The following is a 46006-nucleotide window of genomic DNA, read 5'->3' on the forward strand; positions in this document are numbered from 1 at the left end:
CAGGCGCCAGGACCCCACCCCAGCCACCACCAGGGCTAAACCCGCCAGGCAAGCCAGGCCTTGCTGGCGAGAGGGCGATCGCCACAGGGTCATCGCAGAGCCTCCTGAACCAAGGCGGCATTGACCTGGGGCAGGGGGGCGTCGGGGCGCACCAGCTTCAGCCGTTGCTGCACCTGCTGAACCGCCTTGAGGTTGCGTTCCATCAGCCCACCAGGGGCCAACAAGGCCCTCTGCTCTGCCAGGGAAAAGTAAACCAATCCCCGTTCGGCCGCTTGAAATTCTTCCACGCTCACATTCTGGCGCCGCGCCATCACTACTGCGGCCTCAGGAGCATGAGCTCGGGCATAGCGATGGGCATAGCGATGGGCATCTTGCCAGGTTTTTAGCAGCTTCATGATGGCATGAAAATTCTGCTTGAGATAAGCAGATTCTACAACCAGAACATCAAAGATCTCACCCGGAATCTGACGGCTGTCGAAGAGCACTCTGGAATGTCCAGCCCGGAGCGCGGCGTCGCTGAAGGGCGGGAAAAATGCCACCGCGTCCACATGGCCCTTGGCGAGGGCCTCGGACATCTCCGCCAGAGGCATATTCCGAATCACCACCTGATCCAACGTCAGCCCGGAGCGCTGCAACGCCCGGCTCACAAAGTAAGGACCAAGCGTGGAGAAGGTCATGCCGATGGTCTTACCGGCCAAGGCTTTGACAGACCCCACGTCTCGACGGGCCGCGAGGAGATCGGCCCCCCGAGATTCATCCAGAATCAGCACCACCTCCGGACACCGCTCGGGAGCCCGTCCACAGATGTCCACCAGTTCGACGGTGGTGAGCTGGGCCATCGGGATCTCACCACGCAGATAGGCGTGCACAATCTCCTGGGGATCGGAAAACTGGGCTGTGGTGAGCTTCAGGTTGTAGCGCTCAGCCAGGCCCTTCTGCTGGGCCAGAAAAAAATATTCATAGCCCGGCCAACTCGAGACGGGCACGCTCACCTCGTGGCGCCTCGGGCTGCAGCCGGCCAGGCTCAACAGACCCACGGCCATCACAAGTGCAACCGAAAGCGGGCGCCCCAACCGCCGATGGATCGAAAGCAGCGTCATCGGAATCACGAGAGCTGTTGGGATAGCTACGCCGCCCATCACGGCAGAGAGGCAATCAAGAATGGTCGAATGCGCCAGCTAGCGAAAGCCCGGCCACGATTGATCCCGAAAACTTCATAGTTGGGTCAACGCCAGCTGGCTACCCCTACCTTGCGGCCATGGTTCCCATCCCTGCTCCCTCCGCGACCACACCCTCCCGCCAGCAGGCCCTTGTACTGGCCCTGTTCACGGGACTGGCGGTGCTGCTCAACTTCCAGCCCCTGCCGCTCTTCTACGGCATTCAGGTGCTGCTGGGCTCCACCTTGCCAATCCTGGCGCTGCTGCTCTGGCGCACGGGTTGGTGCATCCCAATGGGGTGCATCGCCAGCCTGGTGACCTGGAAGCTCTGGGGCCATCCCTGGGCGGTGGTGATCTTCACCGCCGAACTGGCCTGGCTCACCCTGGGATTGCGGCAGCTGGGCCGCCGCTCCATTGACATGAGCACCGGCGCCATCATTCCACTGGCCATCAGCTACTGGATCGTGCTGGGCAGCCCCCTGGTGGCGCTGTTTTATGGTCTCTTGCTGAAAATTGACGCCACCAATATTGCCGTCACGGCCCTGAAGCAAAGCTTCAACGGGATTCTCAATACCACGATTGCCTTTGTGCTGTATGTGTTGATCAGCGCCATTCAGAACCGCAAAGGTCTGGGCAACGGCATCTCCCTACGCGGTGTGATTGTGGGGCTGGTGCTGGTCACCACCACCATTCCCACCCTGTTGATCACAATGGCCTCCGGTTACCAGTTGGAGCTGGCGGTTCAGCAGGCCGAGCTGGACAACCTCAAAGTGGTCAATCAAGCCGTGGCCGCCTCCCGACCACTGACGGACATCCCCGGAGGCACCATCACCTACCGGCGCATTGAAGCCAACGGCAAGAGCATCAGCTCAGATCCCGAACTTTTCGCACGGCTGGATAAAACATTCACCGACGGAGGACGGGCCTATGTCCATCCCCGTGAGCTGTCGGTGCTGATTTCCAGGCAACCGTTGCCCATGCTGAAGAAGTGGATCAACGGCTACTGGAGTTACAGCCAGCTCCACAGGAGCAGCAGCCAAGAATCGGTGCTGATTCAGGTGGTTCAGCCTGCCGCCACCCTGGTGAAACGCATGCAGAACCAAAGCGCCTACCTGCTGGGAGTGGTGCTGCTGATGCTGGTGTTGGGAACGGTCGCCAGCATGGCCCTGGGAACCCTGTTCGAACGGGAGGTCAACGCCGTGTTGCGCCCCCTGCTGGCCAACACCGACGGCATCGCCACCCTGGCTCCCTCCCTGATCCTGGAGCTGCGCATGATGGTGCAACTGGTGAACCAGCGAATTCAGCAGGTGCGCCAGCTCACCCACGACCTTCAGGAGACCAACCTCGCCCTGCGGCGCTCCCGGGATGAACTGGAACAGCTCAACACCAGCGACGTGCTCACCGGCTGTGGCAACCGGGCCGCCCTGTTCCAACGGTTGAAGGAGGAATGCCATCGGTCCCGACGCACGGGCGAACCGCTCAGCTGCCTCAGCCTGGATGTGGATGGACTGACGACGATCAACGACCGGTTTGGCCATGAAACCGGCGATCAGGTGCTCAAACGGGTGGCCAGTGCTGTGCGACTGCGCCTCCGGATCACCGATCACTTTTTTCGCAGCGGGGGTGATGAATTCGTGGTGATCGCCACCGACTGTGATGGCAGCGCTGCCCAGGAGATGGCCACCGAACTGCGGGCCCTGGTGAGCGAGCTCGAGCTCACCGACCAGCACGGCCATGTGCCAACCAGTATCTCGATCGGGATCAGCAGCCTCACAGGGAAAGACCAGAAACCGGATACCCTGCTGGCCCGCGCGGATGAGGCCCTGCGGATAGCCCGCAAACAGGCAACATCAGGCATCGCCACAGAACAGGACATCCCCAGACCTCAGCAACCGGGCTAACTTGAGGCCAGATCCCTGATGGCTGCGGCCGGTGCTGGAAGCCCCCATCCCCGAAGAGGACCTGGCTCGACTCAAGGAGCTGCGCAGCTATGGCGTGCTCGACACCTCACCGGAGGACATCTTCGATGACATCACCCATCTTGTGCAGGACATCACCGGCACCAAAATTGGCGTTATCAGCCTGGTGGATGAAAATCGACAGTGGTTCAAATCCTGCGTAGGGCTCGAGGATGCGCCCCAAGAAACACCCCGCAATATCTCATTTTGCGGGCATACGATTGTTCAGCGCAAACCCCTGATCATCCCGGATGCCTTAGAGGATGATCGCTTCTGTGACAATCCCCTCGTCAAAGAGCCGCCGCGGATTCGCTTCTATGCCGGCTTCCCCCTGATCGCCGCCAACGGCATGGTGCTGGGCAGCCTCTGCGCCATCGACGTTGAGCCCAGAAGCCTCACCCCCCAGCAGATCACCTCGATGGAACGGCTGGCCCGCCAGGTGGTGAGCCAGATGGAACTGAGGCGTGAAGCCCATCTGCTGCAATCAGCAGAACAAGCCCTCCTGAACCAAAACAGCGAAACCGGGTCCGCCAGCCCCGAGATTCAGCTGCTGAGCGACATCAACCTGGTGATGGATCGGGACCAGCTGATGCAGATGCTGACGCTGATGTTTGAACTGGATCAGCCCCCTTGCTTTGCCCTGGCCCGCTGCAAGTTCAAGGAGTATTCCCGCATCAGCGCCACCCTGGGGGCCGCCGCGGCCGAGAGCCTGGTGCAAACGGGTCTGGAGCGGCTGCGCAGCTGCCTACCTCCCCAGGCAACTCTCACTCGCTTCTCCGAAAACGAGGTGATCATCGTGCTGCCCCACCTCTCCGAAGAAGCCAGCATCACGGCCATCATTGAAAACTGTGTGGCCAGCCTTGAAAAGCCACTGAGACTGAATAATCGCGATCTAGAGCTTAATATAGGCGCGGGGATTGTGGTCTTCAAAAACAACTACAAAGACCCTGATTCCCTACTCTCTGACGCCAGCATTGCCCAACGCATTGCCATCACCGATCGCTCCACGAGCAGCACGTTCAAGTTCATCGATCTGTCCTCTCGCCTGGCCGTCCAGCAGCATTACCAGATCGAAACCGACCTGCGCCGCACCATCCGCCGCAACGAGATCATCCCGTACCTGCAACCGATCGTTGATCTGGCCACGGGGGATCTGGTGGGCCTGGAGTGCTTGATGCGTTGGCGCACCGAGTCCAGCGAGGTCCTGCTGCCCGATGCCTTTCTGCCCATCTCCCACCTGGCCGGCCTCAGTGGGGAGCTCGATCTGCAAATCATTCTCAAGGCACTCCAGGCCAGCCAGCAGCTGGCCGCCGCCGCCCCGGCACGGCCCCTCCAGCTCTCCGTGAACCTCTCAGCCCTGCTGCTGGAAAACGAGGCCCTGCGCAATCGCCTGCTGCAGCTGATCCGCACCACACCCTTGCCCCCTGGGTGGCACCTACAGGTGGAGCTGGTGGAGGACTACCTCCAAGACAACGGGTCGGAACTGGGGGCCTTCCTCAACACCCTGCGCCGCCAGGGCGTGTCGATCGCCATCGACGATTTCGGCACCGGCTACTCCTCCCTGAGCCGACTGCACCACTACCCGGTGCGCACCGTGAAGGTGGATTCCAGCTTCGTGCACCGCATCAACGACCCACTCAGCCCCAGCAACCAGATGCTGAAAACCATTCAGTCTCTGTGTGCGGATCTGGGCCTGGACACCACCGCGGAGGGCGTGGAAACGGAAAACCAGCGCACCTGGTTGCTGGAGAACGGCTACAGCCAGGGCCAGGGCTTCCTGTTCAGCCGGCCGATGTCGGTGCAGGCCACCTGCGACTACCTGGCCCAAGCCCGTTAGGCCCCTCTGGCGGTCGGTAGCCCTTCTGTCGGTAGCCATTGGTGCTGCGCTCCGCCATGAACTGCGCGATGACAGCACCCAGAGGCCCCAACGGTGTCATGCCGATTTCCGCCACCGCCGCAGCCACCACCACTGCCGCAGCTGTGGAGCAGCGCCTCCAAGAGGCAAGCATCGCGCTCACGATGGGGGGCGAACCCACCCTGGTGCCGCTGCAGCCAGAAGGTGCCGAGTGGACGGTGAGCGCCGATGGCCCCACCAAGCTGGCCTACGCCCACGCCCTGGCCCGGCAACTGCAGCAGCGGGCCTGGCCCGGCAGCACCCTGCTCCACTGCCCCGGCAAGCGCTACGACGGCGAGGTGAATCCCCGCTGGGTGCTGCGGCTGATCACCGGCAGCCAGGGCCAGCCACTGGTGCACTGGCCCCAGCTGGCTCCAGGAGCGAGCGACCCCTCAACCGCGCCACCTCCCACGAGCGCCGAAGCCAAGCAGCTGCTCGAAGCCCTCGGCGCTGACCTGAACTGCCCGCTCCAGCCCCTGCCCCTGCAGGATCCCCTGCAAGCCGAGCACCGGGTGTGGGCCGTGCCCCTTTCCTGGCAGGAGGAGGAGGGCAGCACCACCGGAGAGGGCCACTGGCAAACCCTCACCTGGGACTTGGACGACCCCTTGCGCCAGCTGCTGCCGGCCCCAGGGCCGGCAGGGTTGCGGCTGCCGCTGCAGCACTTCCCCGCAGGCGCCCTGCGCCAAGTGCTCACCCTGGAGTGCAGCCCCAGCGGCTGGGGGGTGTTTCTGCCACCCCTGCCCCGCCGGCCCCTGGAGCTGCTGCTGGGCCGCCTCGCCCTCCACAGCACCGGCTGGGCGCTGCCGGAGCTCAGTGGCGTGTTGCCGCTGGACACGACCGGCCACTGGCAGGTGCTGGGGCTCACCGCCGATCCCGGGGTGCTGGAGGTGAACCTGCCGGTGTGCCACAGCTGGCAGGAGTACGCCGACTGGATCGCCGTGCTGGAGCAGGCCGGCGCGGCCGTGGGCCTGCGCTCCTGGAAACAACAGGGCGAGCGGGCCGAGGGCACCGGCGGCGGCAACCATCTGCTCTGGGGTGGTCCCGATCTGGAGCGCAATCCCTTCTTCAGCCGACCCGCCTGGCTGGTGGGGATCCTGCGCTACTGGCAGCACCACCCGAGCCTGGCCTACCTGTTCAGCGGCCGCAGCGTCGGGCCGGCCTCTCAGGCCCCTCGCCCCGATGAGGGGTCCGCCAGCCTGCTGGATCTGGAGCTGGCCCACCGGGCCCTCGAGCAGCTCGCGGCCGGCGATCAGCGGGTGGCGATCAGCGAAACCCTGCGCCACCTGCATGCCGACCGCAGCGGCAACAGCCACCGCAGCGAGATCAGCCTCGACAAGTTCTGGAACCCGGCCTGGACCGCCGGCTGCCAGGGGCTGCTGGAGTTCCGCGCCCTGGAATCCCTGCCCCACCACCACTGGACCGCGGCGGTGGCCCTGTTGTGGCGCGCCCTGGCCGCCCATCTGCTGAACCCAGACCACCGGCCCCGGCAGCTGCACGACTGGGGAGCCAGCCTCCACGACCGGGCCCTTCTGCCCAGCCAGCTCTGGGCCGACCTGGAGCGGGTGCTGGCCGACCTGGCCAGCGATGGACTGCCCCTGGAGGCGGAACCCTTTCGGGCCATCTGGACCTGGCGCTTTCCGGCCCTGCTCGACTGGCACCAGGACGGGGCCAGCCTGGTGATCCGCCAGGCCCTGGAACCCTGGCCCCTGCTCTGCGACACCCCGGAGGAAGGGGGCACCACCAGCCGCTTTGTGGACAGCTCCCTGCGGCGCTTCGAAGTGGTGGCCAATCCCGCTCTGCACCAGCGCTACACCCTGCGGCTGCAGGGGCGGCCCCTGCCCGGTGATCACGGGTCCGAACAACCGGTGGCGGTGCGCTACCGGCAGGACGCCCTGTTCCCCTGCCTCCATCCGTGCCTGCCCGCCCACGTGCCCCTGCAGCTGGATCTGGTGCCCCACGGCGAAGCTGCCGGGGGGCGGAGCTGGCTGCTCAACACGGAAGCAGAAGGCTTCCTCGAGCTCCCGCCGGGGCCAGCCCTGGCTGCGGGAGACTCCCTGCGGGGAGCGAGCCCGGGGGCCTGCTGCCTGGACCTGCGGCTCTAGGGCTCGGCCGACCTACCAGCTCACCCCGTGCAGCTTGGGCAGCGGCGCCGTCTTGAAGGTGGTGGCAAACAGGCGCGGGATCAGGCGGCTGTTGTAGACGCGGAATTCGCGCACCACGCTGGCCCCGTCCTCCCGCACGGCCTGGTTGAGCACCACCGAACCATCGGGATCGGACACCGAGCGGTGGAAGGTGCCGGGGGGAATGCGCAGGATGTCGCCGCCCGTATCCAGCCGAACAATGTGATACGGGTAATTCCAGCCGAAGTTCACCAGGTAGAAGGTGCGGCCGCCGTGCAGGGCCAGCAGGTTGTCCTCCTGGTGGGGGTGCAGATAGAACTGCCAGGCGCCGGTGCTCTCCTCATCGGGGGGACTCACCGCTGGGCCGGCGTGGATCACCAGGTCGCGGGCGTTGGAGCTGGCAACGGTGATGTCAAAGAAGCGAACAGCCGGGGTATCGCGAAACTTCTCGTAGGGAATCAGCTCAAACATCGGCGCCTGCTGCAGGGGAGGGGCGGCCATGGGAAGGGGCACGGACGGGGGCGGAAGCAATGGCCCACTAGACCGCAGCGCCCCCGGAGAGAGACGTTGCATCCACTACCCAATCCCGGTTTCCGCAGACCAGTTCCCCAGGTGGTTTGGCCGCACCGATTGGGGCGAGCCGCTGGCTTCAGAAGGGAATCGGCATCTCCGCATCCGCGGGTTCGGGGGCACAACTGGGCACCCGCTGGGCCACCACCTCACCCAGCACCACGATCGAGGGCGAAGCAAAGCCCTGCTCCTCCGCCCGATCGGCCAGCTCGGCCAGCACGCTGATCAGCTGCCGCTGGCCCCGCACCGTGCCCTGCTGGATCACGGCCGCGGGCGTGTCGGGGGCCAGCCCCCCCGCCATCAGCTCCTCGGCAATGCGGCGCAGGTTGTGCAGGCCCATGTAGATCACCAGGCCATCACTGGTCTGGGCCAGGCCGCGCCAGTCCACCCCGGGCCGGCCCTTGTCGATCTCCTCGTGACCCGTCACGAAGGTGACGCTGGAGCCGGCGCGGCGGTGGGTCACCGGAATGCCCGCATAGGCGGGCGCGGCAATGCCGGCGGTGACCCCGGGCACCACCTGCACCGGCACGCCCCGGGCCGCAAGATGGGCCGCCTCTTCCCCGCCGCGGCCAAACAGAAAGGGATCGCCGCCCTTGAGCCGCACGATCAGCCGGTGGCGGCTGGCCAGCTCCACCAGCACCGCATTGGTGCTGGGCTGGGGCACCGAGTGGTGGCCACGTCGCTTGCCCACGAAATGGCACTCACAGCCGGCCGGCACCAGATCCAGCAGCGCCTTCGGCACCAGGGAGTCGTACACGAGGGCATCGCACTGGCGCAGCAGCCGATGGGCCTTGAGGGTGAGCAGCTCGGGATCACCCGGGCCGGCGCCCACCAGATACACGGTGCCGAGGGCGGCGCTGTCGCTCATGGCAGGGCCTCCAGTTCCGTCAGCAGCAGCAGCTGAAAACGCGGTCGCTCCAGCAGCGGTGGACCCACCCGGGCGGCCAGGCTGTCGGTGAGTCGGTTGGCCGCCAGGGCGAGGGGCAGGGCCGGCGCCGTGAGGGTCAGCTGCAGCTCCGCAAGATGTTCTGCACTGTATGGAGTGGCCAGGCAACGGGCACCAATGCGGCGCTCCAGGGCCCGGCAATAGCGCGGAGCCACCTCACCCTCGAGGGGATGGTGCAGCAGCAGGGGCTGGGGCAGCAGCGCCAGCTCCGCGGCCAGAGCCCGCTGCCAGACAGGCCAGGCCCCCAAAAAGGAGAAGCGCCGCACCCGCGTGTGGCGCTGCCAGTGGCGCACGATCGCCGGCAGGTCATGGCGCACATGCCCCCCGGGCAGCAGCAGCAGGGGCACCAGGGTGAGGCCCTGGCCGGGGCGCAGCAGCTGGTCGGCAGGGGGTGGCGCGGCCGCGGTGAGGAGTTGGAAGCGCACGGGTGCCCCACGCCGCTGCTCCAGCTCCGCGGCCAGGGCCTGCAACGCATCGGGCAGTTCACCCCCGCTACGGCCATGCACCACCAGCAACAGGGGCTGGGCGGGGGTCGCCGCGAGGCGACGGCTGAGGCGCTGGGCCAGCCAGGGTTTGGCACCCAGCGCAGGATGGCTCCGCAGCTCCGGCATCGGTTGGGGCTCCACAGGGGCCAGGGCGATCGGCTCGCGAGGTGTGTGGGGTCGGCAACCGGTGGATCCTTCCCACTGGTGTTCTTAACACCACCACCCCGCGTGGCCGACGCGATCACCCCCGCCAAGTGGGCAATCCGCCGGTCATCAGGGTGCCCCGATGGCGCCAGAGGGCCTCCGGGCTCAGCGTGATCCCGTGTCTCTGGGCCACGAGAACGGCCTCTTCGGTGGAACCCGTGGCCATCAGGGCAGCCGCAAAGAGCGGATCACGCTGGGCAAGCTCCTTGAGCTGATGCAGGGCCTCCGTGGCAGCGGTAACCGCGGTGGCGGCGGGAACGGCGGTGGAAGGTACGTTGCAGGTCGTCATCTCATCTCCTCAACAGGCTTCCCCCACGCTAAGAGCGCCGTTTCGTGAGCAGGGTGAGTACAAGCACCCGTCTGGGCAGAACCCAAGCGCCCCTGCCAGATTCATCGGGCAGAACAACCGCTGGAGACCTGGCCATGCACATGGTGGCGAATTTTTGGCCCGGGGCGACGCTGGAGCAATTCCAGGTGGAACTGGCCCAGCTGGAGGGCAAGGAGCAACCTCAGGCCCAGCTGCTGCGCACGGTCGCTGAGGTGGAAGGCGGTCTCATGATCGTGTCCCTGTGGGAGGGACAAGCGCAATACGACAGCTGGGCTGCAGCCACCCTGATGCCCCAGATCGATCTTCCAGGGGGCATGGACGGTCGGCCGGAACAACGCAAGGGACCGGTGGTGCATCACTTCTCCGTGCTGCCGGCGAGCTGAGCACCTAGCAGCGCCGCAAAGGCCTCCACCTCGAGAGGATGGCTGAACCAGTACCCCTGGTAGGCATCGCAGCCCAACGCCTCCAGCACCGCCAGCTGGCCGGCCGTTTCCAAGCCCTCCGCCAGGGTCTCCAGGCCCAGGCCCCGACCCATGGCGAGGGCGGTCCGCACAATCGTGCGGGCGGAGTCACTGGTTTCCAGGTGCTGGATGAAGCTGCGATCGATCTTCAACTTGTGCAGAGGCAGGCGATTCAGCACCGACAGGGAGGAATACCCGGTGCCGAAGTCATCGAGGGCGAGCCGCACGCCCAGGGCCGCCAGGTCCTGCACCTGGGCGGTCACGCCCGCCGCCGGCAGGATGCAGGTTTCGGTGATCTCCAACTCCAGCAACCCCGCTGGCAGGCGATGGCGCGCCAACAGGGCAGCCACCTGATCAACCAGGAGCGGCAGGGTGAGCTCAAACTGGCGCGGCGAGAGATTCACCGCCAGCCGGGGGATCTGGAGGCCCGCATCCAGCCAGGCACGCAGCTGCCGGCAGGCTTCCTCCAGCACCCACTGACCCAGGGGATGGATCAGGTTGGTGCGCTCAGCCAGGGCCACAAACCGCGCTGGAGGTACGGCTCCAAGGATCGGGTCGTCCCAGCGCAGCAACGCCTCCGCACCCAGAAAACCCCCACTGCCGTCGACTTGGGGCTGATACACCAACCGCAACGCCCCATCGCCCACGGCCCGATGCAAGCGCGACTCCAGCGCCATCTCCCGGCGCAGGCGCGTGGTGTATTTGAGCTCGTAGGGAAGGGCGGTGCCGGGGGCCACCTCACGGGCGCGGCTGAGGGCCGTGGCCGCCCCCTGCAACAGCGCTTCAACCTGCTCGCCATGGAGCGGCGCCAGGCTGTAGCCGGCACTGAAGCCCAGGGCCATCGGAGCCATCTCCTCCCCAACCGGCAGCTGGCTGAGGGCACCCCGCAGCTCCCCCAGCACCGCTTCGGCCTGGCGGCCCAGGGCCACCGGATCATCGGCAGGGCCTGGAAGCTCCCGCACCACCGCAAACTCATCCCCACCGAGTCGTGCCAGCAGATCGGAGGGCCCTGCCCAGGCCCGCAAGGCGTGGGCCACGGCCTGCAGCAAGGCGTCGCCCACCTCCCGCCCGAAGCTGTGGTTAACCCGGCGGAAGCCATCGAGGTCGAGCCAGAGCACCAGCCACGAACGGACCCCGGCCTGGGCCAAACGGCGCTCCAACTCCCGACGGCAGCCTTCCAGGTTGACCAGACCCGTCAAAGGGTCGTGAAAGGCGAGGGCAGTCAGCTCGTCGAGGGCGCGGGTCAGGTCGGTGACATCGCGGACCCAAAGGCCCACGGCCGAGGTGGAGCCTGGCTCCGTTTCCCCCGGGGAGGGAGGCTGCAGGGTCATCTCCACCTGATGCGCCCTGCCGTCGGCCGCCAGCAGCGGCAGGGTGATCCGACGCTCCTGGCCGGCCAGCACGGCTCCCCAGATCTGCTCGAAGGCCCCCCGCGCCTGGGGCGTGAGGAACTCCAGCAGCCGACGGCCCTGCAGCTCCCCTTCCGCCACCGCCAGGATGCGATGCAGAGCGGGATTGGCGAACAGCAGCCGGGTGCCCGAATCGATCTGGCCGAGACCATCCGCCAGCTGGGACACCAACGCCCGATAGCGGGCCTCACTGCTGCCCAGCGAGGCGAGCAGGCTGGCCTGCACCTGACGGGCCGTTTCGCTGCTTTCCAGCTGCCGGCGCATGCCGATGTCGCGCAGCGCCAGGGTCCAGCGGGCTTCGCCCTGCTGGAGCAGCGGGTGGGCTTCGAGCTCCAGGGCCAACGGCTCCCCCTGCAAGGGCTGCAGGTCCAGCTCCATCCGCAGCGGCACAGGGTCGGCCGTGGCCGCCAGCCGCTCCTCCAGCAGGCGAACCTGGCCAGGGTTGGGCATCCACTGCTGCAGCGGCTGGCCGTAGAGCGCGTGCTGGGGCACCCCTAGGGCCTCGGCCAGACGGCCATTGGCCTCCAGGATCCGCCCACCAGCCCCGGCCAGAATCAGCAGGTCGCCGCTGAACTGCACCATCTGGCGCAGATGGGGCAAGGCATGCACCGCCTCCTGGAGTTCATGGCGCAGCCGCCGGATCTCCCGCTCCAGGCGCTGCCGATCCTCGGCAGAGGGGGCGCTCATCGGCAGGCCGGACCGGCGGGGGGATCGTGCAGGGCCCCCAGCACAAAGGCCTCAACGGCCGCCCGGTCCTGCAGCCCCAGGTGGCGCGCGCCGGTGGGGGCGAGCATGCAGGGAATGCGGTCGAGCTCCTGACGCCACCAGGTGCTGAGCCGATCGAGGGCCTCGGGGTCGAGAAAGCGCTCCGGATCGGGCCCAACCCCGGCCACCTGCTGGCAGTGGTGAAGCTCTTGGGCGTTGGCGATGTTGCGTTGATCGCGCCAGAAGGAGCGAAAGATCGCCGTGCGCAGGGGCGCCGCCAGGGCGGGTTCATCGGCTTCCACGGCGGCCTGCAGCAGCAGCGCCTGGCGGGAATTCACCCACACCGGCGGCAGCTGAACCTCCACCTCTGGAGCGCGGCGCTGCACGTCGGCCACCTCCTTGAGCAGGGTGGTGTGATCGTCCGGCTGGTTGGTGGCGGAAAACTCAAACGGCAGGTGGGATTTGTGCTCCACCCCCACCCAGTACACCCGCTCCGCCACCCCCAGCTGATTCAGCCACTCGTTGAGGGTGAAGCAGTAGGGACAGTTGAAATCTGAGATCACCACGATCCGGCTGCTCTGCAGTTCCGGCGGCAGGTCCTGCGGCTGGGCTGACACATCGGAGCAGCTGATGGGTTCAACTGTAGGCAGTGCCCTGAGGCTTGCCCCATGCGCTGGAGTCGCCCCTCCACCTTCTTCTGCGCCTTCCTCACCCTGCTCAACGACCGGCTGGGCGAGAGCATCGTGTTTCCGCTGCTGCCCTTTCTGCTGGCGGGGTTCACCAACGACGGCCGGGTGCTGGGCCTGCTGGCAGGCAGCTACGCCATCGCCCAGTTCGCCTTCACTCCCCTGATCGGTGCCCTCAGCGACCGCTTCGGCCGCAAGCCGGTGATCAGCATCTGCGTGGCGGGTTCGGTGCTGGGCCTGGCCCTGTTTGCCCTCACCATCAGCCTGCCCTGGGCCACCCTCTGGCCCGCTGCCCAGGCGGCCGGGCTACCCCTGGCCCTGCTCTTCGGAGCCCGGCTGATCGACGGGGTGAGCGGCGGCACCGCCGCCACCGCCAGCGCCGTGCTGGCCGACATCTCCCCGCCGGAGAAGCGGGCCAAGGCCTTTGGTCTGATCGGTGTGGCCTTCGGCCTGGGCTTCATCCTCGGCCCCGCGCTCGGTGGCCTGCTCGGCCGCCTGAACGTCACCCTGCCGCTGCTGGTGGCGGTGGCCATCGCCGTGCTCAACCTGGTGCTGGTGCTCACCGTGCTGCCGGAAACCCACCCGGTGAGCGCCCGCCGCGCCATGCCCCGCAAGCGGGATCTCAACCCGTTCAGCGCCCTGCAGCGGGTGTTCACCAACCCCCAGGTGCGGCGCCTGTGCGTGGCCTTCTTCCTGTTCTTCCTCGCCTTCAACGGCTTCACCGCCGTGCTGGTGCTCTATTTCAAGCAGGCCTTCAACTGGGGGCCCGGCCTGGCCGCCGCGGCCTTCCTGGTGGTGGGCGTGGTGGCCACCGTGGTGCAGGGCGGCCTGATCGGTCCGCTGGTGAAGCGGTTCGGCGAATGGCGCCTCACCCTGGCGGGCCTCGGCTTCGTGATCGCCGGCTGCCTGCTGATCCCCATGGCCACCCGGGCCAATGCCCAGCCGGTGGTGTTCAGCGCCGTGGCGATCCTGGCCCTGGGCACGGGCCTGGTCACCCCCTGCCTGCGCAGCCTGGTGTCACGCCGGCTCGACAGCGAGGGCCAGGGTGCGGCCCTGGGCAGCCTGCAGGGGCTGCAGAGCCTGGGCAGTTTTCTGGGGCCACCCCTGGCGGGCCTGGCCTACGAAACCACCGGTCGCCAAAGCCCCTTCTGGCTGGGCATCACCCTGCTGGTGGGCGTAGCCCTGCTGGTGGCCGGTGGCCTGCCCACGCCCACAGCGGAGGCGATGACAGCAGGGATACACGGGTCCGACAGTTGAAATTGCTACCTTGCCAATAACGAAAGGTCAGGCGTGGTATGGCGGAATCCCAGGCTGACGCGCCCCTCGCTCCTGAGCTCTACATCAATCGCGAGTTGAGCTGGCTGGAGTTCAACTACCGGGTGCTGGCCCAGGCCCTGGACGAACACACCCCGCTGCTGGAACAGGCGAAATTCAGCGCCATCTTCAGCAACAACCTCGATGAATTCTTCATGGTGCGGGTGGCCTCGCTGAAGTCCCAGATCGAAGCGGGCGTCAGCACCCTCAGCGACGACGGTCTCACCGCCCAGCAACAGCTCCAGGCCATCCGCACCAAGCTGCGGCCGCTGCTGGAGATGCAGCAGCAGCACTACCGCCATTCCCTCAAGAGCCATCTCTCCGACTACGGCATCCACCTGATCGACTACGCCAACCTCAACAGCTCCCAGCGGGAGTGGTTGGAGGCCTACTTCCAGAACGCCATCTTTCCGGTGCTCACCCCCCTGGCGGTGGACCCGTCCCACCCCTTCCCCTTCATCAGCAACCTGAGCCTCAACGTGGCCGCCCTGGTGCGCGACCCCGACACCGGCCAGCAGGAATTTGCCCGGGTGAAGGTGCCCCAGAAAAACCTGCCCCGCTTCGTCAAAATCCCCACCCACCTGAGTGGCAAGCAGCCCGAGCCCGTGTACACCGCCGTGCCCCTCGAGCAGGTGGTGGCCTTCAACCTGGGCCTGCTGTTCCCCGGCATGCACGTGGAAGGGCACTACTTCTTCCGCGTCACCCGGGACGCCGACCTGGAACTGCGCGACCTGGAGGCCGACGACCTGATGGAGGCCCTCGAGGAGGGCCTGCGCAAACGCCGCCGTGGCGGCGAGGTGGTGCGGCTGGAGGTGGCCGATGAGATGCCGGAGGCGGTGGTGCAGCTGCTGATGGAGGGCACCGCCGTGGAGGCGGAGGACGTCTACCGGGTCAATGGCCCCCTCGGCCTCGACGACCTGATGAGCCTCCTGGCCATTCCCTTGGCCCAACTCAAGGACAAGCCCCACAAGGGCCGCACCGCACCCGCCCTGGCCCGCACCCAGAAGGGCCAGCTGGAAGACGGCTCGATCAAGGCGGAGGAGTTCGAGAGCATCTTCTCGGTGATCCGCCGCGGTGACGTGCTGGTGCATCACCCCTTCGACCTGTTCTCCACCTCCGTGGAGGAGTTCCTCAACCAGGCCGCCGACGACCCCTCGGTGCTGGCCATCAAGATGACCCTCTACCGCACTTCGAAGGACTCACCGGTGGTGGCGGCCCTGATCCGGGCAGCCGAAAACGGCAAGCAGGTGATGGCCCTGGTGGAGCTCAAGGCGCGCTTCGATGAAGACAACAACATCCAGTGGGCCAAACAACTGGAGGCCTCCGGCGTGCACGTGGTGTACGGCGTGCTGGGGCTGAAGACCCACACCAAGATCCTGCTGGTGGTGCGCAAGGAAAAGGAACGCCTCAACAGCTATGTGCACATCGGCACCGGCAACTACAACTCCAAAACATCCAGCCTCTACACCGACATCGGCTTGCTCACCGCCCGTCCGGAATTCGGCGCCGATCTGGTGGAACTGTTCAACTACCTCACCGGCTTCTCCAAGCAGCAGAGCTTCCGCCGGCTCCTGGTGGCCCCGGTCACCCTGCGCAACCGCATGCAGGACCTGATCCGCCGCGAGATCGACCATGCCCAGGCCGGCCGCGGCGGCCACATCCGGGCCAAGATGAATGCCCTGGTGGATCCGGCGATCATCGCCCTGCTCTACGAAGCCTCCCAGGCCGGTGTGCAAATCGAGTTGGTGGTGCGGGGCATGTGCAGCCTCAGGCCCGGCCTGGCCGGCATCAGCGACAACATTGCGGTCGTGAGTGTGATCGGCCGCTTTCTTGAGCACTCGCGGATCTTCTGGTTCGGCAATGGCGGCGAGGCCGAACTGTTCATGGGCAGTGCCGACTGGATGCCACGCAACCTGGATCGGCGCGTTGAAGCAGTAGCGCCGATCGAGGATCCACGGCTCCGCCAGCAACTCGAACAGATCCTCGATCTCTACCTACAGGACACCAGTGCGTGGCACATGGATAGCGAGGGACACTTCAGCCAGCACCAGCAGGAAGGAGAGGCCCAGCTCGTCCAGCGGGAAATGATGCGTCGCTGGCGGGGTGGTCTGGTGCCTACCAGCTGAGGCTTTCCAGCACACGACATCGCATTGATCGGCAGCAATCCATACAGGAAGTCTTCCAAATCAATCAGTTGCACGGTGCTCAGCAGTGCTACATTCCGGCCAAATCCAATACGGAGGCTTGGGTGTGGGGACGCCTTTGCAATCCGCTTTGAACGTTGTTGACAGCAACGTTTCAAAGCCTTCGCCATCGTTGATGGCGACCAGTTCAGCGTCAGCAACCAAAGCGAAGCCCACTGGGCCTCGGGCCGGTGGACGTCTCAGCGCCGATTCCATCGGCTGGTATCTGAGCACGATCGGACGGGTGCCCCTGCTCACGGCCGCCGAGGAAATCGAACTGGCGCACCACGTGCAGGCCGGCAAACGCCTCCTCCAGCTTCCTGCCGAGGAGCTCACCCCCAAGCACAAGCGCCAGCTCCGCATGGCCCAACGGGCCCGCGACCGAATGATGGCGGCCAACCTGCGCCTGGTGGTGAGCGTGGCCAAGAAGTACCAGAACCAGGGCCTGGAACTTCTCGACTTGGTGCAGGAAGGGGCCATCGGCCTGGAGCGCGCCGTCGACAAATTCGACCCCGCCATGGGCTACAAGTTTTCGACCTACGCCTACTGGTGGATTCGCCAGGGGATGACCCGGGCCATCGACAACAGCGCCCGCACCATCCGCCTGCCGATTCACATCAGCGAAAAGCTCTCCAAGATGCGGCGCATCAGCCGGGAGCTGTCGCACCGTCTGGGTCGCCAGCCCAATCGCCTGGAGCTGTCCCATGCCATGGACATGGCCCCCCAGGACCTCGAGGAGCTGATGTCCCAGAGCGCCCCCTGCGCCTCCCTCGATGCCCATGCCCGCGGCGAGGAAGACCGCAGCACCCTCGGCGAGCTGATCGCCGACCCGGCCAGCAACGAGCACATGGACTCGATGGACCGGCACATCCAGAAGGAGCACCTGGGCACCTGGCTGTCGCAGTTGAATGACCGGGAGCAGAAAATCCTCAAACTGCGCTTCGGGCTGGAGGGCTCAGAACCCCTCACCCTCGCCGAGATCGGCCGGCTGATCAACGTGTCCCGCGAGCGGGTGCGGCAGCTGGAAGCCAAGGCGATCATGAAGCTGCGGTTGATGAGCAACTACCAGCAGGCCGCCTGAGCCCATGGCCGGCGGCTGGCCGCAACAGCTCGTGGGCGTTGCGGCGGTGGCCGGCTGGCTCACCATGCTGGCGATCGCCGCCCGAGAGGTGCGGCGGCGCTGGAATGGGCAGCGGGAATGGAGCCGCAAGCTCGTGCACATCGGCACCGGAGCGGTGGTGCCGATCGCCTGGGCCTGCGGCATCGACCGGCTGATCGCCGTGCCCGCCGCTGGAGCCATCACCCTGATAGCCGCCTTCAACCACCGCTTCCGCCTGCTGCCGGCGATCGAAGATGTGGGCCGCGCCAGCTACGGCACGATCGCCTACGGCGCCTCGATCACCCTGCTGCTGCTGCTGTTCTGGCCGGGGCACCCGACCGCGGTGGCCGCCGGCGTGCTGGTGATGGCGGTGGGCGATGGCCTGGCCGGGCTGCTGGGCCCCCTGCTGGCCTCACCGAGCTGGCGGATCTGGGGGCAACGCAAATCGATCGTGGGCACCGGAGCGATGGCCCTGGGCAGCCTGGCGATGCTGCTGCTGGTGCGTCAGCTGGCCGTGGCCGCTGGTCTGCCCCATCCGGGGCCGGCCGCCCTGCTGGCGATCGCCACGGTGGCCGTGGCCCTGGAGCAGGTGGCCGTGATGGGCCTCGACAACTTCACCGTGCCGCTGGCCACCGGGTGGCTCTGGCAGCAGCTCAGCTGATCCCCCCAGCTCAGGCCGTCACCAGGGAGCGGGCAGCCTGGGAGTCCCGCACCGCTTCGGCGAGGCTGTCGAGCACCGCGGTGGTGGTGCTCAGATCGATGCAGGCATCGGTGATGCTCTGGCCGTAGGTGAGGGCCCCCACATCCAGCTGGGCCAGATCGTTGGGGATCTTCTGGCTGCCGGCCACCAGATGGCTCTCCAGCATCACGCCCATCACGTGGGTGGAGCCGGCGCGCAGCTGCTCGGCCACCTGGGCGGCCACCTCGCCCTGACGGCGGTAGTCCTTGTTGGAGTTGCCGTGGCTGCAATCCACCATCAGGCGTGGGGGCAGGCCCGCCTTGGCCAGCTCGGCCGCGGCCTCCTCCACCGCCTCGGGGTGGTAGTTGGTGCCGCGCTTACCCCCCCGCAACACCAGGTGCCCATCGGGGTTGCCGGTGGTGGTGACGATGGCCGCATGGCCCTCGCCGTTGATGCCGAGGAAATGGTGGGGCCGGGCCGCGGCCTCCATCGCATTGATGGCGGTGATGGCACTGCCATCGGTGCCGTTCTTGAAGCCGATCGGCATCGAGAGGCCGGAGGCCATCTCCCGGTGGGTCTGGCTCTCGGTGGTGCGGGCGCCGATGGCGGTCCAGCTGATCAGGTCGGCGATGTACTGGGGCACCACCGGATCGAGCAACTCCGTGGCCGCGGGCAGGCCCATCTCGGCCAGGTGGAGCAGCAGGCCACGGGCAACCCGCAGACCGCTGTTGATGTCGTAGCTGCCGTCGAGGTGGGGATCGTTGATCAGACCCTTCCAGCCCACGGTGGTGCGGGGCTTCTCGAAGTACACCCGCATCACGATCTCGAGCGCATCCCGGTAGCGCTCCTGGGCCGCGGCGATCGCGGTGGCGTACTCCTTCGCGGCCGCCACGTCGTGCACCGAGCAAGGGCCCACGATCACCAGCAGGCGGGAATCGCGGCCGTGCAGGATCGCCTGAATCCGCTCCCGGGCCTGCTGCACCGTCAGCGCCGAGCGCTCGGTGATGGGCAGTTCGCGATGCAACAGGGCCGGCGACACCAGGGGCCGGGTTTCCACCACATGCAAGTCGGAGGTGGTGGTGGGCATGGGCCTGAGGCCGTCAGGACGGCGCTGCGCGGAAGGGTTCCACCCTAGTCAGCAGCGATGGCGACCAAACCCTGGACCGGTGGCCCCCAAGAATGGGAAGCAGATTGATGCGATCGGGCATGTCTGCAGCCAGCTTCCTCTCCAGCTACCGCGCCGCCGCGGCCGAGCGCGAAGCCCTGGGAGTGCCCGCCCTGCCGCTCTCAGCCGAGCAGACCCAGGCCCTCACCGAACTGCTGCAAGCCCCGCCCGCCGGGGAAGAGACGTTCCTGCTGCACCTGCTGAGTGAGCGCATCCCCCCCGGCGTGGATGAGGCGGCCTACGTGAAGGCTGGCTGGCTGGCCGGTGTGGCCCAGGGCAGCACCAGCAGCCCGCTGGTGAGTGCGGTGGAGGCCGTGCAGCTGCTCGCCACGATGATCGGCGGCTACAACGTGGGCGCCCTGATCGCCCTGCTCTCCAACGCCGATCCGGCCATCGCCGAGGCCGCCGCCACGGGCCTGAGCCGCACCCTGCTGGTGTACGACGCCTACCACGATGTGCTGGAGCTGGCCGCCAGCAACCCCTACGCCCAACGGGTGGTGGACAGCTGGGCCGCCGCCGCATGGTTCACCGCCAAGCCCGAGCTGCCCGCCGAGATCACCGTGACGGTGTTCAAGGTGGAGGGTGAAACCAACACCGACGACCTCTCCCCCGCCACCCACGCCACCACCCGCCCGGACATCCCCCTGCACGCCATGGCGATGCTGGAAACCCGGATGCCCGGCGGCCTCGAGCTGATCACCCAGCTGAAAACCAAGGGCCACCCCGTGGCCTACGTGGGCGATGTGGTGGGCACGGGCAGCTCGCGCAAGTCCGCGATCAACTCCGTGCTCTGGCACACCGGCAGCGACATCCCCCACGTGCCCAACAAGCGCAGCGGCGGCGTGGTGCTGGGGGGCAAGATCGCGCCGATCTTCTTCAACACCGCTGAGGATTCCGGCGCCCTGCCGATCGAGTGCGACGTGAGCGCCCTGAACTCGGGCGACGTGATCACAATCCGCCCCTATGCCGGCACCATCGAGCGCGCCGCCGGTGAGGCAGGCGCCGGCACGATCGTGGCCCGCTTCGAGCTCAAGCCCAGCACGATCACCGATGAGGTGCGCGCCGGCGGCCGCATCCCGCTGCTGATCGGCCGCTCGTTAACAGACAAAGTGCGTGCCCAGCTGGGGCTGCCCGCCAGCGAGCTGTTCATCCGGCCCGTGGCCCCGGCCGACACCGGCAAGGGCTTCACCCTGGCCCAGAAGATGGTGGGCAAAGCCTGCGGCCTGGCAGGCGTGCGCCCCGGCACCAGCTGCGAGCCGCTGATGACCACCGTGGGCTCCCAGGACACCACCGGGCCCATGACCCGCGATGAGATGAAGGAGCTGGCCTGCCTGGGCTTCAGCGCCGATCTGGTGATGCAGAGCTTCTGCCACACCGCCGCCTATCCCAAGCCGGTAGACCTCAAAACCCACGCCGAACTGCCCGATTTCATGGCGTCCCGCGGGGGCGTGGCCCTGCGCCCCGGCGACGGCATCATCCACAGCTGGCTCAACCGCATGCTCCTGCCCGACACCGTGGGCACCGGCGGCGACAGCCACACCCGCTTCCCCCTGGGCATCTCCTTCCCGGCAGGCTCGGGCCTGGTGGCCTTCGCCGCCGCCATCGGCGCCATGCCGCTGGACATGCCCGAATCGGTGCTGGTGAAGTTCACCGGCAAGCTGCAGCCGGGCGTCACCCTGCGCGACGTGGTGAACGCGATCCCCTACGTGGCGATCCAGCAGGGCCTGCTCACGGTGGCCAAGGAGGGCAAGCAGAACGTGTTCAACGGGCGGATCATGGAAATCGAGGGGCTGCCCGATCTCAAGCTGGAGCAGGCCTTTGAGCTCACCGATGCCACCGCCGAACGCTCCTGTGCCGGCAGCACGATCAAGCTCTCGGTGGACACGGTGAGCGAATACCTGCGCAGCAACGTGGCCCTGCTCAAAAACATGATTGCCCGCGGCTACGGCGACGGGCGCACCCTGGCCCGCCGCATCCAGGCGATGGAGGCCTGGCTGGCCAACCCGGTGCTGCTGGAGGCCGATGCCGATGCCGAGTACGCCGCCGTGATCGAGATCGATCTCGATGCGATCACCGAGCCGATCCTGGCCTGCCCCAACGACCCCGACAACGTCAAGCTGCTCTCCGAGGAAGCGGGCAAGCCGGTCGATGAGGTGTTCATCGGCTCCTGCATGACCAACATCGGCCACTACCGCGCCGCCGCCAACGTGCTCAAAGGCCAGGGCGAGAACGCCGCACGGCTGTGGGTGTGCCCGCCCACCCGCATGGACGAGGAGACGCTGAAGGAGGAGGGCTATTACGCCACCTTCGAAGCTGCCGGCTCCCGCATGGAGATGCCGGGCTGCTCCCTGTGCATGGGCAACCAGGCCCGGGTGGAGGACAACACCACCGTGTTCTCCACCAGCACCCGCAACTTCAACAACCGGCTCGGCAACGGCGCCCAGGTGTACCTGGGCAGCGCCGAGCTGGCGGCGGTGTGCGCCCAGCTGGGCCGCATCCCCAACAAAACCGAATACCTGGCGATCGCCGCCGAGAAGATCGATCCCTACGGCGCCGAGCTCTACCGCTACCTCAACTTCGACCAGATCGCCGGCTTTGAGGATGCCGGCCGGGTGGTGAGCGCTGAGGAGGAGGCCAAGGTGCTGGCAAGCGCCTAACTGCGCTGCCCGCACAGCCTGGCGCAGTTTGGTATCGGCTCTAACAACAAACCAAAGAAATCGGTTGCTGCCGCTGGATTCCCTAGCGTCCAGACGTTGCCTTGCAAGCGTTTCCCATGCGTCGCCTTTCTCTGATCAGCAGCGGGTTGGCCGTCGCCCTGGCTGGCGGTTTGGTGCTCACCGGCTGTGACCAGGCCACCCAAAGCGTCAAGGACGCCGCCACCAACGCCGCCACCGGTGCCGCCCAAACGGCCCTCGGCCCAGCGGTGACGCCGGTGCTGGATCTGCTCAAGCAAGGGCAGAGCAAGGTGGCCGCCGGCGACCTGGCCGGTGCCACGGCATCGATGGGTGGCTTCCAGGCCATCTGGGACAAGGCCGCGCCGGTGATCAAGCCCCTGGCTGGCGACAAGTGGACCGGAATCGAAACCGCCGCTCAAGGCGTCACCAGCACCTTCGCCAAGGGCACCCCGTCGGCCGCCGATGCCAGCGCCGCCATCGGCGGCCTGATGGGCCCCCTCTCCGCCCTGGCGGGCAAGTAGGGCTGGGCTGACGTGGTGAGACGCTGGAGGTCACCGTACGGCGTCTCACCTGAACCAGGAAACCCTGCTGTTTGAGCCCGCCCAGCCGGCAGCCGGAGCGTTGCGGGCCGTGCTGGCCTTCCCCAGCACCTACACGGTGGGGATCACCAGCCTGGGCTACCAGGTGGTGTGGGCCACGCTGGCCCAACGGGCCGATGTGGACGTGCGCCGCCTGTTCACCGATCAGGGGGATCCACCGCACCGCCACTGCGATCTGTTCGGCCTGTCCCTGAGCTGGGAGCTCGATGGGCCCGTGCTGCTGGATCTGCTGGAGCAGCAACGCATCCCGCTCTGGGCCAGCGAGCGCGGCGACACCGACCCGATCGTGTTCGGCGGCGGGCCTGTGCTCACGGCCAACCCCGAACCGTTGGCCCCCTTCTTCGATGTGGTGCTGCTGGGCGACGGCGAGCTGCTGCTGCCCGCCTTTGTGGATGCCCTGCAGGCGCACCGCGAGGCGCCGCGGGCGGAACGGCTCCGCCACCTGGCCCAGGTGCCGGGGGTGTACGTGCCCAGCCTCTATGCCCCCCGTTACTCCAGCGAGGGCGACCTGCTGGCCGTGGAGCCCATCGAAGCCGGCATCCCGGCCACCGTGGCCAAGCAGACCTGGCGCGGCAACACCCTCAGCCACTCCACGGTGATCACTCCCGAGGCGGCCTGGCCCTCGATCCACATGGTGGAAGTGGTGCGCAGTTGTCCGGAGCTGTGCCGCTTCTGCCTGGCCAGCTACCTCACCCTGCCCTTCCGCACCCCGTCGCTGGATGACGGCCTGATTCCCGCCGTGGAAAAGGGGCTGACCGCCACCCAACGCCTGGGGCTGCTGGGGGCTTCGGTGACCCAACACCCCCAGTTCGCCGACCTGCTGGCCTGGCTGGATCAGGATCGCTTTGAGGGCACCCGCGTCAGCGTGAGCTCCGTGCGGGCCGCCACCGTGACCCCTGAGCTGGGGCGGATCCTGGCCAAGCGGGGCAGCAAGTCGCTCACGATCGCCATCGAAAGCGGCAGCGAGCGGATGCGCCAGGTGGTGAACAAAAAACTCGCCACCGAGGAGATCTACGCCGCCGCCCGCTACGCCAAGGAGGGCGGCCTCACGGGCCTGAAGCTCTACGGGATGGTGGGCCTGCCCACGGAGGAGGAGGCCGATGTGGAGGCCACCGCCGCGCTGCTGCTGGATCTCAAAAAGGCGACGCCGGGGCTGCGTTTGAGCCTGGGGGTGAGCACCTTCGTGCCCAAGGCCCACACGCCGTTCCAGTGGCAGGGCGTGCGCCCCGAGGCCGACAAACGGCTCAAGCTGCTGGCCAAGCGCCTCAAGCCCAAGGGCATCGAGCTGCGGCCCGAGAGCTACGGCTGGAGCGTGATCCAGGCCCTGCTGTCGCGCAGCGACCGCCGCCTCGCCCCGGTGATCGCCGCCGCCCGCGGCAGCCACGACAGCCTGGGGGGCTGGAAACAGGCGTACCGGGCCATCCGCGAACAGCCCGGCGCCGACCTACCCAGCTGGGACGACGTCATTCATGCCACCTGGAGCCCGGAGCGTGTGCTGCCCTGGGAGCACCTGGAGGGGCCGCTGCCCCCCGCCACCCTGAAGCGGCACCAAGCCGAAGCACTCGCTCTGACGCAAAAAAGTGGCGTACCGGCATGAGCCCGGGCAGCCGTGGCGGTTGCGTGATGACCAGAGGGAGAGGCCACGGGTGACTACAGCCACAACTGGAGCGCCAAGAGAAATCTGAGGTCACCAAATCCCAGGTTCTTCCAAAGAAAACTTCGAGTGGGAACACCTCCCCCCTCTCCTGAGCTAAAACTCGATAGGAGCTCTACGCAGCGCTCTTTTTAGCCAGACCAGGTCTGTAGCCGTTATGGATTGCAGCACCCAGTCCGCGCAAGCGTTCGAATGCCACCCACTTTCAGTGCACTCGGGATTGTGCGGCCCAGCCCTTCATCCTCCGGGTCCGTAGTCGTTTTAAGCCCCTGTTTCCGCCATGGCGAATCTCAGCCGTTTTGAACCCGAAATCCCCGCCCGTGCCAGTCGCCCGAAGGAGGATTTCCTAGGGACTGAGACCGTTTTCGTGGTCGGCTTCACGGCGGAAGTCGCCAACCGAGCTTCAGATGCTCTCGCAGCCCCAACCTCTGGGGAGCCGGAGCAACGCGACATCCTGGGCAGCCCTGGCGTCCTCCTCTCAGCGCAGCTGCCAGCAGGCACACCCGCTCTGACACCGCTTGCGCCGGTGGCCCGTGATGCCCTAACCGTGGCCCTTGCCAGGGTTACCGCCCTTAGCAGCAACAGATCGGCGTCTGATGACTCCATCGATCTCGATGCGATCGACAGCCGCTTCCATGCCGGCCGCTGCGTCTGCATGGCCTGCAGCGACGACCGGGTGGGGCCCGGCGGCGATTCGGCCACGCCCCTGAGTGGCGGCGCCACGGCCGCTCCGGCGCCCGCCGCCAGCCTGCAGACCCTGGCCAACTACCTACGCGTCGGCTATTGGCAGGACGCTGGCACCGTGTCGCGCCTCTACAACCTCGGCACCAACGGCAACAACCCCAATGCCGGGGAGATCCGGTACAACCTGAGTGGCTGGAACGGCGACACCAACGGCCTCGACACGCCGGCCCGGCGCGACATGGCGCGAGAGGCGTTCAAGCTGTTCCAGGCAGTGCTCGGCATCCGCTTCGTCGAGACCACGGCCACCGACACCAGCGTTGACATCTTCTTCACCGACAACGATCTCGGCTCGGCCTATGCCTATGCCGCCGGGACCTCCTACAGCAACGGCGTCGACTACTCGGTGATCAACGTCTCCAGGGACTGGTACTCCAGTCTCTCCGGCTTCGACACCTACACCCATCAGACCTACCAGCACGAGATCGGCCACGCGCTCGGGCTTGGCCACCAAGGTCTCTACAACGGCAGTGGCGCCTATTCCACAGACGCCCAGTTCGCCAATGACAGCTGGCAGGCGTCAATGATGTCCTACTTCAGCCAGACGCAGAACCCCACCACAGGCGCCTCCTACGCCTTCCTGCAGACAGCGATGTCGGTGGACTGGCTGGCACTCGATGACATCTACCGTTCCTACGGCTACGGCATCAGCAACGCCTTTAATGGCGACACCGTCTACGGGGTCAACACCACAATCACTGCAGCCGTCAGCCGCATCTTCAACGAGTTCAGCGTCTACGCCGACACCACCGCCTACACGATCGTCGACGCCAGCGGCTACGACACCATCGACGTCAGCAACTTCAGCGCCGATCAGCAGATCAACCTCGCCCCCTCTCAGGCGACCTCCACCATTCCCTCCATTTCCAACATCGGCGGCAGAATCGGCAACCTCACCCTCGCGGTCGGCACTGTGATCGAGGCCGCCATCGGCGGCGCGGGCAACGACAGCTTCTTCGGCAACGCCGCCGCCAACACCTTCCGCGGCGGCGGCGGCAACGACAGCTTCACCGACAGCTTCGGCTCCGACGTCTACTTCGGCGACGACGGCAGCGACTGGCTGTACTTCAGCGAATCGATCGATCTGCTGCGCTACGAGCTCTCCGGCGACTCGCTGCTCTTCTCCCGCAACCTCGGCAGCGCCGATGTCGACCGGGTCTGGAACGGACTCGAGAACCTCTCGTTCAACAGCGTCGTGTACTCCTACCAGCAGCTCGTCGACAGCCTGGCCGGTCCCCCCCTAGCGGCGGTGACGATCAGCTCCGCCAACGGACTGGCGAGCGGATCGGCCACCAACGCCACCGACCTCCCCTTCAGCGGCACGCTCAGCCTCGGCCTGGGCAGCAACCAGTCGATCGCCTTCTACCGCAACGGCACCCAGGTGGGCACCGCCAGCCTCACCGCCCCCGGCGCCACCAGCTGGACCTTCAACCTGCAGGAAGCGGCCGGAACCGCCACGGTCAGCTACACCGCCCGCGTGGTGGAGTCCGGCACGGAGCGCCTCGGCACTCTCTCCAGCCCGTTCACGCTCACGGTCGACACCGTGCCTCCCGTGGTCGGCGTCAACGCCCTCGAAACCCAGGACACCACCCCGCTGCTGAGCGGCACGGTGAGCGAGGCCGGCGCCACGGTGAGCGTGACGATCGGCGCCCTCACCCGCACCGCCATCAACAACGGCAACGGCACCTGGTCGCTCCAGTGGAGCGACACCCTCGCCGCCGGCCTCATCTACGACGTGATCGTCACCGCTACCGATGCCGCCCGCAACTCAGGCAGCGACACCACCACCAATGAGCTCAGCATCCTGGTGCCGCCGCCGCCGCCCAGCCCAATCCTCTACTTCACCCTGGCCAGCGCTGTCACCAGCTCCTCGGCTTCGGTGATGGGCGGCCTGACGGCCCAGCGCAACGACATCATCGCCTTCGATGGCAGCAGTTTCTCCACCTGGCTCAACGGCAACGCCAGCGGACTAAGTGGCGCCGTCTTGCGCGATTTCCACATCGTCAACCCCGATGAGGTGGTGGTGGCCTTCCAGAGCCCGGTGACGCTGGCGGGCACCGCCTTCGACGACTCCGACCTGGCCCGTCTGCGCCGCAGCGACGGCGTCTGGAGCGTGTCGATGTTCTTCGACGGCAGTGACGTGGGCCTCACCACCAATGCCGAGGCGATCGACGCGGTCACGGGCCTGAAAGACGGCTCCTGGCTGATCTCCACCCGCGGCAGCGGCGGCGTGACCGGTGTAAGCAGCTTTGCCGCCGAAGACATCCTTCTCTTTGTGCCCACCAGCGTCGGCACCACCACCGCCGGCAGCTGGAGCCTCTACGCCGACATGAGCGACGTGGGCATCACCGGCACAGCCGAAAACATCACCGCCATCGACGTGGCCGCCGACGGCCGGATGTTCCTTACCACCGGCGGCAACGCCAGCGCCTCCACCGGCGGCACCAGCCTCAGCGCCACCAACGAAGACGTTGTCGTGTTCCGGCCCACCGCCCTCGGATCCACCACCAGCGGCAGCTATCCCTCACCGCTGTTCTTCGACGGCAGCCTCTACGGACTGGGCAGCAACGCCCTTCTAGGGATTGATGTGCCGGTCTAAGCGGATCGCGCCCTCCGCTTGGCAAACGTCAGGCCCACCGGGGCGACTCCATCATCCAAACCGAGCCTCACTCAAACACCGCCGTCCGCCCCCGATACACCATCACCTGGTGCTTGAGGTGCAGGCGCACGGCCCGGGCCAGGGCCAGGCGCTCGGTGTCGCGGCCCTTGCGGATCAGGTCGTCCACCTCATCGCGGTGGCCCACACCCAGGGTGGATTGGGCAATGATCGGCCCGCCATCGAGCTCCTCGGTCACGTAGTGGGCGGTGGCACCGATCAGCTTCACGCCCCGCTCCCAGGCCCGGTGATAGGGCTGGGCGCCCTTGAAGGCCGGCAGGAAGGAATGGTGGATGTTGATCACCCGGTGGAAGGCGTCAGGGGGATCAAAACTCCCCAGAAACTGGGGGGTGAGCACCTGCATGTACTTGGCCAGCACCACCAGTTCGATCTGGTGCTCGGCCAACAGGGCCAGATGGCGGGCCTCCCCCTCCTCCCGGTTGGCCGCTGAGATGGGCACGTGCTCGAACTGCGCTCCAAACTCTGCGGCGATCGAGCCGAGATCCGGGTGGTTGGCGATCACCAGCGGCACCCGCATCGGCAGCTCACCGGTCCGCACCCGCCACAGCAGATCCAGCAGGCAGTGGTCCTGCTTGCTCACGAAGATCGCCACCGCCGGGCGGTAATCGGAAAACGTCACCTTGTATTCGCCGCCCAACCGCTCCGCCAGGGCCCGGGCCGTGGGGCAGATCGCCTCCCGGGGCAGGCCAAACCCCTCCAACTGCCACTCGATCCGGCTGAGGAACAGGCCGGCACCCTGATCGCTGTGGTGATCGGCATGCACGATGTTGCCGCCGTTGGCGGCCACCCATCCGGAGAGCTCACGCACCAGTCCGGGCTGATCCGGACAGAGCATCTGCAGGATGGCGGTGGGAGCAGACATGGCCGCGGTCAACGTCAATGCAGACGTAGCACCTCCAGGGGGGCAAGGCCCAGATTGCAAGGGGCTACAGACGCAGCGGGGCGGCAGGCCAGCCCCGATACACTCAGCGCCACGACCCTGGTGTTGGTCCCTGTGATGGCTTCTGCGCGGATTTCTTCGGCCACCGCTGCCCTGATGCAGCAGCTGCGCCGTCTGGTGATGGTGGGCCTGGTTGCGGTGCTGTGTCTGGGTCTGGCCGCCTGTGACGGCAGCCAGGGCCGCAAGGCCCCCAGCATCAGCCCGGCGGACATGGCCCTGATCGAGCGCCAGGCCGCAGGCTTCCTCTCCGCCCGCAACCGCCTGCCCGAGTTGGCCACCCTGGTGAATGAGCGCAACTGGGTGTTCACCGCCAACCTGATCCACGGCCCCATGCAGGAAGTGGGCCGGGAAATGAGCTACATCAACCAGCGCCTGCTGCCCGCCGACCGCCCCGAGGCCGAGAAGCGGGCCACCGCCCTCAAGACGGCCCTGGCCCAGCTCGATGAGGCCTGCCGCCTCCAGGACGGCGACAAGCTGCGCAAGGCCTACATCAAGGTGGCCAGCGGTTTCGGCCTCTACGCCCAGGTGTTCCCGGCCCAGGTGCAGGAAAACCTGAAGCAGGTCTGATCCCTGATTGCCTCCCCCAGCGCTGGCGAGGGTCTGGTCCAGCCCACCCGTTGCCGCTCGGTCGTTGTGATCGGCGCCGGACTGGTGGGCCGGGCCTGTGCCTGGCAGCTGGTCCAGCGCGGCCACCAGGTGCTGCTGCTCGATCCCCTGCTGCTGGCGTCCGATCGCCGCTGCGACCCTCCCCCTGACACGGGCAGCTGGGCCGCCCTGGGCGTGTTGATGGCCCAGATGTTTCACCGCAGCAGTGGCCGGGCCTGGCGGCTGCGCCAGCGCAGCCTGGAGCTGTGGGGCCAGTGGCGCCAGCAGCTGGCCGAGCGGGGCCAGCCCCTGCCCTGGCGGCCAGGCCTGCTGCTGCTGGCCAGCAGCCCCGATGAGCTGGAACGGCAGCAGCGGCTGGTGACGGAACGCCAGGCCATGGGTCTGCCCCTGGAGCTCTGGAGCCGCGAGCAGCTCGCTGACCTGGCTCCAGCAGTGCCGGCAGCGGCCCTGGGGGGCCTGTTCTCGCCGCAGGACGGCCAGCTGGATCCGGCACCGGTGCTGGAGGCGCTGCTGCGGGATGGGCTGGAACGGGGCCTGCAAACCTGCTGCGATGCCGCGGCCCGGCTGGAGCGGAGCCCGGCTGGCTGGACGGTGCAGACGCGGGGTGGCCAAACGCTGCAGGCGGAAGCGGTGGTGCTCTGTGCCGGGGTGGCCAGTGCCGCCCTGCTGGAGCCCCTCGGCCATCCGCGGGCCCTGGAGCCGGTGCTGGGCCAGGCCCTGGAACTGGCGCTGCCCCCCACCAGCCGTTGGAACACCCCCTGGCCTGGAGCCGTGGTGTGGCAAGGACTCAACCTGGTTCCACGCCCCCCCAACCGGCTGTGGCTGGGGGCCACCCTGGAGCCGGGAGACCACCCCGACCCCACCGCCCTGGCCGCCCTGCGAACCCTGGGCGGCAGCGCCCCCACCTGGCTGCAGCAGGCGGAGGTGCTCCGCCAATGGCAGGGGCACCGGCCCCACCCGATTGGTCGGCCGGCCCCACTGCTGGAGCACCTGGAACCGGGCCTGCTGCTGGCCAGCGGCCACTACCGCAACGGCGTGCTGCTGGCCCCAGCCACCGCGGAATGGGTGGCCAATCAGCTGGAAGGCCCCGCAGGAGCTCCCTTAACGAAGCCCTAACCTGCCTGGGTGGCTCGTTACCGGGACCACCAAACCATGTCATTCGCTCTTCCATGGCCGTCACCCGCGTCCGCCCAAGCGCCCTGCTGGGAGCCGGCCTAGGCCTGGCCGGCCTGGTCAGCCTCAGCAGCTGCGGCAGCACGGGGGGCAGCCAGGGCACTGGCGGCACCAGTCAGGCGCTGCAGGCCGCCGGAGCCAGTTTCCCAGCGGGCCTCTACCAGCGCTGGTTTGCCGATCTGGCCAGCCAGGACAAGATCCAGGTCAATTACCAGTCGGTGGGCTCGGGCGCCGGCGTGCGCCAATTTGAGGCGGGCACGGTCGACTTCGCGGCCAGTGACAAACCCCTGGACAGCGCGGAAGCCGCGGCCATCAAGCGAGGTGTGGTGCAACTGCCCCTCACCGCCGGCGCCATTGCCGTGGCCTACAACCTGCCCGGCTGCAGCCTCAAGCTCAGCCAGGCCCAACTGGTGCAGATCTTCGAGGGCACGATCAAAAACTTCCAGGAGCTGGGCTGCAGCAACCAGCCGATCCAGGTGGTGGTGCGCTCCGATGGCTCCGGCACCACCTACAACTTCACCAACTCCCTGGCCGCCTTCAGCCCCAGCTGGAAGAACGGCCCCGGCGTGGGCAAATCGGTGAACTGGCCCACCGGCGTGGGGGCCAAGGGCAATGAGGGCGTTGCCGCCAGCCTGCTGCAAACCAAGGGCAGCATCGGGTATGTGGAGGCGGCCTACGTGCGGGGCGTCCTGCAGGCCGCCGCGATCGCCAACCGCGCCGGCACCTACGCCCGCCCCGATGCCGCCAGCGCCAGCCAGGCCCTGGCCACGATCAACCTGGGGGCTGACCTCACCGGCAGCGATCCCAACCCCAGCGCCGGCTACCCCATCGTCACCTTCACCTGGGTGTTGCTCTACAAGAGCGGCAACGGCAACAAGCTGCCCGCCCTGCAGCGCACCCTGAGCTACGCCCTCAGTGACACCGCCCAGCAGCAGGCCCCGGCCCTGGGCTACATCCCCCTGCCCGCACCGGTGGTCACCAAGGCGAAGGCCGCCCTGGCCGGCGTGGGCGCCTGAGCCCAGGGCCCTGGCCAACAAAAAGCCCCCCTTGCGGGGGGCTGGTGGACTCCCGAGGGAGTCCTGGTCTTCAGAGAGGGGGGCTCACTTGCTCTCGGTGAACTCGGCGTCGATCACGTCATCGCTGGCGGAGCCACTGCCCGCCTCGGCGCCGTTGCCGCCCGGAGCGGCACCACCGGCCTCAGCACCCGCGGCTTGCTGGTACACGGCGGCACCGGCGGCGTAGAGCACCTGCTGCAGGGTTTCGAGCTCCGACTTCATCGTGTCGAAGTCTTCCTGGGCGATCGCCTCCTTGAGCTTGGCGGAGGAGGCCTCCACCTTCGCCTTGTCCTCGGCGCCCACCTTGTCGCCCAGCTCGCCGAGTTGCTTCTCGGCCTGGTAGACGAGGGTTTCGGCCTGGTTCTTCAGGTCGATGCGCTCGCGCTTCTCCTTGTCCACCGAGGCATTGGCCTCGGCGTCCTTCACCATCTTCTCCACCTCGTTTTCGCTGAGGGTGGAGGCACCGGTGATGGAGATGCTCTGCTCCTTGCCGCTGCCCTTGTCCTTGGCGGTCACGCTGAGGATGCCGTTGGCGTCGATGTCGAAGGTGACTTCGATCTGGGGCACGCCGCGGGGAGCGGGGGGGATGCCATCGAGGCGGAAGGTGCCGAGCGACTTGTTGTCACTGGCCATCTCGCGCTCACCCTGGAGCACGTGGATTTCCACGTTGGTCTGACCGTCCACCGCCGTGGAATACACCTCGGTCTTCTTGGTGGGGATGGTGGTGTTGCGGGTGATCATCTTGGTCATCACGCCACCGAGGGTCTCCACGCCGAGGGACAGCGGGGTGACGTCCAGCAGCAGGATGTCCTTCACCTCACCGGCCAGCACACCGCCCTGGATGGCGGCGCCCACGGCCACCACTTCATCGGGGTTGACGGTCTGGTTGGGATCCTTGCCGGTCACGCGCTTGACCAGCTCCAGCACCGCGGGAATGCGGGTGGAACCGCCCACCATCACGATCTCGTCGAGTTCGCCGGAGGAGAGCTTGGCGTCCTTGAGGGCCTGCTCCACCGGCACGCGGCAGCGGTCGATGAGCTTGGAAGCCAGCTCCTCGAACTTGGCCCGGGTGAGGGTGAGGTCGAGGTGCTTGGGCCCCTCAGGGGTGGCCGTGATGAACGGCAGATTGATCTCGCTCTGGGTGGCGCTGGAGAGCTCGATCTTGGCCTTTTCAGCGGCTTCGGTGAGGCGCTGCAGGGCCTGTTTGTCCTGACGCAGATCAATGCCCTCGTTGGCCTTGAAGCTGGCGGCCAGGTGATCCACGATCACCTTGTCGAAGTCGTCGCCACCCAGGTGGGTGTCACCGGAGGTGGAGAGCACCTCGAACACGCCATCACCCACCTCGAGCACGGACACGTCGAAGGTGCCGCCGCCCAGGTCGAACACCAGGATGCGCTCGTTGCTCTTGCGGTCGAGGCCGTAGGCCAGGGCGGCCGCCGTGGGCTCGTTGATGATGCGCAGCACCTCGAGGCCGGCGATCTTGCCGGCGTCCTTGGTGGCCTGGCGCTGGGAGTCGTTGAAGTAGGCGGGAACGGTGATCACCGCCTGGGTAACCGTTTCACCGAGGTACTTGCCGGCGTCTTCGGCCAGCTTGCGCAGCACCTGGGCGCTCACCTCCTCGGGGGCGAACTGCTTGTTCAGCACCGGGCACTTCACCTTGACGTTGGCGCCGACCTTCTCGACGCCATAGCTCACTTCCTTCGACTCCTCGTTCACCTCATCCACCCGACGGCCGATGAAGCGCTTCACCGAATAGAAGGTGTTCTCGGGGTTCATCACCGCCTGACGCTTGGCGATCTGCCCCACCAGCTGGTCCTGGTTCTTCGTGTACGCCACCACGGAAGGGGTGGTGCGGAACCCCTCGGCGTTGGCGATCACGGTGGGCTTGCCCCCCTCCATCACGGCCACGCAGCTGTTCGTGGTTCCGAGGTCAATACCGACAACCTTGCCCATGGGTTCCCACCTCCTTACGGTGAATGAATCTGACTGGGAGCATCTTCAGCAGCCGGAGCCTTCCCAGGCGAGGTGTGGTTCCCGAACAGCCCCTGCCGGTGCCGCCCTGCCGCGACCCCTTCTGCCATGAGCCAACCGATCTCCGGACGCACCGCCCTGGCTGGGGTTCTCGGCGACCCGGTGCGCCATTCGCTCTCACCGGCGATGCACAACGCCGCCCTGGCCGAACTGGGCCTCGACTGGGTCTACCTGGCCCTGCCCACGCCCGCAGCCGAGCTGGAGATGGTGGTGCGCGCTCTGGAGACCCTCGACTGCCGCGGCCTGAGCGTCACCATTCCCCACAAGCAGGCCGTCGCCCGGCTCTGCCGCGCCCTCTCGCCCCTGGCCCAGCGGGTGGGCGCGGTGAACACCCTGGTGCGGCACCCGGAGGGCGGCTGGCTGGGAGACAACACCGACGTGGAGGGCTTTCTGGCGCCCCTCCGGGCCAACGGCAGCTCGTGGCAAGGCCGGCAGGCGGTGGTGCTGGGCTGCGGCGGCAGTGCCCGGGCCGTGGTGGCCGCCCTGGTGGAGCTGGGCTGCGGGACCATCCACATCGCCGGCCGCAACGCCGCCAACCTGGAGGCCCTGCTGGCCCCCTGCCGCGACTGGGCTCCCCAGCTACAGGGTCTCGCCTGGCAACCGGCCTCACCGGCGCTGCGTGACGCCCTGGCCAGCGCCGACCTGGTGGTCAACACCACGCCGGTGGGCATGGCGGCCGCCGGTAACCCCGAGGCGGCTCGGCAGTGCCCGCTGGGCCCGGAGGAGCTGGAGGTCCTGCGCTCCGGCAGCACCGTCTACGACCTGATCTATACACCGCGGCCCACGGCCCTGCTGGCGGCGGCCAGCACCCGGGGCTGCCGCACTGTCGATGGGCTGGAGATGCTGGTGCAGCAAGGGGCCGCCGCGCTGCGCCAGTGGAGCGGCCATGGGGCGGTGCCCGTGGCGGCGATGCGGGCCGCGGCCCTGGCCCAGCTCGAGCCCGCCTAGCCTGAAACCCCGGCAGCATTGAGGCCATGCAGGCACCCCCGATCTGGCAACGGCTGCTCGCCGCCCTGGCCTACCTGCTGCCCTGGAGCGACGCCTACAGCTTCGGCCGGGGCCTGGTGGGCCTGTTTCCAGCCCTGCAATGGCTGGCCCTGCCGGCCCTGCCGGTGGCGCTGCTGGAGCAGGTGGTGCCCTTTGGTGGGCTGGTGCTGTTCCTGGTGCTCTACCTGGCGGTGGTGCGCAACGACCGGGTGCCCTACCTGATCCGCTTCAACGTGCTGCAGGCGATCCTGGTGGACATCGTGGTGGTGCTGGTGACCCTGGCCTTCCAGGTGCTGCAGCTCAATGCCCTGGACTTTGTCGGCAAAACCCTGAGCAACACGGTGTTCCTGGGGATCCTGGTGCTGGTGGCCTTCGCCGTGATCCAGAACCTGCGGGGCAAGGACGCCGAGATCCCCAGCCTGTCCGAGGCGGTGCGGATGCAGTTGTAAGGTGATCGATCCGTCGCTGGTGGGCTTCAGCCCGCTGGCCGCTGCCCCAAACCCTGAGGCGACACCTCCGAAGCGACCATGACGCAGCCCTATTACGAGACCATGTACATCCTTCGTCCGGACATTCCGGAGGAAGAGGTGGAGACCCATGTCGCCAAGTACCGCGATCTGGTCACCGAATCCGGTGGCGAAGTGCTCGATTGCCAGATGCGCGGCAAGCGCCGTCTGGCCTATTCGATCGCCAAGCACCGCGAAGGCATCTACGTGCAGCTCAACCACAACGGTGACGGCCAACAGGTGGCCCCGTTGGAGCGGGCCATGCGCCTCTCCGAGGACGTGATCCGCTATCTCACCGTCAAGCAAGACGGCCCCATGCCCGCCCCCCGCTCCCTGCCCGGTGCCGTGAGCGAAGCCGCCCCGATGGAGCCCGCCGCGGTCTGAGATCGCTAGTCAGCTTGTGGAATAACGGGCAGGATCGTAATGTCCCGCCATGGAGTTGGACCGCAGCACAATTGAATCGGGATCACCGCCGGTGATCCCCCCCGCACCGAAGTGGCAGTCCTCCGCCGCTTCGGTTTTTTCGTGGCACCAGCAGCGAGAACGGCAGGAAGAACTGGAACAGGAACTCGCTAAAACCCGCGAGGAACTGCAGGCGATGCAAGCCCTGCTAGACGATTTACCGGCCCTGTTCGAAGACAAATTCCGCGAGCGCCTGCAGCCAATGCTCGAACAACAGCAGCGGCTGCTTGAGGACAACGCCGATCTGCGGCACCACCTGCTGCAACTGCAGCCGGGCTCCGAGCCAAGCCGGCAGCGCGTGTTGATGCCCCGTCAGGAGGACCGGCCGCGGATGCGCCAGGCCCTGCTGCACGCCTTCGGCTTCAACGGCAAGCGGGCGGCCTAACGCCGGCGGGACGCCGCCCAGAGACGGGTGGGCAGACCCCACACATAGATGAAGCCCTCGGACGCGCGGTGATCGAACTGATCGCCGGCGTCGTAGGTGGCCATGGTGGGCACATAGAGGCTGTTGGTGGCGCTGCTGCGCCCCACCACGGTGGCGTTGCCCTTGTGCAGCTTGATGCGCACGGTGCCGTTGACGCTCTGCTGGGTGCGCTCGATGAAGCCATCAAGGGCCTCCTTGAGGGGGCCATACCAAAGCCCCTGATACACCAGATCGGCCCATTGCTGCTCCAGCTGGCGCTTGGTGCGCAGCACGTCCGCAGCCAGGGTGAGGCTCTCGAGTTCCTGGTGGGCCTTGATCAGCAACAGCAGGCCAGGGGTCTCGTAGATCTCCCGGCTCTTGATGCCCACCACCCGGTTTTCCACCATGTCGAGGCGGCCGAAGCCATGGCCGCCGGCCAGGGCATTGGCCTGACGGATGAGGCTCACGGGGTCGAGGCGCACGCCATCGAAGCTCACAGGATTGCCCTGCTCAAAGCCGATCTCCACGATCTGGGGCGCCGCCGGAGCCGCGTCCACCGACACGGTCATGGCATAGATCTCCTCGGGGGGCTCCACGTTGGGATCCTCCAAGGGGCCGGCCTCAATCGAGCGGCCCAGCAGGTTGAGGTCGATCGAATAGGGGGATTTCTTGCTCACGGGGGAGGGAATGCCGCAGCGCTCGCCGTAGGCGATCGTTTCCTCCCGGCTCATGCCCCACTCCCGCGCCGGGGTGAGCACCTTGAGATCGGGGGCCAGGGCACCGATGGCCACATCGAAGCGCACCTGGTCGTTGCCCTTGCCAGTGCAGCCGTGGGCCACCGCATCGGCGCCCACCTCGCGGGCGATCTCCACCAGACGACGGGCGATCAGCGGCCGGGCCAGGGCCGTGCTGAGCGGGTAGCGGCCCTCGTAGAGGGCATTGGCCCGGATCGCCGGAAAGGCGAATTCGGTGATGAAGGGCTCGATCAGGTCGCCCACGATCGACTGGCTGGCACCCGAATCGAGGGCCTTCTGGCGGATCGGCTCCAGTTCATCGCCCTGGCCGAGGTCGGCGGCGAAGGTGATCACCTCCTCCACGCCCCACTCCTGCATCAGATACGGAATGCAGACGCTGGTGTCCACGCCGCCGGAATAGGCCAGCACCGCCTTCTTCGCCCGACCCATCAACGCACTCCCTGCGCTCAATCGGTCGATTCTCCCCTGTCGGGGTCAGGAGTGCCCGGATCGGGCACCCCGGTATCCCCGGGCAGCCGCCAGCGGATCAGCAACCACAGCCCCATCGCCAGCGGCGGCAGCCACACCAGGCCCCACACCAGCGCCGGCTGCAGGGGCAAGGGAGCCGGCCAGCGCTCACCCGCGGCGGCCAGCAGGGCACTGATCGCCAGCGCCAGGGACCAGAGGCGCACCACCCCAGCCAGCTTCATGGGAACCACCGGATACACCGCTATGGTGGTTGATTGGACGTCTAGGGCGCAGCCTCCTCCTATGAGCAAACTTGCGACCACTGGCAGCAGTCGACTCGACACGATCAACCCCTCACTCACCCGTTACGGGCGCAGCGAGCCGGCACCGGTGCTGCCGCTGCGGGATGAGCCCGACCTGCTGAGCTGGCTGGAAACCAGCGGGCGCCTGGTGGCCGACGAAGAGACCGCCAGCACCGAAGTGAGCACGGTGGAAGAGGAAGAGCTCTCGGCGCTGATGGGCGAGAAGGAGGACTACAACAAGGACGACGAGCAACAGGACGAAGACTGGGAAGACTGAATCGGGCAGGGGAGACTGGGGCAAGCGAGCGCCCCATCCCTTGGTTCTGTCTTCCGGTTCTGACCAGCCCAACGACCGCGCGGTGCCTAGCCGCCAAGCGGCCTGGGCCCTGGGCGGGCTGCTGCTGCTGGCCTGTGTGCTGGTGGACTGGCACACCCGGGCCGCCCAGCTCACCCCGCCGCTGCTGCTGGCGGGCCTGATCAGCGCCGCGGTCACCGCCTGGGGAGTGCCCCGGCTGCGCCGGCTCAAGCTCGGCCAGGTGATCCGCGAAGAGGGGCCCCAGGGCCACCTGAGCAAGGCCGGCACGCCCACGATGGGCGGCCTGCTGGTGGTGCCCGTGGGGGTGCTGGTGGGGGGCCTGATCACCCCGAGTGATCCGCGCCTGCTGGCCGTTGCCGCCATCACCCTGGCCTACATGGCCATTGGCGCCATCGACGACTGGCGCAGCCTCACCCGCCGCACCAACACGGGCCTGACGCCCCGGGGCAAGTTGCTGCTCCAGGCGGGAGCGGCCGTGCTGTTTCTGGTCTGGGCCGCGGCGGGCCAGTGGCTGGGGGGCGCCGACGCCGGCGACATCGGCCTGCCCCTGGGCTGGGTGCTGCCGATCGGGCTGCTGATCTGGCCCCTGGGTCTGTTTGTGTTTCTGGCCGAAAGCAACGCCACCAACCTCACCGATGGCCTCGACGGACTGGCGGCGGGCTGCGGCGCCGTGGTGTTCACCGGCCTGGGGCTGCAGCTGATGCTGCGCGGCCATGAGGGCGATGCGTCCCTGGCCGGCTTCTGCGCCGCCATGGCCGGTTGCTGGCTGGGCTTTCTGGCCCACAACCGCCACCCCGCCCGGCTGTTCATGGGAGACACGGGCTCCCTGGCCATGGGGGCCGCCCTCAGCGCCGTGGCCCTGCTCTCCAACAGCCTGTGGCCGCTGCTGCTGATGGGCGGGGTGTTCCTGGCCGAATCCCTGTCGGTGATCCTGCAGGTGTGGGTGTTCAAAGCCACCAAGAACCCGGCCACGGGCCAGGGTCGGCGCCTGCTGCGCATGGCGCCACTGCACCACCACTTCGAACTGGGTGGTTTGGCGGAACAGGGGGTGGTGATCCGCTTCTGGGTCGCCAGCCTGCTACTGGTGGGATTGGGTTTGGTGCTGCTGCCCTGAGCCCTGCCGTTGCCACCGCCCCCCATGGCCTACTTCACCTGGAAGGAAACCGGCCTCACCTCCGACTGCGCCAGCCTGGCGGCCATGGCCGCCCGCTTTGAGGAGGCGGCCGAACTGATGCGGCGCATGGCCACCGAGGGCTTCCAACTGGAGCGCCACAGCGATGGCCAGCACATCACCCACCCCGATCCGGCGGTGTTCGAGGCCTACGGCTTCATCAACGAAGAATCACCGGTGCGGCAGCTCACCCTGCTGCCCTGAGGGGGCCAGGCTCAACCGCGGCGCAGGTAGCCCACAACCCACACCACCACGAAGGCGAGTGAGGAGAGGCCCAGATAGATCAGGGCCCACTTCTGCAGGGTGGCGATATCCCAGCCGAACAGGAGGCCGTTGGCGGCATCCCCGGCGGTGCTGAACCCCAATGGCAATGCCAACAGCCAACCCATCGAGGCGCCCCGGTGTGGAGGAAAATCGAGTCCATCTTGCCGGGTGTCCCCCATGGCCTCACCAGCCCCCACGTGCCTGCCCGCCACGCTGATGCTGCTGGGCAGCGGTGAACTGGGCAAGGAGGTGGCCATCGCCGCCCAGCGGCTCGGCTGCCGGGTGATCGCGGTGGACCGCTACGCCGGCGCCCCCGCCATGCAGGTGGCCGACGTGGCCGAGGTGATCGCCATGACCGACGCCGAGGCCCTCAAGGCCGTGGTGCGCCGCCACCAGCCCGATCTGGTGATCCCGGAAATCGAAGCCCTGGCGGTGGATGCCCTGGCCGAGCTGGAAGCCGAGGGCATCACCGTGATCCCCACGGCCCGGGCCACGGCCTTCACCATGAACCGCGACCGCATCCGCGACCTAGCCGCCACGGAGCTGGGGCTGCGCACGGCCCGCTTCGCCTACGCCGAAAGCGCCGAGGAGCTGGCGGCTGCCGCCGCCGGCCTGGGCTGGCCGGTGGTGGTGAAACCGGTGATGAGCTCCTCCGGCAAGGGGCAGAGCGTGGTGCCGGGGCCGGAGGGCATCGCCGCCGCCTGGGATGCCGCCCTGGCCGGCGCCCGCGGTGCGGGGGCCCGGGTGATCGTGGAGGAATTCCTGCACTTTGAGCTGGAGATCACCCTGCTCACGGTGAAGCAGTGGGCTGGATCCACCCTCTTCTGCCCGCCGATCGGCCACATCCAGGAGCGGGGCGACTACCAGGCCAGCTGGCAGCCCGCCGAGCTGGGCAGCGCCGAGCTGGCCACCGCCCAGTCCATGGCCCAGGCCGTCACCGACAACCTGGGTGGTGCGGGCCTGTTCGGCGTGGAGTTCTTTCTCTGCCGCACCCCCGCCGGAACGCTGGAGGTGGTGTTCTCCGAGCTCTCACCCCGCCCCCACGACACCGGCCTGGTGACCCTGGTGGGCCAGAACCTGAGCGAGTTTGAGCTGCATCTGCGGGCGGTGCTGGGCCTGCCGATTCCGGCGATCCGCAGCCTCGGAGCGGCCGCCAGCCGGGTGATCCTGGCCGAGGCGGCCGGCGCACCGGTGGCCTACGACGGCGTGGCGGAAGCCCTCAGCGAAGAGGACACCCAGGTGCTGCTGTTCGGCAAGCCGGAGGCCCGCCCCCAGCGGCGCATGGGCGTCGCCCTGGCCCGCGGCAGCAACGAGGCCGAGGCCCGCCGCAAGGCCGATGCGGCCGCCGCCCAGATCCGCGTGCAGCCCTCCAGCTGAGCAAGCGGCGCTCACCCCCTGGTGCAGCAGGGTTTCGGCCCTTATGGTGCCGCCAGCAGGAACCCCCATGAGCCAGGCCCAACCCCGCCCGCGTCGCAGCCGACGCGACAGCAGCCGCGGGGCTGTGGTCACCGACCTGCACAACCTTCGCGAGCAACGCCAATCAGGGCGCGAGCAACGCCAATCAGGCCGGCCCAAACCCGCTGGTCACGCCAGCGAGGCCCCTCGCCGCAACCGGCGCCGCCCCCTGCTGCCCTTCGCCCTGGGCATCGCCCTCGGCTATGGCCTGGCCGGGCCCCTGCCCCAGCTGGCCAGTGGAGCGATGGCGGCCTTGGTGCATGGGCCCCAGCACCTCACGAGCCTGATCAATCCCTTCGGCATCGGCAACCGCCGCATCCTGGTGATCGGCACCGACAAGGTGGGCGAGAACACCGATGTGATGTTCACGGTGCAGCTCAAGGACGGCACCACCCAGCTCACCCAGGTGCCCCGGGACACCTTCGTGGAATCGGCCGATTACGGCATCGTCAAGGCCAATGCCCTCTACGCCTTCGGCGGCATGGGAGCCCTGAAACAGGAACTCACCAGCCTGCTGAATGCCCCGGTGGATCGCTACGTGCGGGTCAACCTGCGGGCGGTTGAGCACCTGGCCGACGCCCTCGGCGGTGTCGAGGTCGACGTGCCCAAGCGCATGTACTACGTCGACAACGCCCAGAACCTCTACATCGACCTCTACCCCGGCCGCCAGGTGCTGAAGGGCGAGCAGCTCGAAGGCTTCCTGCGCTACCGCCACGATGAACTGGGCGACCTGGGCCGCATGGAGCGGCAGAAACTGGTGCTGGCCGAGGTGTTCCGCAAACTGGCCCAGCCCACCACCCTGGCCCGGCTGCCGGAGCTGCTGAAGGTCGCCGGCGACGACGTCAAAACCGATCTCTCCCCCGTGGAGATGGGTCAGCTGCTCACCGCCATGGCCAGCACCAAACTCACCACCCGCCAACTGCCGGGTCGGGCGTTCTGGCACAACGACCTCAGCTACTGGATGCCCGACGGCAACAGCCACTACGCCGGGGTCAGCAGCGAAGAACCGCTGCCCTGAAGGGGGCAATCCTTCAGCGCCGCAGGAAACGGTGGTGCTCCAAGCCCTCCAGCAGGCCCCAGGCCTGGGGGCTGGAGGCAAAGAACACCCGCCGGTTCTGACGCAGGGATTCCAGGGCCGGATCGTGGTCACCGGGCACCACCCCACAGGGCAGGCCCCGCAACAGCTCCCCATCCCCCTGCTGGCTGGCCTCCACCAGGATGGCGCTGAGGGGCAGTTGCCAACGCAGGGCGACGTAGCGCAGGGCCTCGGTTTTCGAAGCCGTGAGCGGCAGCACATCCAAATACCAGTGCTGGAAGAGGTGGGCTCGGGCCGTCAGAGCGTGCTGCTGCAGGGTCTGACGCACCAGGGGCAGGATGCCCTGGTCAGGCTCCTGGAGCAGGTAACTCACCTTGAAGGCACCCTGCTGGGCCGGATCCTGCAGGCGCAGCCGGGGTTGAAGTGCGGCCAGCGCGGCCTGCACCGCATCCCGATCCCAACGGCGGCCGATGTGGCGCTGCCAGTGGTGGTCGGGCCAGAGGCCCTCGGGCGTGCGGATGTGGATCTCGGTGCCGGCCTGGGTGATCCACAGCCAGGGTTCGGGCAGGTGGAGTTCGGCAAAGCGCTGGCGAGCCGCCTGGATCGAGCGGCCGCTGGTGAGGCCAATGCCCAGCTGGGATTCGGCCAGCAAACGGCGCCGCAATTCAGCCAGGCTGCCGGGATCCGGATCGGCCAGGCTCGCGTCGAGATCGAGCACCACCAGCCGTTCGGGACGCTCGGGCGGAACGGTTTCACCCTGCTGAAACCAGCGACTGGGCCGCAGGCTGGCCGCCTGGTGCGCCGCGGCGGTGGCCGCCCCCAGGTAGTGGTTCACATGGGCATCCCAACTGAAGGAACGGCTCACCGCCTCCACCCCGTTGTCGCGCCAGCGACGCCAACGCTCCGGATTGGCCAGGCTGTCCTCCAGGGCCTGCTGCAGGGCGTCGAGATCGGACACGTCCACCAGTACACCGTTCTGACAGCGGGCCAGGATGTCCTTGGGCCCCCCGTCATCGGTGGCCACAATCGGCACGCCACAGGCCGCAGCCTCCAACAGGGTGAGGCCGAAGGGCTCGGTGAGGGCGGGATTGACGAACACACCACCCAGCCGTGAAGCCCAGCGGTAGATGGCCGGTATCTGGTGACGCCCGTGCTGCTTCGGATAGGCCACCTGGCCGTAAAGATCAAAACGATCCACCAGTTCGAACACCTGCTGAAACACCTCCCGTTGCTGCTTCTCCAGCTGGCGGGGGTCGTTGCGGCAACCCAGCAACAGCACCAGGTTGTGCTGCTGCCGCAGGCGCTCGGAGCGACCAAACACCTCCACCAGGGCGGGGATGTTCTTGCGGTGATCGGCCCGGCAGATGGCCAGCACCGGCGGCTTGGCGGGATCGCGCAGAAAGGGCTCGATCAGCCCCTGCACCACGGGTTCCTCCAGGCCGGGCTGGGGCGGAAAGAACTGGCGCACGTCAACGCCCGGGGGGATCACGGCGGCCTGATCCGCGCAGAAGCGGCCATAGCGGGCGTACTGCACCTCCAGCTCCTGACGGGTGCTGGTCACCACCAAGTTGCTGTGGGCGAGGGCCAGCTCTTCGGCGTCAATGCGCCGGGCCATCGAGTACTGCTCCTCGATCTGGCGGGGATCCAAACCCGCGTCGATCAGGCGCCGGCGCTTCTCCCGGCCCAGGGAGTGTCCGGTGAACACCAGGGGAATGCCCAAACGCTGCCGCAGCAAGGCACCCACGTAGCCGGCGTCGGCGTAGTGGGCATGGATCCAATCGGGGAGACGGTGCTGGGCGAGCAGGCTTTCCGTGAGCGCATCGGCCAGCTCATCGAGATGGGGCCACAACAACTCCTTGCGCAGATAGCGGCGCGGCCCAAAGGCCAGCCGCCGAATGGCGGCACCAGGGCCCAACGCCTCCCAGGGCTGGGCGTAGTCGGCAGAAACGCGGCGATCCCGGATCAGCCGTGTAACCACGTCAAGCCGCTCCACCTCCGGCCGCAGGGCCAGGCTGCGGACCAGCTCGAGCACATAGGTGGTCTGGCCACCGGTGTCGGCATCCCGGCCCAGTTCGAGGTCGTGACCCCGAAACAGACCATGCAGGTGCAGGTGGAGGATGTACAAACCCAAAGGGCAAGACCACTGCCTTTATCGATAGCGAGTTCGGCGTCCACCGTCCGCGTTACGTCACAGAGCTCCCCGGGCAGAACTACTGCTTCAGCGGGCAAACGGCAGTGATGACTTGCTTTTTCAGCGAACCCGTGACCATGAAGCTGGATGACGGGGAGCACACAATTCAGCGTCGGGGGCCGACCAAGCGATTTGACTGGGCCAGACAGGGTTTTTAGGGTGAGAGCAGTGGGGAGGCCATCAGGCGTGGCGGCGCAAGGAACACTCAATCGGGGACTGGCCCTCGCGACCGGGCTGCTCTTGCTCGGCAACCTGATCGCCTGTGATGAGCTGTCCCGCGCCAAGCGACGGGATGATCCAGCCTCCGCAATCAACACCCGCACCTCGAAATGGAGGGGCAACTCCAGCGACGGCTCGTACAGCCATGTGGAACAGGTGAGCACGGGCAAAAACAGCTTTGTGTTCAACGAAACCTGGTACAAAAAAGGACCCAAACCGATCAAAACATCAGGCTCGGGCCGGTACGAAGAATCCAACAGCACCAACATTTACACCTACACCAAGCCTCCAGGCGTAGTGGTGGTACGCACCGACGAAAGCCCAGACGAGATCTCCACCGTGGACACCGTGATCAACACCACGATCCCGCTGTTCAAAGTGGGCGAACAGATCAGCTACACGGTGCGGGAATAGGGCCCTTGGCCCAACTTCATCAAACCCCCACCACCTCGAGGAATATCAATCAATACAAGACAAAGAAAAAGGGAGCCTATCTAAGCTCCCCGTACGTTGGTTGCCCTAACCAGAAAGTGGGCTATTGAGAAATAAAATTAAAGGCTTCGGCTGCCCGCTCCTCAGGTTTACCGGAGAAGCCCCCAGGTTCGGGGACATGGGCCATCAGCACATCGGCAACGAAGCGATCCGATGACTCCTTGGAGTCCCAGATTGCCACAATCAACACACCACCATCGACGGCTCCAGCTGCGTGATGAAGCTGCCCGTTTGGCAAACCACCTTTGGGATGAACAGCTGCAACTTCATCCCGGTACTGCTCTTCCGTCGCACCTGGCCAGAAATGGGTAAGGATGTAAGCCATCAGCGAAAGGAAATCAAGGCCCACTCACAGTGGCAGCTCTAGCAAAACAATCATGACGTCGTCATCAACATTGTTGTCGCAAGAGGATGACGCAATCCTCGGATCCTCTCTTCTCAACCCCCCACCACCTCAGGAGGATGCTGCTCCAGCACCTGCTTGAGATACCTGCCCGTGTGACTGGTGGGATGCTCGGCAACCTCTTCTGGGGTGCCCGTAACCACGATCTCTCCTCCCTTGTCTCCCCCTTCTGGACCGAGATCCACGATCCAGTCGGCACAGCGGATCACATCGAGGTTGTGCTCGATCACCAGGATTGAGTTGCCCTTGTCGACGAGACGTTGCATCACATCCATCAGCTTGTGCACGTCGTAGAAGCTGAGGCCGGTGGTGGGCTCGTCAATCAGATAGAGCGTTTTGCCGGTGGCGCGCTTGGAGAGTTCGGTGGCCAATTTCACCCGCTGGGCTTCACCACCGGAAAGGGTGGGCGCCGGCTGGCCGAGCTTCACGTAACCCAGGCCCACATCCACCAGGGTGCGTAGCCGATCCGCCGCCTGGGGGATGGCGGAGAACACATCGGCGGCCTGCTCCACCGTCATCTCCAGCACATCGGCAATCGTGTGGCCCTTGTAGGTCACCTGCAGGGTTTCACGGTTGTAGCGGGCCCCCTTGCACACATCGCACTGCACATACACATCAGGCAGGAAGTTCATCTCGATCACATTCACCCCCTGGCCGCTGCAGGCCTCGCAGCGCCCGCCCTTCACGTTGAAGCTGAACTGGCCCACCTGATAGCCCCGGGCCTTGGCCTCCACCGTGGCCGCAAACACCTGGCGGATCGGATCAAAGGCCCCCGTGTAGGTGGCGGGGTTGGAGCGGGGCGTGCGGCCGATCGGCGATTGGTCGATCACGATCACCTTGTCGATCGCCTTGATGCCGCGCAGTTCCGCCAGCCCGCTGGGGAAGGGCACCTTCAGGCCCAGCTGGTGCTCCAGCGCCGGATGGAGCAGCTCATTCACCAACGTGCTCTTGCCGCTGCCGCTCACGCCGGTGACGCACACCAGCCGGCCCAGCGGAATCTCCACATCGAAGCCCGAGAGGTTGTTGCGGGCGCAATCCACCAGGGTGAGCCGCCGGGTGCCGCTGCTGCGGCGCTCCGCCGGA

At 67.1% G+C, this 46006-nt stretch carries 40 protein-coding genes and 1 pseudogene; 25 read left to right on the top strand and 16 right to left on the bottom strand.

Going from position 1 to position 46006, the window contains the following annotated elements; genetic code table 11:
• Positions 1-89 precede the first annotated feature (89 nt).
• Positions 90-1100: an ABC transporter substrate-binding protein gene (locus KBY71_RS05560; protein ID WP_254927968.1), complete on the bottom strand. Its 1011-nt coding sequence runs from the start codon at positions 1098-1100 to the stop codon at positions 90-92.
• 158 nt (positions 1101-1258) lie between these two features.
• On the opposite strand from KBY71_RS05560, the gene KBY71_RS05565 reads away from it, so the two are divergent.
• The 3 genes from KBY71_RS05565 (at position 1259) to KBY71_RS05575 (ending at position 7111) form a co-directional block, all read left to right on the top strand.
• Positions 1259-3058: a GGDEF domain-containing protein gene (locus tag KBY71_RS05565; protein WP_254927969.1), complete on the top strand. Its 1800-nt coding sequence runs from the start codon at positions 1259-1261 to the stop codon at positions 3056-3058.
• A gap of 31 nt (positions 3059-3089) precedes the next feature.
• Complete coding sequence (locus tag KBY71_RS05570) at positions 3090-4952, top strand: sensor domain-containing phosphodiesterase (RefSeq protein WP_254927970.1); 1863 nt, start codon at positions 3090-3092, stop codon at positions 4950-4952.
• A 98-nt stretch (positions 4953-5050) separates the two neighbouring features.
• Complete coding sequence (locus KBY71_RS05575; protein ID WP_254927971.1) at positions 5051-7111, top strand: transglutaminase family protein; 2061 nt, start codon at positions 5051-5053, stop codon at positions 7109-7111.
• A gap of 12 nt (positions 7112-7123) precedes the next feature.
• On the opposite strand, the gene KBY71_RS05580 is transcribed toward KBY71_RS05575, so the two are convergent.
• The 4 genes from KBY71_RS05580 to KBY71_RS05595 all read right to left on the bottom strand — a co-directional run bounded on the left by KBY71_RS05580 (position 7124) and on the right by KBY71_RS05595 (position 9623).
• Positions 7124-7600: a redox protein gene (locus KBY71_RS05580; protein ID WP_254928001.1), complete on the bottom strand. Its 477-nt coding sequence runs from the start codon at positions 7598-7600 to the stop codon at positions 7124-7126.
• A 178-nt stretch (positions 7601-7778) separates the two neighbouring features.
• Positions 7779-8567, bottom strand: a complete 789-nt coding sequence (gene cobA / locus KBY71_RS05585; RefSeq protein WP_254927972.1) for a uroporphyrinogen-III C-methyltransferase — start codon at positions 8565-8567, stop codon at positions 7779-7781.
• Positions 8564-9256, bottom strand: coding sequence for a CbiX/SirB N-terminal domain-containing protein (locus tag KBY71_RS05590; protein ID WP_254927973.1), 693 nt, complete (start codon positions 9254-9256; stop codon positions 8564-8566). The genes cobA and KBY71_RS05590 overlap by 4 nt, the downstream gene beginning before the upstream one ends.
• Before the next feature lie 115 nt (positions 9257-9371).
• On the bottom strand, positions 9372-9623 hold the full coding sequence (locus KBY71_RS05595; RefSeq protein WP_254927974.1) for a hypothetical protein: 252 nt from the start codon (positions 9621-9623) through the stop codon (positions 9372-9374).
• A gap of 140 nt (positions 9624-9763) precedes the next feature.
• Between KBY71_RS05595 and KBY71_RS05600 the strand changes: the two genes are divergently transcribed.
• Positions 9764-10045 carry a hypothetical protein gene (locus tag KBY71_RS05600; protein ID WP_254927975.1) on the top strand — a complete coding sequence of 94 codons (282 nt, stop codon included), beginning with the start codon at positions 9764-9766 and terminating at the stop codon, positions 10043-10045.
• Here KBY71_RS05600 and KBY71_RS05605 read toward each other — a convergent pair.
• Together KBY71_RS05605 and KBY71_RS05610 are read right to left on the bottom strand one after the other, a co-directional pair.
• On the bottom strand, positions 10018-12219 hold the full coding sequence (locus tag KBY71_RS05605) for a bifunctional diguanylate cyclase/phosphodiesterase (protein WP_261354655.1): 2202 nt from the start codon (positions 12217-12219) through the stop codon (positions 10018-10020). The genes KBY71_RS05600 and KBY71_RS05605 overlap by 28 nt on opposite strands.
• Positions 12216-12854, bottom strand: a complete 639-nt coding sequence (locus tag KBY71_RS05610; protein WP_254927976.1) for a DsbA family protein — start codon at positions 12852-12854, stop codon at positions 12216-12218. The genes KBY71_RS05605 and KBY71_RS05610 overlap by 4 nt, the downstream gene beginning before the upstream one ends.
• A 51-nt stretch (positions 12855-12905) precedes the next feature.
• Between KBY71_RS05610 and KBY71_RS05615 the strand changes: the two genes are divergently transcribed.
• From KBY71_RS05615 to KBY71_RS05630, 4 genes are all read left to right on the top strand, one after another.
• Entirely contained in the window at positions 12906-14180 is a 1275-nt protein-coding gene (locus KBY71_RS05615; RefSeq protein WP_254927977.1) for an MFS transporter, read from the top strand.
• A 38-nt stretch (positions 14181-14218) separates the two neighbouring features.
• Positions 14219-16363, top strand: a complete 2145-nt coding sequence (gene ppk1 / locus KBY71_RS05620; protein ID WP_254927978.1) for a polyphosphate kinase 1 — start codon at positions 14219-14221, stop codon at positions 16361-16363.
• Between the two features lie 124 nt (positions 16364-16487).
• The gene (locus tag KBY71_RS05625; protein ID WP_396095076.1) at positions 16488-17501 is read left to right on the top strand and encodes an RpoD/SigA family RNA polymerase sigma factor; all 1014 of its coding nucleotides are present in this window, start codon (positions 16488-16490) and stop codon (positions 17499-17501) included.
• Positions 17502-17505: 4 nt separating this feature from the next.
• Entirely contained in the window at positions 17506-18180 is a 675-nt protein-coding gene (locus tag KBY71_RS05630) for a dolichol kinase (protein WP_254927980.1), read from the top strand.
• A 10-nt stretch (positions 18181-18190) separates the two neighbouring features.
• On the opposite strand, the gene KBY71_RS05635 is transcribed toward KBY71_RS05630, so the two are convergent.
• Positions 18191-19285, bottom strand: a complete 1095-nt coding sequence (locus KBY71_RS05635; protein WP_254927981.1) for a 3-deoxy-7-phosphoheptulonate synthase — start codon at positions 19283-19285, stop codon at positions 18191-18193.
• Between the two features lie 119 nt (positions 19286-19404).
• Between KBY71_RS05635 and acnB the strand changes: the two genes are divergently transcribed.
• From acnB to KBY71_RS05655, 4 genes are all read left to right on the top strand, one after another.
• Positions 19405-22020, top strand: coding sequence for a bifunctional aconitate hydratase 2/2-methylisocitrate dehydratase (gene acnB / locus KBY71_RS05640; protein WP_254927982.1), 2616 nt, complete (start codon positions 19405-19407; stop codon positions 22018-22020).
• 116 nt (positions 22021-22136) lie between these two features.
• A complete protein-coding gene (locus KBY71_RS05645) occupies positions 22137-22559 on the top strand; it encodes a hypothetical protein (RefSeq protein ID WP_254927983.1) in 423 nt (140 codons plus the stop codon).
• Between the two features lie 109 nt (positions 22560-22668).
• Entirely contained in the window at positions 22669-24234 is a 1566-nt protein-coding gene (locus KBY71_RS05650; RefSeq protein WP_254927984.1) for a radical SAM protein, read from the top strand.
• 604 nt (positions 24235-24838) lie between these two features.
• On the top strand, positions 24839-27631 hold the full coding sequence (locus KBY71_RS05655) for a M10 family metallopeptidase C-terminal domain-containing protein (RefSeq protein WP_254927985.1): 2793 nt from the start codon (positions 24839-24841) through the stop codon (positions 27629-27631).
• Between the two features lie 67 nt (positions 27632-27698).
• Here KBY71_RS05655 and purU read toward each other — a convergent pair whose 3' ends face one another.
• Positions 27699-28571 (bottom strand): formyltetrahydrofolate deformylase, encoded by an 873-nt coding sequence (gene purU, locus KBY71_RS05660; RefSeq protein WP_254927986.1) that lies wholly within the window; start codon positions 28569-28571, stop codon positions 27699-27701.
• Between the two features lie 135 nt (positions 28572-28706).
• On the opposite strand from purU, the gene psbQ reads away from it, so the two are divergent.
• The 3 genes from psbQ (at position 28707) to pstS (ending at position 31444) form a co-directional block, all read left to right on the top strand.
• On the top strand, positions 28707-29216 hold the full coding sequence (psbQ, locus tag KBY71_RS05665) for a photosystem II protein PsbQ (RefSeq protein WP_396095077.1): 510 nt from the start codon (positions 28707-28709) through the stop codon (positions 29214-29216).
• A 66-nt stretch (positions 29217-29282) separates the two neighbouring features.
• Positions 29283-30371 (top strand): FAD-binding oxidoreductase, encoded by a 1089-nt coding sequence (locus KBY71_RS05670; protein ID WP_254927987.1) that lies wholly within the window; start codon positions 29283-29285, stop codon positions 30369-30371.
• Positions 30372-30424: 53 nt separating this feature from the next.
• Positions 30425-31444 (top strand): phosphate ABC transporter substrate-binding protein PstS, encoded by a 1020-nt coding sequence (gene pstS, locus KBY71_RS05675; RefSeq protein WP_254927988.1) that lies wholly within the window; start codon positions 30425-30427, stop codon positions 31442-31444.
• 84 nt (positions 31445-31528) lie between these two features.
• Here the strand turns inward: pstS and dnaK are convergent, their stop codons facing one another.
• Positions 31529-33436 (bottom strand): molecular chaperone DnaK, encoded by a 1908-nt coding sequence (dnaK, locus tag KBY71_RS05680; RefSeq protein ID WP_254927989.1) that lies wholly within the window; start codon positions 33434-33436, stop codon positions 31529-31531.
• 126 nt (positions 33437-33562) lie between these two features.
• Between dnaK and KBY71_RS05685 the strand changes: the two genes are divergently transcribed.
• The 4 genes from KBY71_RS05685 (at position 33563) to KBY71_RS05700 (ending at position 35854) form a co-directional block, all read left to right on the top strand.
• Entirely contained in the window at positions 33563-34462 is a 900-nt protein-coding gene (locus KBY71_RS05685) for a shikimate dehydrogenase (protein ID WP_254927990.1), read from the top strand.
• A gap of 26 nt (positions 34463-34488) precedes the next feature.
• Positions 34489-34950, top strand: a complete 462-nt coding sequence (locus tag KBY71_RS05690; protein WP_254927991.1) for a Tic20 family protein — start codon at positions 34489-34491, stop codon at positions 34948-34950.
• A gap of 78 nt (positions 34951-35028) precedes the next feature.
• Entirely contained in the window at positions 35029-35391 is a 363-nt protein-coding gene (gene rpsF, locus KBY71_RS05695; protein WP_190390491.1) for a 30S ribosomal protein S6, read from the top strand.
• Positions 35392-35605: 214 nt separating this feature from the next.
• Positions 35606-35854 (top strand): hypothetical protein, encoded by a 249-nt coding sequence (locus KBY71_RS05700; protein WP_254927992.1) that lies wholly within the window; start codon positions 35606-35608, stop codon positions 35852-35854.
• Here the strand turns inward: KBY71_RS05700 and KBY71_RS05705 are convergent.
• Both KBY71_RS05705 and KBY71_RS05710 read right to left on the bottom strand, forming a co-directional pair.
• Positions 35851-37056 (bottom strand): argininosuccinate synthase, encoded by a 1206-nt coding sequence (locus KBY71_RS05705; protein ID WP_254927993.1) that lies wholly within the window; start codon positions 37054-37056, stop codon positions 35851-35853. The two genes, KBY71_RS05700 and KBY71_RS05705, sit on opposite strands and share 4 nt — an antisense overlap.
• A 17-nt stretch (positions 37057-37073) precedes the next feature.
• Positions 37074-37334: a hypothetical protein gene (locus KBY71_RS05710; protein WP_254927994.1), complete on the bottom strand. Its 261-nt coding sequence runs from the start codon at positions 37332-37334 to the stop codon at positions 37074-37076.
• 43 nt (positions 37335-37377) lie between these two features.
• On the opposite strand from KBY71_RS05710, the gene KBY71_RS05715 reads away from it, so the two are divergent.
• From KBY71_RS05715 to KBY71_RS05725, 3 genes are read left to right on the top strand one after another with little or no spacing between them, the layout of a single operon-like run.
• The gene (locus tag KBY71_RS05715; protein WP_242036386.1) at positions 37378-37653 is read left to right on the top strand and encodes a DUF3134 family protein; all 276 of its coding nucleotides are present in this window, start codon (positions 37378-37380) and stop codon (positions 37651-37653) included.
• A 46-nt stretch (positions 37654-37699) separates the two neighbouring features.
• Positions 37700-38806 carry a phospho-N-acetylmuramoyl-pentapeptide-transferase gene (gene mraY, locus KBY71_RS05720; RefSeq protein ID WP_396095078.1) on the top strand — a complete coding sequence of 369 codons (1107 nt, stop codon included), beginning with the start codon at positions 37700-37702 and terminating at the stop codon, positions 38804-38806.
• Positions 38807-38830: 24 nt separating this feature from the next.
• Positions 38831-39067 carry a hypothetical protein gene (locus tag KBY71_RS05725; protein ID WP_254928004.1) on the top strand — a complete coding sequence of 79 codons (237 nt, stop codon included), beginning with the start codon at positions 38831-38833 and terminating at the stop codon, positions 39065-39067.
• Positions 39068-39078: 11 nt separating this feature from the next.
• Here the strand turns inward: KBY71_RS05725 and KBY71_RS05730 are convergent, their stop codons facing one another.
• The gene (locus KBY71_RS05730; protein WP_254927995.1) at positions 39079-39252 is read right to left on the bottom strand and encodes a cytochrome B6; all 174 of its coding nucleotides are present in this window, start codon (positions 39250-39252) and stop codon (positions 39079-39081) included.
• Between the two features lie 52 nt (positions 39253-39304).
• On the opposite strand from KBY71_RS05730, the gene purT reads away from it, so the two are divergent.
• Positions 39305-40504 carry a formate-dependent phosphoribosylglycinamide formyltransferase gene (gene purT, locus KBY71_RS05735; RefSeq protein ID WP_254927996.1) on the top strand — a complete coding sequence of 400 codons (1200 nt, stop codon included), beginning with the start codon at positions 39305-39307 and terminating at the stop codon, positions 40502-40504.
• 67 nt (positions 40505-40571) lie between these two features.
• Positions 40572-41600, top strand: a complete 1029-nt coding sequence (locus KBY71_RS05740) for an LCP family protein (RefSeq protein ID WP_254927997.1) — start codon at positions 40572-40574, stop codon at positions 41598-41600.
• Between the two features lie 13 nt (positions 41601-41613).
• Here the strand turns inward: KBY71_RS05740 and KBY71_RS05745 are convergent, their stop codons facing one another.
• Positions 41614-43749 (bottom strand): HAD family hydrolase, encoded by a 2136-nt coding sequence (locus tag KBY71_RS05745; RefSeq protein WP_254927998.1) that lies wholly within the window; start codon positions 43747-43749, stop codon positions 41614-41616.
• Positions 43750-43995: 246 nt separating this feature from the next.
• Here KBY71_RS05745 and KBY71_RS05750 point away from each other — a divergent pair, with 246 nt between their 5' ends.
• A complete protein-coding gene (locus KBY71_RS05750; protein WP_254927999.1) occupies positions 43996-44442 on the top strand; it encodes a hypothetical protein in 447 nt (148 codons plus the stop codon).
• Between the two features lie 121 nt (positions 44443-44563).
• Here the strand turns inward: KBY71_RS05750 and KBY71_RS05755 are convergent, their stop codons facing one another.
• The gene (locus tag KBY71_RS05755; RefSeq protein WP_254928000.1) at positions 44564-44869 is read right to left on the bottom strand and encodes a hypothetical protein; all 306 of its coding nucleotides are present in this window, start codon (positions 44867-44869) and stop codon (positions 44564-44566) included.
• Between the two features lie 89 nt (positions 44870-44958).
• A pseudogene (locus KBY71_RS05760) lies at positions 44959-46006 on the bottom strand (excinuclease ABC subunit A); the annotation flags it as partial.

The organism is Cyanobium sp. T1B-Tous (assembly GCF_024345475.1).
Lineage (GTDB): Bacteria > Cyanobacteriota > Cyanobacteriia > PCC-6307 > Cyanobiaceae > Cyanobium_A.

What these genes read in the sequence shown, in the direction of transcription:
- KBY71_RS05630 (WP_254927980.1), top strand. Translation starts at nt 17,506, where the DNA reads ATGGCCGGCGGCTGGCCGCAACAGCTCGTGGGCGTTGCGGCGGTGGCC.
- KBY71_RS05685 (WP_254927990.1), top strand. Translation starts at nt 33,563, where the DNA reads ATGAGCCAACCGATCTCCGGACGCACCGCCCTGGCTGGGGTTCTCGGC.
- ppk1 (WP_254927978.1), top strand. Translation starts at nt 14,219, where the DNA reads ATGGCGGAATCCCAGGCTGACGCGCCCCTCGCTCCTGAGCTCTACATC.
- KBY71_RS05690 (WP_254927991.1), top strand. Translation starts at nt 34,489, where the DNA reads ATGCAGGCACCCCCGATCTGGCAACGGCTGCTCGCCGCCCTGGCCTAC.
- KBY71_RS05565 (WP_254927969.1), top strand. Translation starts at nt 1,259, where the DNA reads ATGGTTCCCATCCCTGCTCCCTCCGCGACCACACCCTCCCGCCAGCAG.
- rpsF (WP_190390491.1), top strand. Translation starts at nt 35,029, where the DNA reads ATGACGCAGCCCTATTACGAGACCATGTACATCCTTCGTCCGGACATT.
- KBY71_RS05700 (WP_254927992.1), top strand. Translation starts at nt 35,606, where the DNA reads ATGCAAGCCCTGCTAGACGATTTACCGGCCCTGTTCGAAGACAAATTC.
- acnB (WP_254927982.1), top strand. Translation starts at nt 19,405, where the DNA reads ATGTCTGCAGCCAGCTTCCTCTCCAGCTACCGCGCCGCCGCGGCCGAG.
- KBY71_RS05615 (WP_254927977.1), top strand. Translation starts at nt 12,906, where the DNA reads ATGCGCTGGAGTCGCCCCTCCACCTTCTTCTGCGCCTTCCTCACCCTG.
- KBY71_RS05575 (WP_254927971.1), top strand. Translation starts at nt 5,051, where the DNA reads ATGCCGATTTCCGCCACCGCCGCAGCCACCACCACTGCCGCAGCTGTG.
- KBY71_RS05600 (WP_254927975.1), top strand. Translation starts at nt 9,764, where the DNA reads ATGGTGGCGAATTTTTGGCCCGGGGCGACGCTGGAGCAATTCCAGGTG.
- cobA (WP_254927972.1), bottom strand. Translation starts at nt 8,567, where the DNA reads ATGAGCGACAGCGCCGCCCTCGGCACCGTGTATCTGGTGGGCGCCGGC.
- KBY71_RS05715 (WP_242036386.1), top strand. Translation starts at nt 37,378, where the DNA reads ATGAGCAAACTTGCGACCACTGGCAGCAGTCGACTCGACACGATCAAC.
- psbQ (WP_396095077.1), top strand. Translation starts at nt 28,707, where the DNA reads ATGGCTTCTGCGCGGATTTCTTCGGCCACCGCTGCCCTGATGCAGCAG.
- KBY71_RS05740 (WP_254927997.1), top strand. Translation starts at nt 40,572, where the DNA reads ATGAGCCAGGCCCAACCCCGCCCGCGTCGCAGCCGACGCGACAGCAGC.
- KBY71_RS05730 (WP_254927995.1), bottom strand. Translation starts at nt 39,252, where the DNA reads ATGGGTTGGCTGTTGGCATTGCCATTGGGGTTCAGCACCGCCGGGGAT.
- KBY71_RS05635 (WP_254927981.1), bottom strand. Translation starts at nt 19,285, where the DNA reads ATGCCCACCACCACCTCCGACTTGCATGTGGTGGAAACCCGGCCCCTG.
- KBY71_RS05590 (WP_254927973.1), bottom strand. Translation starts at nt 9,256, where the DNA reads ATGCCGGAGCTGCGGAGCCATCCTGCGCTGGGTGCCAAACCCTGGCTG.
- KBY71_RS05560 (WP_254927968.1), bottom strand. Translation starts at nt 1,100, where the DNA reads ATGACGCTGCTTTCGATCCATCGGCGGTTGGGGCGCCCGCTTTCGGTT.
- purT (WP_254927996.1), top strand. Translation starts at nt 39,305, where the DNA reads ATGGCCTCACCAGCCCCCACGTGCCTGCCCGCCACGCTGATGCTGCTG.
- KBY71_RS05645 (WP_254927983.1), top strand. Translation starts at nt 22,137, where the DNA reads ATGCGTCGCCTTTCTCTGATCAGCAGCGGGTTGGCCGTCGCCCTGGCT.
- purU (WP_254927986.1), bottom strand. Translation starts at nt 28,571, where the DNA reads ATGTCTGCTCCCACCGCCATCCTGCAGATGCTCTGTCCGGATCAGCCC.
- dnaK (WP_254927989.1), bottom strand. Translation starts at nt 33,436, where the DNA reads ATGGGCAAGGTTGTCGGTATTGACCTCGGAACCACGAACAGCTGCGTG.
- KBY71_RS05705 (WP_254927993.1), bottom strand. Translation starts at nt 37,056, where the DNA reads ATGGGTCGGGCGAAGAAGGCGGTGCTGGCCTATTCCGGCGGCGTGGAC.
- KBY71_RS05605 (WP_261354655.1), bottom strand. Translation starts at nt 12,219, where the DNA reads ATGAGCGCCCCCTCTGCCGAGGATCGGCAGCGCCTGGAGCGGGAGATC.
- KBY71_RS05595 (WP_254927974.1), bottom strand. Translation starts at nt 9,623, where the DNA reads ATGACGACCTGCAACGTACCTTCCACCGCCGTTCCCGCCGCCACCGCG.
- KBY71_RS05580 (WP_254928001.1), bottom strand. Translation starts at nt 7,600, where the DNA reads ATGTTTGAGCTGATTCCCTACGAGAAGTTTCGCGATACCCCGGCTGTT.
- KBY71_RS05725 (WP_254928004.1), top strand. Translation starts at nt 38,831, where the DNA reads ATGGCCTACTTCACCTGGAAGGAAACCGGCCTCACCTCCGACTGCGCC.
- pstS (WP_254927988.1), top strand. Translation starts at nt 30,425, where the DNA reads ATGGCCGTCACCCGCGTCCGCCCAAGCGCCCTGCTGGGAGCCGGCCTA.